General features: G+C 51.3%; 56 protein-coding genes, 1 rRNA gene, 1 pseudogene and 2 riboswitches (1 of these 60 running past the window's edge). Of the genes and pseudogenes, 55 read left to right on the plus strand and 3 right to left on the minus strand.

All coding sequences use genetic code 11. The features are described 5' to 3' along the window. Positions 1–81 (plus strand): 5S ribosomal RNA (gene rrf, locus AC0YOB_RS36405); the annotation flags it as partial. A gap of 382 nt (positions 82–463) precedes the next feature. Here the strand turns inward: rrf and AC0YOB_RS36410 are convergent. After that, positions 464–994, minus strand: a complete 531-nt coding sequence (locus AC0YOB_RS36410) for a transposase (RefSeq protein ID WP_475796964.1) — start codon at positions 992–994, stop codon at positions 464–466. A 225-nt stretch (positions 995–1,219) separates the two neighbouring features. Between AC0YOB_RS36410 and AC0YOB_RS36415 the strand changes: the two genes are divergently transcribed. The 10 genes from AC0YOB_RS36415 to rsmI all read left to right on the plus strand — a co-directional run bounded on the left by AC0YOB_RS36415 (position 1,220) and on the right by rsmI (position 9,020). Beyond that, positions 1,220–1,405 (plus strand): sigma factor G inhibitor Gin, encoded by a 186-nt coding sequence (locus AC0YOB_RS36415; RefSeq protein WP_210046400.1) that lies wholly within the window; start codon positions 1,220–1,222, stop codon positions 1,403–1,405. Positions 1,406–1,608: 203 nt separating this feature from the next. Beyond that, positions 1,609–3,126, plus strand: a complete 1,518-nt coding sequence (locus tag AC0YOB_RS36420; RefSeq protein ID WP_475796965.1) for an aminotransferase class I/II-fold pyridoxal phosphate-dependent enzyme — start codon at positions 1,609–1,611, stop codon at positions 3,124–3,126. Positions 3,127–3,221: 95 nt separating this feature from the next. After that, positions 3,222–3,881, plus strand: a complete 660-nt coding sequence (tmk, locus tag AC0YOB_RS36425; protein ID WP_475796966.1) for a dTMP kinase — start codon at positions 3,222–3,224, stop codon at positions 3,879–3,881. A gap of 141 nt (positions 3,882–4,022) precedes the next feature. After that, a complete protein-coding gene (locus AC0YOB_RS36430; protein ID WP_210046342.1) occupies positions 4,023–4,352 on the plus strand; it encodes a cyclic-di-AMP receptor in 330 nt (109 codons plus the stop codon). Positions 4,353–4,369: 17 nt separating this feature from the next. After that, positions 4,370–4,813 (plus strand): YaaR family protein, encoded by a 444-nt coding sequence (locus AC0YOB_RS36435; RefSeq protein ID WP_210046343.1) that lies wholly within the window; start codon positions 4,370–4,372, stop codon positions 4,811–4,813. A 153-nt stretch (positions 4,814–4,966) separates the two neighbouring features. Beyond that, positions 4,967–5,944 (plus strand): DNA polymerase III subunit delta', encoded by a 978-nt coding sequence (gene holB, locus AC0YOB_RS36440; RefSeq protein WP_475796967.1) that lies wholly within the window; start codon positions 4,967–4,969, stop codon positions 5,942–5,944. Positions 5,945–5,948: 4 nt separating this feature from the next. Further along, a complete protein-coding gene (locus tag AC0YOB_RS36445) occupies positions 5,949–6,749 on the plus strand; it encodes a PSP1 domain-containing protein (protein WP_210046345.1) in 801 nt (266 codons plus the stop codon). A 47-nt stretch (positions 6,750–6,796) separates the two neighbouring features. Beyond that, positions 6,797–7,195, plus strand: coding sequence for an initiation-control protein YabA (locus AC0YOB_RS36450; protein WP_475796968.1), 399 nt, complete (start codon positions 6,797–6,799; stop codon positions 7,193–7,195). A gap of 146 nt (positions 7,196–7,341) precedes the next feature. Next, a complete protein-coding gene (locus tag AC0YOB_RS36455) occupies positions 7,342–8,124 on the plus strand; it encodes a tRNA1(Val) (adenine(37)-N6)-methyltransferase (protein ID WP_475796969.1) in 783 nt (260 codons plus the stop codon). Continuing rightward, positions 8,121–9,020, plus strand: a complete 900-nt coding sequence (rsmI, locus tag AC0YOB_RS36460) for a 16S rRNA (cytidine(1402)-2'-O)-methyltransferase (RefSeq protein WP_475796970.1) — start codon at positions 8,121–8,123, stop codon at positions 9,018–9,020. The genes AC0YOB_RS36455 and rsmI overlap by 4 nt, the downstream gene beginning before the upstream one ends. Positions 9,021–9,163: 143 nt before the next feature. Here rsmI and AC0YOB_RS36465 read toward each other — a convergent pair whose 3' ends face one another. Continuing rightward, complete coding sequence (locus tag AC0YOB_RS36465; protein WP_188999999.1) at positions 9,164–9,418, minus strand: AbrB/MazE/SpoVT family DNA-binding domain-containing protein; 255 nt, start codon at positions 9,416–9,418, stop codon at positions 9,164–9,166. Positions 9,419–9,692: 274 nt separating this feature from the next. On the opposite strand from AC0YOB_RS36465, the gene AC0YOB_RS36470 reads away from it, so the two are divergent. From AC0YOB_RS36470 to AC0YOB_RS36535, 14 genes and pseudogenes are all read left to right on the plus strand, one after another. Then, entirely contained in the window at positions 9,693–11,003 is a 1,311-nt protein-coding gene (locus AC0YOB_RS36470) for an HD domain-containing protein (protein ID WP_475772582.1), read from the plus strand. Positions 11,004–11,022: 19 nt separating this feature from the next. Beyond that, on the plus strand, positions 11,023–11,802 hold the full coding sequence (locus tag AC0YOB_RS36475; protein WP_210046350.1) for a TatD family hydrolase: 780 nt from the start codon (positions 11,023–11,025) through the stop codon (positions 11,800–11,802). A 172-nt stretch (positions 11,803–11,974) separates the two neighbouring features. Continuing rightward, a riboswitch (cyclic di-AMP (ydaO/yuaA leader) is annotated at positions 11,975–12,177 on the plus strand. A 239-nt stretch (positions 12,178–12,416) separates the two neighbouring features. Then, the gene (locus tag AC0YOB_RS36480) at positions 12,417–13,565 is read left to right on the plus strand and encodes a 3D domain-containing protein (protein ID WP_475796971.1); all 1,149 of its coding nucleotides are present in this window, start codon (positions 12,417–12,419) and stop codon (positions 13,563–13,565) included. Between the two features lie 130 nt (positions 13,566–13,695). Next, a complete protein-coding gene (gene rnmV / locus AC0YOB_RS36485; protein ID WP_475790606.1) occupies positions 13,696–14,268 on the plus strand; it encodes a ribonuclease M5 in 573 nt (190 codons plus the stop codon). Beyond that, complete coding sequence (gene rsmA / locus AC0YOB_RS36490; RefSeq protein ID WP_475796972.1) at positions 14,269–15,162, plus strand: 16S rRNA (adenine(1518)-N(6)/adenine(1519)-N(6))-dimethyltransferase RsmA; 894 nt, start codon at positions 14,269–14,271, stop codon at positions 15,160–15,162. A gap of 73 nt (positions 15,163–15,235) precedes the next feature. Beyond that, positions 15,236–16,117, plus strand: coding sequence for a sporulation peptidase YabG (gene yabG, locus AC0YOB_RS36495; protein WP_475796973.1), 882 nt, complete (start codon positions 15,236–15,238; stop codon positions 16,115–16,117). A 150-nt stretch (positions 16,118–16,267) separates the two neighbouring features. Beyond that, positions 16,268–16,540 (plus strand): biofilm formation stimulator Veg, encoded by a 273-nt coding sequence (gene veg / locus AC0YOB_RS36500; RefSeq protein ID WP_189000010.1) that lies wholly within the window; start codon positions 16,268–16,270, stop codon positions 16,538–16,540. 179 nt (positions 16,541–16,719) lie between these two features. Next, a pseudogene (locus AC0YOB_RS36505) lies at positions 16,720–16,893 on the plus strand (small, acid-soluble spore protein, alpha/beta type); the annotation flags it as partial. Positions 16,894–17,239: 346 nt separating this feature from the next. Next, positions 17,240–18,094, plus strand: coding sequence for a 4-(cytidine 5'-diphospho)-2-C-methyl-D-erythritol kinase (ispE, locus tag AC0YOB_RS36510; RefSeq protein ID WP_475796974.1), 855 nt, complete (start codon positions 17,240–17,242; stop codon positions 18,092–18,094). A gap of 83 nt (positions 18,095–18,177) precedes the next feature. Further along, a complete protein-coding gene (purR, locus tag AC0YOB_RS36515) occupies positions 18,178–19,008 on the plus strand; it encodes a pur operon repressor (RefSeq protein WP_475796975.1) in 831 nt (276 codons plus the stop codon). Between the two features lie 60 nt (positions 19,009–19,068). After that, the gene (locus AC0YOB_RS36520; RefSeq protein ID WP_475796976.1) at positions 19,069–19,461 is read left to right on the plus strand and encodes a RidA family protein; all 393 of its coding nucleotides are present in this window, start codon (positions 19,069–19,071) and stop codon (positions 19,459–19,461) included. Between the two features lie 140 nt (positions 19,462–19,601). After that, entirely contained in the window at positions 19,602–19,889 is a 288-nt protein-coding gene (gene spoVG / locus AC0YOB_RS36525) for a septation regulator SpoVG (protein WP_189000021.1), read from the plus strand. A 221-nt stretch (positions 19,890–20,110) separates the two neighbouring features. Continuing rightward, complete coding sequence (gene glmU, locus AC0YOB_RS36530) at positions 20,111–21,496, plus strand: bifunctional UDP-N-acetylglucosamine diphosphorylase/glucosamine-1-phosphate N-acetyltransferase GlmU (RefSeq protein WP_475797003.1); 1,386 nt, start codon at positions 20,111–20,113, stop codon at positions 21,494–21,496. A 229-nt stretch (positions 21,497–21,725) separates the two neighbouring features. Continuing rightward, positions 21,726–22,358, plus strand: coding sequence for a 50S ribosomal protein L25/general stress protein Ctc (locus tag AC0YOB_RS36535; protein WP_475796977.1), 633 nt, complete (start codon positions 21,726–21,728; stop codon positions 22,356–22,358). Positions 22,359–22,510: 152 nt separating this feature from the next. On the opposite strand, the gene AC0YOB_RS36540 is transcribed toward AC0YOB_RS36535, so the two are convergent. After that, positions 22,511–22,711, minus strand: coding sequence for a hypothetical protein (locus AC0YOB_RS36540; RefSeq protein ID WP_210046358.1), 201 nt, complete (start codon positions 22,709–22,711; stop codon positions 22,511–22,513). A 172-nt stretch (positions 22,712–22,883) separates the two neighbouring features. On the opposite strand from AC0YOB_RS36540, the gene pth reads away from it, so the two are divergent. The 30 genes from pth to nadB all read left to right on the plus strand — a co-directional run. Further along, positions 22,884–23,444, plus strand: coding sequence for an aminoacyl-tRNA hydrolase (pth, locus tag AC0YOB_RS36545; RefSeq protein WP_475796978.1), 561 nt, complete (start codon positions 22,884–22,886; stop codon positions 23,442–23,444). A gap of 54 nt (positions 23,445–23,498) precedes the next feature. Continuing rightward, positions 23,499–23,729 carry an anti-sigma-F factor Fin gene (locus AC0YOB_RS36550; protein WP_210046360.1) on the plus strand — a complete coding sequence of 77 codons (231 nt, stop codon included), beginning with the start codon at positions 23,499–23,501 and terminating at the stop codon, positions 23,727–23,729. 344 nt (positions 23,730–24,073) lie between these two features. Further along, positions 24,074–27,601: a transcription-repair coupling factor gene (gene mfd / locus AC0YOB_RS36555; protein WP_475796979.1), complete on the plus strand. Its 3,528-nt coding sequence runs from the start codon at positions 24,074–24,076 to the stop codon at positions 27,599–27,601. Further along, positions 27,588–28,703: a peptidylprolyl isomerase gene (locus AC0YOB_RS36560; protein WP_475796980.1), complete on the plus strand. Its 1,116-nt coding sequence runs from the start codon at positions 27,588–27,590 to the stop codon at positions 28,701–28,703. The genes mfd and AC0YOB_RS36560 overlap by 14 nt, the downstream gene beginning before the upstream one ends. A gap of 226 nt (positions 28,704–28,929) precedes the next feature. Beyond that, the gene (locus AC0YOB_RS36565) at positions 28,930–29,970 is read left to right on the plus strand and encodes a lactonase family protein (protein ID WP_475797004.1); all 1,041 of its coding nucleotides are present in this window, start codon (positions 28,930–28,932) and stop codon (positions 29,968–29,970) included. A 333-nt stretch (positions 29,971–30,303) separates the two neighbouring features. Next, positions 30,304–31,578: an urea ABC transporter substrate-binding protein gene (gene urtA / locus AC0YOB_RS36570; protein ID WP_475796981.1), complete on the plus strand. Its 1,275-nt coding sequence runs from the start codon at positions 30,304–30,306 to the stop codon at positions 31,576–31,578. A gap of 122 nt (positions 31,579–31,700) precedes the next feature. Beyond that, entirely contained in the window at positions 31,701–32,606 is a 906-nt protein-coding gene (gene urtB / locus AC0YOB_RS36575; RefSeq protein WP_210046365.1) for an urea ABC transporter permease subunit UrtB, read from the plus strand. 20 nt (positions 32,607–32,626) lie between these two features. Further along, entirely contained in the window at positions 32,627–33,715 is a 1,089-nt protein-coding gene (gene urtC, locus AC0YOB_RS36580) for an urea ABC transporter permease subunit UrtC (protein ID WP_475796982.1), read from the plus strand. Beyond that, positions 33,678–34,463, plus strand: coding sequence for an urea ABC transporter ATP-binding protein UrtD (gene urtD / locus AC0YOB_RS36585; RefSeq protein WP_475796983.1), 786 nt, complete (start codon positions 33,678–33,680; stop codon positions 34,461–34,463). Before urtC ends, urtD begins: the two co-directional genes overlap by 38 nt. Then, positions 34,441–35,136, plus strand: a complete 696-nt coding sequence (urtE, locus tag AC0YOB_RS36590) for an urea ABC transporter ATP-binding subunit UrtE (RefSeq protein ID WP_475796984.1) — start codon at positions 34,441–34,443, stop codon at positions 35,134–35,136. The genes urtD and urtE overlap by 23 nt, the downstream gene beginning before the upstream one ends. Before the next feature lie 119 nt (positions 35,137–35,255). Then, positions 35,256–35,400, plus strand: a riboswitch (guanidine-I (ykkC/yxkD leader). Positions 35,401–35,548: 148 nt separating this feature from the next. Then, entirely contained in the window at positions 35,549–36,565 is a 1,017-nt protein-coding gene (locus AC0YOB_RS36595; RefSeq protein WP_475796985.1) for an ABC transporter substrate-binding protein, read from the plus strand. A 7-nt stretch (positions 36,566–36,572) separates the two neighbouring features. Continuing rightward, entirely contained in the window at positions 36,573–37,373 is an 801-nt protein-coding gene (locus AC0YOB_RS36600; protein ID WP_475796986.1) for an ABC transporter permease, read from the plus strand. A 111-nt stretch (positions 37,374–37,484) separates the two neighbouring features. Beyond that, positions 37,485–38,276, plus strand: a complete 792-nt coding sequence (locus tag AC0YOB_RS36605; RefSeq protein WP_475797005.1) for an ABC transporter ATP-binding protein — start codon at positions 37,485–37,487, stop codon at positions 38,274–38,276. A 288-nt stretch (positions 38,277–38,564) separates the two neighbouring features. Next, positions 38,565–39,107, plus strand: a complete 543-nt coding sequence (gene spoVT, locus AC0YOB_RS36610; protein ID WP_475772596.1) for a stage V sporulation protein T — start codon at positions 38,565–38,567, stop codon at positions 39,105–39,107. A gap of 192 nt (positions 39,108–39,299) precedes the next feature. After that, positions 39,300–41,105 carry an oligosaccharide flippase family protein gene (locus AC0YOB_RS36615; protein WP_475797006.1) on the plus strand — a complete coding sequence of 602 codons (1,806 nt, stop codon included), beginning with the start codon at positions 39,300–39,302 and terminating at the stop codon, positions 41,103–41,105. A 325-nt stretch (positions 41,106–41,430) separates the two neighbouring features. Beyond that, positions 41,431–42,918: a bifunctional methyltransferase/pyrophosphohydrolase YabN gene (yabN, locus tag AC0YOB_RS36620; RefSeq protein WP_475796987.1), complete on the plus strand. Its 1,488-nt coding sequence runs from the start codon at positions 41,431–41,433 to the stop codon at positions 42,916–42,918. Between the two features lie 300 nt (positions 42,919–43,218). Beyond that, a complete protein-coding gene (locus AC0YOB_RS36625) occupies positions 43,219–43,491 on the plus strand; it encodes an HU family DNA-binding protein (protein ID WP_210046373.1) in 273 nt (90 codons plus the stop codon). 3 nt (positions 43,492–43,494) lie between these two features. Then, the gene (locus AC0YOB_RS36630) at positions 43,495–43,776 is read left to right on the plus strand and encodes an RNA-binding S4 domain-containing protein (RefSeq protein WP_475772599.1); all 282 of its coding nucleotides are present in this window, start codon (positions 43,495–43,497) and stop codon (positions 43,774–43,776) included. Positions 43,777–43,970: 194 nt separating this feature from the next. Then, positions 43,971–44,255: a sporulation protein YabP gene (gene yabP / locus AC0YOB_RS36635; protein WP_210046375.1), complete on the plus strand. Its 285-nt coding sequence runs from the start codon at positions 43,971–43,973 to the stop codon at positions 44,253–44,255. Beyond that, complete coding sequence (gene yabQ / locus AC0YOB_RS36640) at positions 44,252–44,893, plus strand: spore cortex biosynthesis protein YabQ (protein ID WP_475796988.1); 642 nt, start codon at positions 44,252–44,254, stop codon at positions 44,891–44,893. The genes yabP and yabQ overlap by 4 nt, the downstream gene beginning before the upstream one ends. Before the next feature lie 30 nt (positions 44,894–44,923). After that, the gene (locus tag AC0YOB_RS36645; protein ID WP_475790593.1) at positions 44,924–45,241 is read left to right on the plus strand and encodes an FtsB family cell division protein; all 318 of its coding nucleotides are present in this window, start codon (positions 44,924–44,926) and stop codon (positions 45,239–45,241) included. Positions 45,242–45,384: 143 nt separating this feature from the next. Beyond that, positions 45,385–45,951, plus strand: coding sequence for a S1 domain-containing RNA-binding protein (locus AC0YOB_RS36650; RefSeq protein ID WP_475796989.1), 567 nt, complete (start codon positions 45,385–45,387; stop codon positions 45,949–45,951). A gap of 543 nt (positions 45,952–46,494) precedes the next feature. Further along, the gene (gene spoIIE, locus AC0YOB_RS36655; protein ID WP_475796990.1) at positions 46,495–48,990 is read left to right on the plus strand and encodes a stage II sporulation protein E; all 2,496 of its coding nucleotides are present in this window, start codon (positions 46,495–46,497) and stop codon (positions 48,988–48,990) included. 209 nt (positions 48,991–49,199) lie between these two features. After that, positions 49,200–49,925 (plus strand): vWA domain-containing protein, encoded by a 726-nt coding sequence (locus AC0YOB_RS36660; protein WP_210046380.1) that lies wholly within the window; start codon positions 49,200–49,202, stop codon positions 49,923–49,925. Continuing rightward, positions 49,909–50,835, plus strand: coding sequence for a serine/threonine protein kinase (locus tag AC0YOB_RS36665; protein ID WP_210046381.1), 927 nt, complete (start codon positions 49,909–49,911; stop codon positions 50,833–50,835). The genes AC0YOB_RS36660 and AC0YOB_RS36665 overlap by 17 nt, the downstream gene beginning before the upstream one ends. A gap of 70 nt (positions 50,836–50,905) precedes the next feature. Beyond that, positions 50,906–52,336, plus strand: coding sequence for a tRNA lysidine(34) synthetase TilS (gene tilS / locus AC0YOB_RS36670; protein ID WP_475796991.1), 1,431 nt, complete (start codon positions 50,906–50,908; stop codon positions 52,334–52,336). A gap of 63 nt (positions 52,337–52,399) precedes the next feature. Beyond that, positions 52,400–52,939, plus strand: coding sequence for a hypoxanthine phosphoribosyltransferase (hpt, locus tag AC0YOB_RS36675; protein ID WP_210046383.1), 540 nt, complete (start codon positions 52,400–52,402; stop codon positions 52,937–52,939). A gap of 145 nt (positions 52,940–53,084) precedes the next feature. Beyond that, positions 53,085–55,088 carry an ATP-dependent zinc metalloprotease FtsH gene (gene ftsH / locus AC0YOB_RS36680; RefSeq protein WP_475796992.1) on the plus strand — a complete coding sequence of 668 codons (2,004 nt, stop codon included), beginning with the start codon at positions 53,085–53,087 and terminating at the stop codon, positions 55,086–55,088. 340 nt (positions 55,089–55,428) lie between these two features. Beyond that, entirely contained in the window at positions 55,429–56,430 is a 1,002-nt protein-coding gene (gene nadA / locus AC0YOB_RS36685) for a quinolinate synthase NadA (RefSeq protein ID WP_475797007.1), read from the plus strand. Between the two features lie 32 nt (positions 56,431–56,462). Then, positions 56,463–57,671, plus strand: the 5' portion of a protein-coding gene (nadB, locus tag AC0YOB_RS36690) for an L-aspartate oxidase (protein WP_475796993.1). 408 nt of this gene lie beyond the right edge of the window; the window shows 1,209 of its 1,617 coding nt (coding positions 1–1,209); its start codon is at positions 56,463–56,465; its stop codon lies off the right edge, out of view.

Below are 57,671 nucleotides of genomic sequence, written 5' to 3' on the forward strand. Positions count from 1 at the left end.
ATCCCGAACACGACCGTTAAGCCCTTCAGCGCCGATGGTACTTGGACCGCAGGGTCCTGGGAGAGTAGGACGTTGCCAAGCACGAGAAGCCGACCGCAGTTCTGCGGTCGGTTTTTTGTTGTTTGCTGACTTGTTTACTCGCTTGTTGTCTTCAGAAGTTGATTAACTAATGCATGCCGTATGATAAAGTTCCTGCCGACTGGAGGAACGGCATAAATTTATTGTCCAATAACAGCAGTTTCTTGTATAAAATTCAAACAATTATCTGGCCGGATAACCGGTACGCGTGTGACACCATGTGTTGTACACGATCATCCGTTTTTTTGAGAAAAATCTTCTATACTAATATTTGCGCAATATTTATCTTTTGTTTCCTGTGCCTCTACGTCCTACTTTATTAATTTTTAATCTTACATAAAGAAGAGAGGGTGCCTCTGAGCACCCTCTACTTATAATCAATTGACTAACGATGATAATAGCTTACATCGGCTGCCTGGATGCGGAGCACACCGTCACGGCGGACTTTCCGCAACTGACGAAGCAGGACAACCCGCGGTGCCAATGTCCATAAATGCCAGCATATCAAGCTGATCATCTGAGCTTCATTAGCCCAAGGGTAAGCAACGCCAATCGCGCACAGCCCCAACCAGAACATATGACGCTGCAGACGACGAAAGAGAGCAAGCTCAATATGGGCAATTGGGATATATCCGACCCAAGGCAATATCAATCGATAGCCCCACCGGCGGTTATCCGGCTCATCTACACGAATCAAGGTTAAGCGAATAATTATGAATTGGATCAGCTGAGTTACGATCAGACCCAGAGCTAGTGCAATTGCACCGTCTACTTGATACAGGGCTAACTGAAAGATTGAAATGATGAATGCTACGCTTAAATAGCTCCATATAAGCTCTTTGCGCACCACGATTTTACGGATCAGCTGGTATTGATAAATTGTGGCTTTTTCCTGCTCAGCGAGCGTGCCTCTCATTGTGACAATGTCCCCTCCATCCTACTAGAGAATGTATCGGAAACTGCATTCATTTTTTGAAGAGCGGAGCGAAGGCAACATATTTAGATACCATTCACCCTTTTCACTCGTGTATCATATGATGTAGGGCTATTTGAAACGGGCTATGAAACAAGTATATGATGCTAGACTATGTGGCATAATAGTAGCAATGAGTAATTTCCTGTAAAGGCGAGGTGAAGAATGATGGAAGAAGCAATCGGAAGCTGTTGCATTATTTGCGGGCATCATAAGCAGGAAGGTCTGCGAATTATTGATGAATTCATTTGTGAATCATGCGAAGTGGAAATGGTCAGAACGGAAGTTCAAGATGCAAAATACCCTTTCTTTATTCATCAGCTGAAGCAAATTTGGGTTCAAAAGAATGCCTGATTGTGATCCGGATAGCATCAGTATAGTCAATCCTCGCAGATCTCGAAAAGGAAGCTCCAATCGGGATAGCGAGGATTTATTTTCTGTTTCCACCCCTTATTTGGTTATATTATAATAATTTGTAAATTATTTGTGTGGAGTGGTGAAGTGCTTAGCTTTTATATATACAGTTTAATTATCTAAAAGGAGAATTTATATTTCTGATGACTGCTATTGAACCATTATTCCACGCACCCTTGTATGAAGCGTTAATGGACCTGCACCGCTCATATCCAATAAGTTATCATGTTCCAGGCCATAAATATGGCCAATCTTTAAATAGGCTGCAAAAGCTTGATACAGATGCAGCTCAGATATTTCGAACGATTATGGCCTTGGATGTGACAGAGCTGTCTGTGACCGACGATCTTCATATGCCGACAAGCGTAATTGCTGCAGCTCAGCGTCTGGCTGCGGCAACCTTTGGTGCAGAGCACACTTATTTTCTGGTTGGAGGGAGTACAGCTGGAAACCTGGCAATGATAATGGCCAGCTGCAACCCAGGAGATCTTATTATTTTACAAAGAAATGTACATAAGTCCGTTCTAAACGGATTAATGCTTGCACAGGCAAGAGCGGTATTTCTTTCTCCACAAACAGATCCAGGAACAGGTTTGCATGCAATTCCAAAACTGTCTGATATAGAGGAGGCTCTTCTCCGATATCCGGAAGCGAAAGCCGTATTCCTAACTAATCCCAGCTATTATGGATTATGTACGGATTTAGAGCCATATGCAAAGCTTGTACACAGCCATGACTGTCTGCTGCTGGTCGATGAAGCGCATGGCGCTCATTACGGCTTGCATTCCTCATTCCCTCGTTCAGCGCTTCAGGCAGGCGCTGATGCTGTTGTACAGTCGACCCACAAAACGTTATCCGCTCTTACAATGGGCGCTATGCTGCATGTACAGGGAATCAGGATTGATCGTGATGCATTAGGAGATGCACTGTCAATGGTCCAAAGCTCCAGTCCTTCTTATCCCATTATGGCATCCTTGGATATTGCCCGGGCAATGATTGATACTTTTGGACCTTCTTTATTTGAAGAGGGCATAATGGCAGCAGAGTCATTCAGGCAGTGGGCAAACGAATCTTCCGGGTGGATTGAATTGCCTCCTTACGGTCTGAATATGATGGGGGACCCCCTTCGTATTATTATTAAGGATCGAGCCGGATTATTATCCGGTTATGACCTTCAGAAAATGCTTGAGAAGCGAGGATGCTGGCCGGAAATGGCCGATTCCATTCATGTGGTTTTGTTGTTCGGAATGTCGATGTCATTAAAGGACAACGAGAAGCTGCTCCAGGCATGCATCGAAATTGGGAAAGAGGTACATACGGGCACTGATTTTGATATGGTAATTCATGGAAGTTATGTAAATGAAGCGAAAATAAAAGGATCCATGTATGATACTGTACAATCGATTTCTGAACCAGTACTCTTCAGCAGACAGCGGATACAGCGTGATCAGGTGGAAATGGTCAATATTACGGAGGCAGCAGGCCGAATAGCTGCAGAAGCCGTTATCCCCTATCCCCCGGGCATCCCCATCTTGTATTCTGGAGAAAGGATTCATCAGAATGTCGCTTTATATATGATGGAACTGGCCCTGAGGGGTGCAAAATGTCAAGGAATATCGGATCCGACATTGAAAACGATAGCGGTGATTCGGGAGGCCTAGGACATTATGATGAGGCAGACAGGGCAGGAATTCGTTTACGCTTATAGCTTGCTTTGTTATGATAGGGACAAGAAACGATTCTAAAGGGAGCTCTTATGTTGGAACCGAGAACTTTTTTGACTATTGAGGGCGGTGAAGGCGCCGGAAAATCGACACTCATTGATGGGCTAACGCGTATACTGTCAGCAAAAGGTATCCGTGTGATGACAACACGGGAGCCTGGAGGAATTCCCATTGCCGAACAAATACGAGGCGTCATTCTCGATCAGGGCAATACCGCAATGGAAGCCAGAACAGAAGCTCTTCTATATGCAGCTGCCAGACGACAACATTTGACGGAAAAAATTATACCCGCTCTTGCCGATGGCATGTTTGTTATATGTGACCGCTTCGTTGACAGCAGTCTTGCTTATCAGGGTCATGCACGAGGGCTTGGCATGGATGAGATTTGGTCGATTAACCGTTTTGCTGTTGAGGATGTGATGCCCGAATTGACATTATGGCTGGATATCTCTCCGGAAGCAGGGCTTAAGCGCATCTATGAAGCCGAGAACAGGGAAATCAATCGCCTCGATCTGGAGGGACTTTCTTTCCATCATCTGGTACGAGAAGGCTATACAAAGCTGCATGCACAGAATCCGGGTCGGATAGTCCGAATAAATGCAGAAACTTCACCTGAAGCTCTGCTGAATGACTCCATTTCGATAATCACTCAGCGTTTTAAAGGATTATTTGCAAACGATGTCAAATTATAATAGTAGTCCTCTTAACATCCTATAGCATGTACATTTACACATATCGCAGTTTTTCTTGAAAGTTCTGCACATGAATAAGAAACCTGCATTTTATTGTTTCTAAACATTACGAATGGCAATATAATTCGGGAGGGATAATCAATGAAATTAGTGATTGCGATCGTACAGGACAAAGATAGCAACCGGTTGTCGAATGCGCTGGTTCAAGAAGGCTTCAGAGCAACAAAACTGGCAAGTACAGGCGGTTTTTTGCGGGCAGGCAATACAACCTTTATGATTGGTATTGAGGATGAACGGGTACACGAAGTGCTTAATGTGATCCGCTCCAACTGCAAGGTGCGCGATCAGCTTGTTTCGCCCGTATCGCCGATGGGAAGCACAACCGATGCCTACATTCCGTTTCCAGTCGAAGTACAGGTTGGCGGAGCCGCCGTATTCGTTGTACCTGTAGAAAGGTTCGAACATTTCTGATTGGACGTGATTGAAGGATGAAAATTAATCCGGGTTATCGACCGCTGGGGCAGGACCGTTCCCGGCTGGATCTGGGCTATAAACCTGCTCAACCAAAGAACTTCACTGATGTCATGATGCATCAGGATGAACAGCGGACGATGGAGCAGCTGCAGCAGAAGCTGCAGGATATCCACAATCAGGGGGAGCGCTTGTCGCGTTCCATGACAGTGCGTGAGCTGCAGCTTTACCGGAGAATGGTTAAGAAATTTCTTGAAGATACCGTAAAACGCGGCGTTGGCATGAAAGAGACGCGTGGCTTTGACAGGCGCGGCCGGACAAAACGTTATAAGCTGCTTGACGAGGTGGACTCGGCGCTCTTATCGATGGGAGAAGAGCTGCTGGACACTGAGGCGGGGCGGTTGGAGCTTTTGCAAAGAATTGGCGATATACGGGGGATTCTGATTAATTTGTTTTTTTAATGGAGAGATATGGTATTTTCCGGACTCCTCTCAAGTTCCTGGAAGTATCAGCAGGTTTGCGTTTCTTCTCTGGAAAGAAGCTTTCATCGAAATTAAGGTTGCCACCAGGATTTCTTCGTTGGCAGCAGGTGAGTGTGGAAAGGAATTATTCATATGAGTATCGCACAACTGGCGGGACAGCCTATGGCGAAACGAATCCTGCAGCATGCACTGCGAAGCGGCAAAGTCTCGCATGCCTATCTATTCAGCGGCCCTCCGGGAAGCGGAAGAATGGCTATGGCCAAAGAATTCGCCAAAGCGCTATTTTGCACAGCGGGGCAGGACGATGCTTGCGGGGAGTGCCTGGCATGCCGCAAGTTTGACCATGGCAATCAGCCCAATCTTCATGTGGTTGAGCCGGATGGAAGTTCAATTAAAATTGATCAGATACGTGAGCTTCAGCGTGAACTTGCTTATCGGAGTTCAGGAGCGGAGCGTAAAATATATATTATGCAGCGTGCAGAAACGATGACGCCGCAGGCCGCCAACAGTCTGCTCAAATTTCTGGAGGAGCCGCAGACATTGGTGGTCGCGATTTTGCTGACAGAAAACGGACAAGCCATGCTGCCGACGGTACGCTCACGTACGCAGTGGGTGCCTTTTATGCCGCTTGCGCCTACGGATATGCTGCAAACGCTTGTAGCGGAGGAGGTTCCACAGCTTCTGGCGCGGGCTGCCGTTCATTTGGCTTCCGGGCTTGAGGCATGCCGCTTGATCATCCAACAGAATGAGTTTGCAGAAATGAGAAATGTAGTGATACAATTAGGCAAGGATAGTCTGACCCGATTCACCGCGGCGATGGTATCCGCTCAACAGCAAGTATTCAAGACGGGACTTGGTGAACAGCCGCAGCTGCTGTTGTCACTGCTCGTATTATGGTATAAAGATATGATTCACTTTCAAGCTGGAAGACATGAGGCACTCGTTTTTATAGATCAGGTGGATTGGATCGGCAAACATGCATTCGGACGTTCAGCGGACGGTTGGGTACGGTGCATGGAGCATACGCTGGAAGCAGGCAAACGAATGCGTGCTCATGTACCCCCGCAGCTGGCCCTGGAGCAATTGCTTATCCGCATACAGGAGGGGTGACGGATTGTATAACGTCGTTGGCGTCCGCTTCAAGAAGGCGGGCAAAATATATTATTTTGATCCTGTGGAGTTCCCGGTAGATAAAGATCAGCATGTAATTGTGGAAACGGCCAGAGGTATTGAATATGGTAAAGTTGTGGTTGGACACAAACAAGTCGGTGAATCAGATGTTGTCCTTCCGCTTAAGAAAGTCATCCGTATTGCAGGTGACAACGATGCCAAGATCGTTGACGAGAACAAGTCGGCTGCCCGCAATGCCTTTAATACTTGTCTCGATAAGATAAAAGATCATCAGCTCAAAATGAAACTGGTCGACGTCGAATTTACGTTTGACCGGAACAAAATCATTTTTTATTTCACGGCAGAAGGCCGGGTCGATTTTCGCGAATTGGTGAAGGACTTGGCCAGTGTATTCCGCACCCGCATTGAGCTTAGGCAAATTGGTGTGCGCGATGAAGCGAAGATGCTGGGCGGGATTGGCCCATGCGGGCGCGTTCTCTGCTGCTCATCTTGGCTGGGCGATTTTGAGCCGGTATCGATCAAGATGGCCAAGGATCAGAATCTATCGCTGAATCCAACCAAAATATCCGGTTTATGCGGAAGATTAATGTGCTGCTTGAAATATGAGCATGATAATTATGAAAGCGTCCGGGAAGAGCTTCCGGCCGTTGGCAAGGTCGTTGTCACTTCCCTGGGAGAAGGCAAAGTGACCGGAATAAACGTAGGCACCAAATCCGTTTATGTGCAACTATTCGATGGTGGGAAGCCGAAGGAAATGCCGCTGGATGATGTCGTGATCAAATAAGGCGGGAATCCGTAAGTCCGAAGCTGAACAGTCTTTGGGGTGGGAACTTGAACAAGAAGGATATATTTAACCAAATGGACGAGCTGGAAACGAATATGGGGAGCCTGCATGTTCAAATGGGCGCGCTCAAGCAGCGGGTGAAAGCATTGCTTGAGGAGAACAAACGGCTCAGTATCGAGAATCAGCAGCTGCGCAAGATATTTAAGCGCGAAACAGCGATTCTCTCCGCTCATGTAGAGCCGGAGGCTGCTGTTGCTGCCGCTGATCAGGGAACTGTAGAACTGCCTCCTCATATGCCCTTGGACCAAGCGGCAGCTGTCGGCGAGGGCTACGACAATCTTGCCCGTCTTTATCATGAAGGATTTCACATTTGCAATTTGTACTACGGGCATTTGCGTACGGAGGGTGACTGTTTGTTCTGTCTATCCTTTCTGAATAAGGAATGATTACACAACAAGACCCGGCTTCCCGGGTCTTGTTTGTTTTATGTCCCGAGAACACGGATTTACCATATTCCTTCATGGATTATGCCGGGATGTCAGAAAGGCTTGCAGCGGGTAATAATAAGGGAAGAAATGAGGGCATCATGCACGTGTCTAATCCATTTAATGAAGGAACACTGAAATCGAATGAGCGACTGGATGATTTGTTGACCCATCAGCTGCACATCATCCAAAGCCGGGATGTGTTCAGTTTCTCTATGGATGCGGTTCTGCTGGCGAGATTCGCCGGGGTTCCGCCACGGGGAAAAGTACTGGATTTATGTACCGGAAATGGAGTTATTCCTCTGTTGTTATCTACCCGCACCAAGGCGGCTATAACGGGCGTTGAGATTCAACCCCGCCTTGCGGATATGGCCAGGAGAAGTGTGGTATGGAACAAGCTGGAGCACCAGATTCACATTCACGAAGGCGATCTTCGTTATTATATAGAACATAGCGGTTATGGCAGCTTCGATGCGATTACGGTCAATCCCCCTTACATGCCGGTGGGAATTGGCGAGCGGAATGAGAATGAATATGTTGCGAATGCCAGGCATGAGTTAAACGGGACTTTGGATGATATTGTTGCCGCTTGCGCCAAGCTGGTCCGGACCGGCGGACGTGTATCCATGGTGCATCGGCCGTCGAGATTGATTGAGATTACGCAAACGCTTCGAAAGTGGAAATTGGAGCCCAAGCGGATCCGCTTCGTCCATCCACATGTGGAGGCAGAGGCGAATATGGTGCTGATTGAAGCGGTACGCGACGGCAGGCCCGATGTTAAGCTTCTGGCGCCTTTAATCGTTTACAATAGCCAGCATCAATATAATGAAGAGATCATGCAGATCTATTATGGAAATCATCAGCCGGAAACGAGGATCGAGCCGACATGAAAGTTCAGCAAAGCTTTACGCAAGCGAAAGATCAAGAGAGCAAGAAAGCGGGTACGCTCTATTTGGTGGCAACGCCGATTGGGAATCTGGAAGACATAACTTTTCGTGCGATCCGCACGTTGAAAGAAGTTGATCTGATTGCGGCGGAGGATACCCGGCAGACACGCAAGCTTCTGACTCATTTTGAAATCCAAACCAGGCTGGTAAGTTATCATGAGCATAATAAGTCGGCAAGCGGCAGCGAGCTTATTCGCCTTCTCTCTGAGGGACTCTCGATTGCGCTGGTGAGCGATGCGGGGCTTCCCGCTATTTCTGATCCGGGTGCAGAGCTGGTAGTAGCGGCAGCTGAGCAGGAAATCGCGGTGGTTCCCATACCAGGGGCGAACGCGGCGCTGTCGGCACTTATCATATCCGGCCTGCCTACAGACAGATTCCTGTTTACAGGATTCCCCCCGCGCGAGCGCAAAGCACTGCAGGAGTGGCTGCAGCAGCTGAGGAAACAGGATGCGACTATCATCTGCTATGAATCGCCTCATCGGGTGGCCAAAACCCTCACGGCTATGCTGGAGCAATGGGGCGACCGTGACGTAGCTATGGTGCGGGAGCTCACGAAACGATTTGAGGAGGCGGCGAGAGGGACAATATCAGAATGTCTGGCTTGGCTCAGTGAACATCCGCCGCTTGGCGAGTACTGCCTGGTCGTTGCCGGAGCCGATGCATCGGCAGCGAAAGATCTGGAGGGGGATGACAAGCCTTGGTGGACGGAGCTGAATCTGGAGGAGCATGTAAGTCGTTATGAAGCGCAGAATCTGGATCGGAAAGAGGCTATCAAGCTGACCGCGGTTGATCGAGGGTTGGCAAAACGCGACGTATATAATGAAATCATGCGAAAGTGAATGCCTTTTCTATCTTGGGGCCATAAAAAAAAAAGGACCTTCCTGATAAGCAAACTCAGGAAGGCAAGGAGTATTAAAAAGGTTAGAATTAACAAATGTAAGTTGATTAATTATATTATAACGCATGATTCCGGTTTTGTCTCTTATTTTGTTACAGGAGTTGGCATTTCGGATAAACAAGCGTTACATACAATTTTTCCCTTGAAGTAAGTGACATTCTCGGCATTACCACAGAAGATACAAGCGGGCTCGTATTTTTTCAGCATAATGCGTTCGCCGTCCACATAAATCTCCAGGGCATCTTTTTCACCGATGCCAAGCGTACGGCGCAGTTCAATGGGGATTACAACACGTCCGAGCTCATCCACTTTACGCACAATACCTGTTGATTTCATCATAATCTATCCCGTGCTCCTCTCAAAATACTTATTTCGTCATTTTTCGACAAAGTTCTATTAATTCTTGTTTTTATAATACCAACGTTTCCCATAATAGTCAACCTTGATTCTGCTTGCAAATACGCCGTTTTTCTCCGTTTTATCCATAAGGATAGGGTGTATAGCCTTACATAAATCATACAACGATACTGACTATTTGGTAATGCGTTTACGACACAATTCGACACATTAAAAAGAAATTATGTCGAATAATTGAACATCGGAGGGGAAAAAGATGAATCCTAGACATCATTCGCTAGCCGAGGAGAAAGTATTTAAAGATCCGGTTCATAAATATATTTATGTGCAGGATGAGACGATATGGAATCTCATTAATACGAGGGAATTTCAGCGTCTGCGGCGAATTCGTCAGCTCGGTACATCTTATTTGACCTTTCACGGGGCGGAGCACAGCCGCTTCTCGCACTCACTGGGCGTTTATGAAATAACCAGAAAAATCATTTCTCAATTTGAACGGGGGGGTTATACGGATTGGCCCAGGGAAGAGAGGCTTGTGACGTTATGCGCCGCCTTGCTGCACGATGTGGGTCATGGTCCCTTCTCGCATTCAATTGAGCAGGTGTTTGATACTGATCATGAGGAATGGACATGCCGTATTTTACTGGAAAATACTGAAATTAACCAGGTCCTCCGCGACTGCGACCCCTCCCTGCCGGAAAGGGTGGCGGCTGTAATCTGCAAAACGTATAATCAGCCGATTGTGGTCAGCCTCATATCCAGCCAGATGGACGCGGACCGTATGGATTACCTGCTGCGCGATGCATACTATACAGGCGTCAATTACGGAACCTTCGATCTGGAACGCATTCTTCGCGTTCTAAGGCCGTATCAGGGACGAATTGTTGTAAAAGAGAGCGGAATGCATGCCGTTGAGGATTATCTGATGTCCCGCTACCAAATGTATTGGCAGGTTTATTTTCACCCGGTCACCCGGAGCTCCGAAATTATACTTCGACAAATATTTCGCAGAGCACGCGAGCTTTATGGGGGCGGGTATGCTTTCTCATGGATGATCGAACCGCTCCGGCATCTGATGGAAGGTACGCTTGATGTGGAGAACTATCTCCTGCTGGACGAAGCCATGGCTCAAACAGCCTTTACGCAGTGGTTGAAGGAGGAGGATTCTCTGCTGGCAGAATTATGCACCCGATTCCTGAACCGAAAACTATATAAATACATAACCATGGACAATGCCGATGAAAAGCTTTGGCAGGAAATTCGTGAACAATTTCAATCGATCGGTCTCAATCCGGACTATCATCTGGAAATCGACTTTCCCTACGATATGCCGTATGATGTATACCGTCTGGGTCATGATTTCATGGACAAGGATGAACGTCCGCCGATTCTGCTTCTGGGGCAGGATGACCGCTTGTCTGAAATCTCCAGAAAGTCGGATATCATCCGCTCGATTACCGGAATTCATCAGGGCAAATATCATCTGTATTACCCCGAGGAGCCTTTACTTGAATCGGCCCATCTGTTGTCGCCTCATATCCGCGAACGATTCGGGCTCTTATTATAGAAGGGAGATCAACTTGCTTATGTTAATCGACACACATACCCATCTGGATTCGAAACAATTCGACGAGGACCGCGCGGAAGTGATCGAACGGGCCCGTGCTGCCGGGATCTCGAGAATTATAAATATCGGCTTTGACCGGGAGACCATTCCCACGACAATGGCTCTGGCGGAGCAATATGATTTTATCTATGCGATTGTGGGCTGGCACCCTGTTGAAAGCATTCATATGCTGCCCGGAGACCTGGACTGGATTGCATCGCTTTGCGATCATCCCAAAGTTGTGGGGATCGGCGAAATAGGCTTGGATTATCACTGGGATACGTCTCCGAAGGACGTTCAGCAGCGTGTTTTCCGGGAGCAGATCCAGCTTGCGCGGCAGAAGAAGATGCCTATTTCAATTCATAACCGGGAGGCACATGAGGACGTGCTTCATATACTGAAAGAGGAGAATGCCAAAGATGTGGGCGGGGTCATGCACTGCTTCTCAGGCAGCTGGGAGACGGCGAAACAATGCCTCGACATGAATTTCTATATTTCGTTCGGCGGACCGCTCACATTCAAGAACGCGCGTGTTCCCAAAGAGGTGCTGGCACAGGTGCCGCTTGACCGTATTTTGATCGAGACCGATGCTCCTTATTTAGCTCCCCACCCCTACCGGGGGAAACGAAACGAGTCCGCTTTTGTCCGTCTTGTAGCAGAAACGGTTGCCGAAATTAGAGGGAAATCTGTAGAAGAAATCTCAAAAATTACGACAGAGAATGCTCAGAATTGTTTTGCTTTTAAAGAAAAAGGGCTATAAGAGGTAGCAATCAAGACATTTCGAGTGAAAAAACTAATTTTGAGTCAGTAAATTGGCAGTTTTTCACGTGATTTTCCTTAAAATTCGTTAAAATCGCGATTAATCTCTTCTTTACAATGAGCAGCAAAAGGCGGTATCATTCATCTCAGAGCTTCAAAACTTGCATTCCTTTTCCAAAATATCGCTTAATCTCCGAAGTCGGAGAGCGGGGGAACCAAACATTGATACACTTCGTATCGGACGAAGGGCAGTAAATGTTGAATTCTTCTTGGGGTGAATTTTATGGAAGCATGTGGTAGACATGCCAGCCATGAATAGGGCGACTCTCTCGCCCGAATCCGACAGCTAACCTCGCCAGCGTAATAGTGTTATAAGAGAGATCAACCTCGTGCATTTAATCCATGTCCCGTCGTCATCTGGGAAGCCACGAAACAGATCCTCTGTCGTCGTCGGCTTCTTTTATTTTGAATATTGCGTAAAAAGACGACATAGGGTTTACCATGGAGGTCGAGGTTGGAATGAGGAGTGGCGTGCAATCACGCCAACAAAAACAATAGAACCGTCAAAGGCAATCATGTAACTAGGCGGCGGGGCTATGAAGGAGGACCGAAGAAGTGGGCGCACTCCAGCTTAAGGATACCCATGGTAAACGATCATCCAGCATGTCTTTCGCATTGCGATGGAAGCATGAGAACGTGCGTTTAATATTACTGAGCGCTCTGATCTCAATCGCTATGACTTTCATGTTTCTGGTGTTGTTGTACGGAACGGCTGACAAGCACGTCTCCGTAGTAGTGAACGGACAAGAAACCATTGTTTCGACAAAACAATGGGTCCTTCAACGCCTACTGGATGAACAAGCCATCACGATAGGGCAGTATGACAAGGTGTCCTTACCTCTTAACGGGGGAATAAAGGACGGCGACCGCATCGTCATTGACCAAGCGGTACCGGTCCATGTGAAGGCAGACGGCAAGGTAAGAACGTTGTACACGACAGAAAGAACGGTTAAGGCAGTGATCGATCAAGCGGACATACTGATACGCAATCAAGATAAGGTTTGGCCTGCCATGGAGGACAGAGTAAAGTCCAACATGAGTGTCACGGTCACACGGATCGAGAAGAAAATTTCGGAGAAGGCTTATACGGTTCCCTTTTCGGTCGTGAAGAAGGAAGACCCCAAGCTTGAGCAGGGCAAACAGAAGCTTGTTCAGAACGGCAATGAAGGCAAAGTAGTCAAACAGTTTGAGAACGTATATGCGGACGGGGTGCTTGTGTCCCAGACTATGGTTACCAAGCTGACGAAAGCGGAGTCGGTCGATAAAGTGGTGGCGGTGGGTACCAAGAAGCCGGAAACGAATGTAGTTACGCTCTCAGCGAAGGCGGGCTCTTCTACAGTAACGACCAAGCGGGGCGACAAGCTGAAGCCTAAACAGATATTGAAGAATGTAACGCTGACTGCATATGCTGCGGGCGTTTCATCAACGGGCAAGTCAAAAAGTCATCCGCAATATGGGATAACGGCATCAGGTGCGACGGTTCAAGAGGGCAGAACTATCGCGGTTGACCCGAAGGTTATTCCTATCGGCTGGTGGGTCTACATTGAGGGTATCGGTTTCCGCAGAGCGGAAGATACGGGCAGTGCCATCAAAGGCAAAAAAATCGATGTTTATTTTGAAAGTGAGTCTTATGCTGAGAAGTTTGGTCTCAAACGAGGATACACGGTTTATGTGCTCGGGCCGAATAAGCCGGAGGCAATTTAACCTTGGGACTTAACTCCTTTAATAAGGGTTTACCTCATTCATATCGTATTTTAAACATAAATATGCCATTATAAGGAGAGGCGATTGCCTCTTCTTTTGTATGTTTGTCTGAAGGGAATGGATGGACGGCATGATTAAGGAAATAATCGTAGTTGAGGGCAAAGACGATACCGTGGCCATCAAGCGGGCAGTTGAAGCGGAAACGATCGAGACAGGCGGTTCAGCCATCGGCGCGGATGTTTTGCGCAGGGTGGAGCTCGCACAGCAGCGCCGCGGAGTTATTATATTTACAGATCCGGATCATGCAGGGGAGCGCATCCGTAAAATTGTTGCGCAGCGCGTGCCCGGCTGCAAGCATGCTTTTCTACCCCAGGAGGACGCAAGCTACAAGGGGGATATCGGCGTCGAGAACGCCTCGCCCGAAGCGATTCGAAGAGCCCTCGCCAATGTGCGTACGGAAGCGGGCAGCGGCGAAGGGACAAGCCAGCCCGAGATCACCTGGGACGATCTTATGCGGGCAGGTCTTCTTGTGCATGCGAATGCTTCGGAGAGGCGTCTGAAAATGGGCAATTTGCTCGGCATCGGCTATGCCAACGGCAAGCAGTTTTTTAAGCGTTGCTCCATGTTCCGAATTACGCGCGAGGAATTTGAGCTGGCATTGACAGCGATGGAGCAAGAGAGCAGCGAAAGGGGCAAGTCATGAATGAGCGGTCCAAACGTGCATGAGGATGTAGCTTCGCCAAGACGCACACGCGACATCATTGCCAAATACGGATTTTCCTTCAGAAAAAGTCTCGGACAAAATTTTCTGATTGATCAAAATATATTGCAAAAAATCGTATCGGCAGCAGGGCTGGACGAAACAAAAGGAGCTCTGGAGATCGGGCCGGGCATCGGAGCCTTGACCCAACAGCTTGCCGAGCAAGCCGGGCGCGTTGCCGCTGTGGAAATCGACAACAGGCTTATTCCGATTCTAAGGGATGTGCTCGCTGATCGCTCTAATGTTCATGTTGTGCATGGAGATGTGCTGAAGCTGAACCTGGGTGAGCTTATTGAGAAGCATTTTGCGGGGTTAAGCGGAGTCAGCGTAGTGGCAAATCTGCCCTATTATGTGACAACGCCGATTCTTATGAAGCTGCTCGAGGAAAAGCTGCCTCTGGAGCATATTGTGGTTATGATTCAGAAGGAAGTGGCGGAGCGGATGGCTGCAAAGCCTGGCGGCAAAGAGTACGGCAGTCTCAGTGTGGCGGTTCAGTATTATTGCGAGCCGGAGCTTGTCTGCATCGTGCCGCATACGGTATTCATCCCGCAGCCCAATGTGGATTCCGCAGTTATCAAGCTGACGGTGCGCAAGCAGCCCCCTGTTGATGTGAAGGATGAAGCCCACTTCTTCCGTACTGTCCAGGGCAGTTTCGCACAGCGGCGCAAGACAATCTATAATAACCTGACAGCTATGGTGGGCAAAGAGAACAGGGAGCTTCTGGGACCTCTTCTGGAGGGCTGCGGCATTGCTCCTGCACGCCGCGGCGAGACGCTGTCGCTGGATGAGTTTGCCCGCCTTAGCCACGCTTTGCTGGAAGCCGGACTGCCAAGCTAGAGATCTTCGGACGGCTTAAAAACGCACCATTGACGTTGCTGGCCCATAGGATAGACGAAGAGGTGATTTGCCCATGAAGCAAGGGGACCTGGTCGTCCGCAAATCGTATGGCGGGGACGTCCTTTTTCGCGTTGCCATTCTAGACTCAGAAATAGCGATACTGAAGGGTACGGACTACCGGCTGCTTGCAGACGCTCCGATTCGCGACTTGACGGTTGTTTCCCACCCGGAATCCACCGGTGCGGCCAAAGAGGTTCGCGTTAAGGTAAATGAATCGATGCGGCGCATGAAGGAGCAGCGGGAGAAGCTGGTCATTCATAATGCAAGCGAGCTGAGGAGGGCGACAAACGAAACCCAGCCCTACTTTGAAGTGCCCGGCAAAGTGCTCCATCTTGATGGAGACGGCAATTACATGAAGAAAAGCATGCAGCTGTACACGCAGATGAAGGTTCCTGCACATGGCCTGCATGTGCATGAGTCGCAGATGCCTGAGCTGGTACAGCGTCTGCTGCCGCAGCTTAAGCCGGATGTTATTGTGATTACCGGCCATGACGGGGTTTTCAAAAATACGCCGCAGCATGAGCTGATGAGCATCAACAGCTACAAAAACTCCCAGAACTTCTGCAACGCGGTGCGCATTGCGCGGGAGTACGAGAAAAGCCGTGACGGCTTGATTATCGTTGCCGGCGCCTGCCAGTCCCATTACGAGGCTCTGCTGCAGTCCGGTGCCAATTTTGCAAGCTCACCAGGCCGGATCCTTATTCACGCCCTGGATCCTGTTTATGTTGCCATCAAAGCGAGCTATACGTCCATCAGGGAGACGGTCAATCTTGCCGATGTGATTCATGGCACGATCAGCGGGATCGATGGCGTGGGGGGGATTGAAACGTTAGGAAAATACCGCGTCGGACTTCCCAAGCCCAAAACATTGACGGGTATCAAGCCAACTGTATAATATTCCATTTCGCAAAATATATTATGCATCCAGCCCAAAATTAGACTTTTCATTATTGACAATTTGTTTACCACACTGTTATAATTATAATTTTTTGACAAACCACCTCTTTTTAGTTATAATGGACAAGGAAAGAGGTGGTAGTGGACAATGGCTAAAAATGCACTGATGGAGATCAAACGCAGTTTGGAAATCCATGTCGGCTCCAAAATACGTCTTCGCGCAAACGGTGGTCGACGAAAGACCATTGAACGAACCGGAGTGTTGGAAGAAATCTACCCTTCTGTATTCATTGTCAAACTTGACGAGGAGCAGCATGCGTTCAAGCGGGTCTCCTACAGCTACGCAGATATTTTGACTGAATCGGTTGAAGTGACTGTAGATAGCGATGATGGCCAAGTTCGCATTACGTATATGCAATAAAAGAATAACAAGCCTGATCGAGTACGGAGACCCTTCAAAAGTCCGTACTCTTTTTTCTGTCCATTAAGCTTCATACCCCAAGCTAATCTCCAAAAACAGCCTGTTTGTCCGCGTGCATGAAGAATTTAAATTCAAGCATACTAACGGTAACTTACAGGTCGAAGGAGGATTCTATTGGGATGAGCCGCAAACGCCGAAGCTTTATGAGCGAGCAGTTGAAGAATGAATTGGCGAAGGACCTTGGATTTTACGATACGGTGCAGCGCGAAGGCTGGGGCGGCATTAAAGCCAAGGATGCCGGGAATATGGTGAAACGGGCGATTCAATTGGCTGAGGAGGCTGCCGCCAAACAATTCACCGCGCCTCAAGCCGCGCCAAACGTGCAGCAGCGCTTCACAGCATCCACGCCGCCAGTTGCCGTTTATGTGCCGCAGGGACAACCGGAAAGAAGTGCAGGCAGTTCTTTCTCGCCCGCTTTTGTGCAGACCATGCAAGCGCGGCAGCCATATCAACCACGCCATTAGCCGATTGGATTCCGGGAGATGAACTCCCGGGATGACCGGATATATTTAACCTGAAGCTAAGATGCCAGAGCGGACATAAACGTCGCACAAAGGACATCTTAGCTTTTCTTATGGCCTTTTGTTAGAATATAAAAAAAGATTCTATTTTTCTATATATAACGAACGGGTGACACAAATGAAGATTTATGAAAAAGCGCCGGCTAAAATCAATCTGATGCTCGATGTATTGCGTAAACGGGACGATGGCTTCCATGAAGTGGAAATGATTATGACGATGGTGGATCTGGCAGATCGTCTGGAGATGGAAGAGCTTCCCAGGGATACGATTATTATTTCGAGCCAGGCTGGCTACATACCGCTGGACGAGAAGAACCTTGCCTTCCAGGCGGCTAAATTGATCAAGGACCGGTATGACGTCTCAAGAGGGGTTTATATCCATTTGGACAAGAAGATCCCTGTTGCTGCGGGGCTAGCAGGGGGCAGCAGTGACGCTGCGGCTGCGCTCAGGGGCTTGAACAGGCTCTGGGAGCTCGGAATCTCTGAGGACGAGCTGTGCACGCTTGGCGCGGAGCTGGGCTCGGACGTACCGTTCTGTGTGACGGGAGGAACGGCGGTTGCGCGCGGCCGTGGCGAGAAGCTGGAGCCGATCGGCAATCCGCCGCAATGCTGGGTCGTGCTTGCCAAGCCGCCGATCAACGTGTCTACGGCTGACGTATACGGAAAGCTGCGGGCGTCGGAGATCAAGCAGCATCCTTCAACCTCGGCGATGTTATCGGCTATTGAGCGGGGTTCCTTTTCCGATATATGCGCAAATCTCGGCAATGTACTGGAGTCGGTTACGCTTCATACCTATCCGGAGGTGCTTCAGCTCAAGGAAATCATGTACCGGTTGGGTGCCGACGGGGTCTTGATGTCGGGCAGCGGTCCTACAGTTTTTGGACTGGTCAGCAAAGAAGCCAAAGTATCACGGATATATAATGGTCTGCGTGGTTTCTGCAAAGAAGTTTACGTGGTAAGAATGCTGACATGATAAAGACGTTTTTCTTGATTAAATCCGTATAAAAATGATATATTATCATTATAATATTCGGATTTAGCGAGGGGGACGATGCTGTGAAGAAATTAAAACGAAGTGCTAGGTTAGTTGAAATGACGCAGTACCTTCTTACCCGGCCCCATACGTTAATTTCTTTGACAGCTTTTGCTGATCGTTACCAGTCTGCCAAGTCCTCCATCAGTGAAGACCTGGCCATTATTAAAGAGGTATTCGAGGAAGAAGGACTTGGTGAACTGCAAACGCTGGCAGGTGCTGCGGGCGGAGTCAGATATACACCCAAAATGGGCAAGGCAGAAGCATTATCCATTATGAATCATATTTGCCGCCAGCTGGAACAGCCCGAGAGGGTGCTTCCAGGCGGTTACTTATATATGACAGATATGCTGGGCTTGCCTGGTCTCTTGGCGGATGTGGGCCGGATGTTTGCAACCGCATTCGCATCCTCCGATATCGATGTAATCATGACTGTAGAAACGAAGGGCATTCCGCTTGCCTATGCAACAGCATCCTGCATGAACCTTCCCGTTGTGATTGTAAGACGCGACAACAAGGTAACGGAAGGTTCGGCCGTGAGCATTAACTATGTGTCGGGCTCCAACAAACGGATTCAGACGATGTCTCTTACCCGCCGGGCGCTCAAGGAGCAGTCCCGGGTGCTCATTATTGATGATTTCATGAAAGCAGGCGGCACGGTGCAGGGAATGATGGATCTGCTGCATGAGTTTAATGCCAAGGTCGCCGGTGTCGGCGTCTTCGTGGAATCAGGAGAGCTTGGCACGGAAGAGAGGCTGCTGGAGGATTATGTATCGCTTGCCAAGCTGACGGCTGTGGATATGAAGACCAAGCATACGACGATTGTTCCGGGTAATTTTTTTGATGTCAAATAGCTCAGAGCTGCAGCAAGGCCCATTAAATTCACAAACACCTTCAGGAGGTACCTTTCAAAAATGAAGCATATTCCACGCATTGTATCTACAGACAAGGCGCCGGCCGCAATCGGACCTTATTCGCAAGCCATTACACTGGGCAATTTATTGTTTACGTCCGGACAAATTCCACTGGATGCAGACGGTCAGCTGGTGGAAGGCGGAATCGAAGAACAAACCCATCAGGTATTCCGCAATTTGCAGGCGGTCCTTGCGGAAGCGGGAGCGACCTTTTCCGATGTGGCGAAAGCGACGGTTTTTATCAAAGATATGAACCAGTTCGCCGCCCTCAATACGATTTACGCCTCTTATTTTGGTGATCACAAACCTGCCCGCTCCACGGTTGAAGTGGCCAGACTGCCCAAAGACGTTCTTGTCGAAATTGAGCTGATTGTATCGATAAAAGTCGAATAAAAGTCGAATTAAATCGAAACAATGGAATTGGAAATATTTATTTTAAAATAAGGCATTAATTTTCCAAAAACATGAAGGATTTTGCATTGCAGTGTGGAATTATACACCAAGTCTTTGATAGGCAAAGGTGGTGAACACAAGTGCAAATTACCGATGTCAGACTCCGCCGTGTAAATTCCGAAGGTCGCATGAAGGCTATCGCTTCCATCACCATTGACAACGAATTTGTCGTTCACGATATTCGTGTGATCGACGGCAACAATGGGATGTTTGTGGCAATGCCAAGCAAACGGACTCCGGATGGAGAATTCCGCGATATCGCTCATCCGATTTCTTCTACTACCCGTGAGAAGATCCAGGCTGCAGTTCTTGCTGAGTATGAGCGTGCCGCTACGGAGGAAGAAGAAGTGATTGAAGAAGGAGCGTAATTGACGAAATTGGGGAGAGCGCAAATCAGGGTGCAGGATACTGAAGCCCTTTTATCAACCCGATTTGCGAAGAAAAGGGAGCCTTTTGGGCTCTCTTTTCTTTTTGCCTTGAATACGCTATATTCATTAGAGAAATTTACAAGAACAAGAATAACAAAAAAGTTCATAGAGTATCCAGATAGACATCATAAAGCCGGGAGGAATTTACATTGGGAAAAATAATGGCAGTCATACTAGCCGCGGGACAAGGCAAACGAATGAAATCGAAATTATATAAAGTGCTTCATCCGGTATGCGGCAAACCAATGGTCGGCCATGTGCTGCAAACGGTGAGGGAAGCGGATTGTCAGCGCACCGTTGTTGTTGTGGGACACGGGGCGGAAGCGGTGCAGGGCTACGTCGGCGACGGCGCGGAATTCGTGCTGCAGGAGCAGCAGCTTGGCACCGGTCATGCGGTCCTGCAAACAGAGGAGCTGCTTGGCGCTGAAGAAGGCACAACTGTGATTCTGTATGGGGACACGCCTCTGGTCACGGCAGAGACCATTACAGCGCTGTTGGAGCTGCATACGCGTACGCAGTCGGCGGCTACTGTGCTGACGGCTGTAGTGCCCAATCCGCAGGGTCTGGGACGGATTATCAGGAATGAAGCGGGAGCAATCCAGCGGATCGTCGAGCAGAAGGACTGCACGCCCGAGCAGGCCGCCATTAACGAGATCAATACCGGCATGTACTGCTTTGACAACCGCAAGCTGTTTGAGGCGTTGAAGCTGGTTACAAACAACAACGCGCAGGGTGAATACTATTTGACGGACGTCATGGAGATTATCCGAAAATCCGGCGAGGTTGTGGAGGCTTACTGTGCGGCGGATTATGCGGAAGGAGTCGGCGTGAATGACCGTGTCGGCCTCGCAGAGGCTGAGCAGCTCATGCGCGCGCGCATTGTCCGCAAGCATCAGCTTGCGGGTGTGAGCATTATCGACCCCGCCGCCACTTATATAGAAGCGGACGTCGTCATCGGCTCCGACACCGTTCTTTTGCCCGGTACGATTCTGCGGGGCAGCACGGTGATCGGGGAGGACTGCATCATCGGGCCGCAGGCGGATATCACGGATACGGAAGTCGGCAACGGAGTCACAGTCAAGCATTCCGTAACGACGGAAGCTGTCATCGCTGATGAATGCTCGGTGGGTCCCTACGCTTACCTGCGTCCGGGTACCAAGCTTGGAATCGGCTGCAAGATCGGGGACTTTGTTGAAATTAAGAACGCCGAGCTTGGAGCCGGCAGCAAGGTTTCCCATCTTAGCTATATCGGGGACGCCAAAGTAGGCGCAGACGTCAATATCGGCTGCGGTGCGATTACCGCCAATTATGACGGGTATAATAAATCGCTCACGGAGATCGGCGACAATGCTTTTATAGGAAGCAATGTGAATTTGATCGCACCAGTCAAAGTCGGCAACGGCGCCTATGTTGTCGCAGGGTCTACAATTACACATGATGTACCTGATGGAGATCTTGCGATTGCCCGCGAGCGTCAAGTCAACAAACCCGGTTATGCGGATAAGCTCCGTGCCCGGGCAAAAGCGAAGAAGGCAAACAGCAAATAACAAGAAACGGCTCTTTTGGTCCTATCAATGGGCAAAGCAGCATGTGGATGTCGGCGGTTATTCGTGAATTGGGTGCCGCTGCACCCCTCGATTGCAAGCAGTATGCTTCGGTTCTCAAAAAGCCGAAGCATACTGCTTGTTTAATTTTTTGGCGTAGTGGGTAATATGAATATACTATGTACGAATATGAATAAAGCACGAATAAGTACAAACCCAGGAGGTTCCAATTATGGCTATAACATTCAAGGCAGAGGAACGTGCATCAGGATCACAGGGACAACTGCGAAAGCTGCGTCATACGGGCAAGATTCCCGGTGTCGTTTACGGCAAAAAGCTGGAGAACCCCATCAGCATATCGGTCGATGAGAAGGAACTGCTTGCCATTTTGCGCTATCATCCCAATGCACTGCTCGAAGTGGATGTACCAGGTGCCGGCAAACAGCCGGTCATGATGGCCGAGGTTCAACGGGATGCCTTATCTCGCAGCGTTATGCATATTGATTTTCATCAGGTGAATATGAATGAAGAGATTAAGGCGCAGGTCCGCATCGATTTGGCGGGCGATGCTCAGGGCGTGAAGGAAGGCGGTATTCTGCAGGTGCTGCTTCATGAAATCGAGGTTCATTGCCTGCCGAATGCGATTCCGGATTCTATAGAGCTTGATGTTTCCGCACTGCTTGTAGGGGAGAATCTGCTGGTGAGCGACCTGAAGCTGCCTAAGGATGTTTCTACCCGTGTCGATAGCGATCAGGTAGTGGTTGCCATTCTTGCACCACAGAAAGCAGAAGAAGAAGATACCGAAGCTGCCGAGGGTGAAAGTGCCGAAGCTTCCGAGGAGAAGAAGGATAGCGATAACGAGTAAAACCATAGCGGTGGCAGCGGGAGAAGATCTTTGTCATCGGGGAGAAAATATAGTAAGGTGGAGAGGGCTGCGCCGCTGCAGCCCTCTTTCCTGTGTAGCATGACCTTCCTGCCCACAGGCTGGCACTCGGTTTAACTTGTCCTGAATTTTTCTCAATATCCGGGGCGGGAAACAAAGGTAAACTGCCTTCTGTTGTAGAACACATTATTAACCTTGATATACTGAGGACTGCACTGTTCGACGAAGCCGATGTCACTATGCTCGTTGCCCCAATAGATCTGGACTGGAACCTGATGCTCCGAGTGATCCAAGAAATGAGAATCATCATAAATCAGCTGACCGTTCAAATACATCAAAGTCGCTCCTTTGTGTTCAATTTCGCATTGCCTCGGCAGTCTGCCGCTTATATAGATATGACAATTTACAAGGATGATTCGTTGCATCATTACAAAAACTTTACAGCAAACATTTTTCGCCTATGTAACAATGTCTGAGTAAAAACGTTTAGGAGTTGAAGGCACGCACATGAAATGGATTGTCGGATTAGGAAACCCCGGCACGGCTTACCAGGGGACGCGGCATAATATCGGATTTATGGCGGTCGATGCCCTGGCCAAACGGTGGGGAATCAGCGTAACGCAAAGCAAATGCAAAGGGCTGCTCGGTGAAGGGAATGTGGCCGGCACGAAGGTGATGCTGCTCAAGCCGATGACGTATATGAATTTGTCCGGGGAGACGGTGCGAGGGTTCATGGATTATTTTAAAGCCGATCTCGAAGATGCGATTATCGTCTACGATGATCTGGATACGGAAATCGGTAAGATCCGGCTCCGTTATCAGGGCAGCGCGGGCGGCCATAACGGGATCAAATCCATTATTGGACATACCGGCACCCAGATATTCAATCGGGTAAGGATGGGAATTTCCAGACCGCAGCCGGGTATGAATATTGCAGACTATGTGCTGGCCAATTTCCCTAAAAGCGATGGAGAGAAAGTGTCTACCATGATAGAGGATACCTGCGATGCGGTCGAATTTGCGCTCAAGCATCCTTTTGATCAGACCATGGCCAAATTCAACCGTTAAATATTGGCCCGTCCGGGCATACTGAGGGTATAACAAACCTTCAGGAGGCATAATATGGCTGTACATTACATTTGTCGTCACTGTAAGTCCGCGATCGGAACCATACACAACAGCTCCGTATCGGAAATGCAGCTCGGGTTCCATTTCTTGACCACCGAAGAGCGCAGCGATATAATAGCGTATAATCCAAACGGCGATGTGACGGTCAAAGTCGTTTGCGACTACTGCCGCGAGGCGATTGAGAATAATCCGGAACTCGTGCTTATGAATAGTCCCCTGCAGTAGGGGGCTCCCACTCGGATCAGGATTTGAAGAGCCTTGGCGCACGGCTGAGGCTCCTTTTGTGAACTGATTTTTAAAATTTCAGGTTCAGCGGCAGGGACTGTTCTTCTTTTGGCATCTCTTGCGGCAAAAGAAGGCAGGCTGTTTCCGTTATGGGTGCTATTTTCCTGAATTTTAGTTTGTAACAGTTGGTATCCCTATTTTATCTATATCGTTCCGCTAGGATAACGCTTGACGCTCGCCCAGGAAACAGGGGGTCATGGTGCATATTATGGAACCCGGGTCTCCCATCGGGGCAGAGCAGCAAGTCATTATCTTTGGTGGAATGAAACGAGGTGCAGTAAACGTTGAAAGCATTACTAGAGGCTTACGCCGCGGATATGGATTTTCAGTCAGTCGTGTCCGGATTGCGAAAAGGGATGCGGGAACAGTTGATATCCGGCCTGGCCGGATCGTCGCGGCAGGTCATGATTGCTGCTCTCTCCAAGGAAATGAACCAGCCGATGCTGGTGGTTACGCACAATATGTTCGCCGCGCAGAAGATCGCGGAGGATCTGGTGGAATGTCTCTCGCCAAATGAAGTGCTGCTGTACCCCGCCAACGAATTGGTCGCAGCGGAAGCAGCCATATCGAGCCCGGAAACGCTTGCCCAGCGGATGGATGTTCTGATCCGTTTGTCGCAAGGCTTTCGCGGGATTGTTGTCGTGCCCTTCTCCGGGGTGCGCCGCTACCTGCCGATCAGCAGTGTGATGGCTAATGCGCGGATTGAGATAAAAGTAGGCGATACACTGCCTATGGAAGCGTTTTTACGGCAAATGGTAGAGCTTGGTTATGTCCGGGCCGATAAGGTAGAGGCTAAGGGCGAAATGAGCGTGCGCGGCGGAATTGTCGATTTTTATCCGCTGACTACCGCAAATCCGTACCGGATCGAGTGGTTTGACGATGATATCGATTCAATCCGCACCTTCGATATTGCCGATCAACGATCGGTAGAGAAGCTGGAGCAGTATATGGTTCCTCCCTGCCAGGAGCTTCTTGCCGAGGCCGGCCGCTTCGATAATGCGGCTCAGCATGCCTCGGAGCTGTTGGAGCAGCAGCTTCAGAAGATGAATGACCGTTCGGCCAAGGACCGGCTGCGCTCGGAGATGGGCGCAGAGATCGAAAAGCTGCGCGAGCATCAGTATTTTACGGAAATTTATAAATATATCTCACTGCTCTATCCGGAGAGGCAAACGCTGTTCGACTATATGCCCGAGGATACGCTGCTTATCTATGACGAACCGACCCGCCTCATTGAGACTGGCCGTCAGCTCGAACGGGATGAATCCGAATGGGAACTGCATCTGCTGCAAAGCGGAAAATCTCTTCCCGGGCTTGTGCTGGCCCGCCCCTCTGACGAGATTTTGTATCATCGTCCGTTCCCGACCATGTTTCTTTCTCTTTTCTTAAGGCAAATTCCGCATACGCAGCCTCAGAATATCCTTAATGTCGTCTGCCGCTCGATGCAAAATTTCCACGGTCAAATGAATGTGCTGAAGGCGGAGATGGAACGCTGGCGCAAATCCGGCGCGAGTGTCATGATGCTGGCCGGCAGCACGGAGCGTATGGACCGCATCAGGCGGATCCTGCACGATTACGGCATTGAGCCGCCGACGCTGATCGAAGGCAATTTGCAGTCCGGTTTTGAGCTGCCATCCATCCACCTGATTGTAATTACCGAGGGCGAGATGTTTTCGCAGAAGCAGCGCAAGGCGCGGCGGGTGGACAAAAAAATTGACAATGCCGAACGGATTAAAAACTATTCCGAGCTGAAGGTTGGCGATCACGTCGTCCACCAGAACCACGGAATCGGCAAATATATCGGGATCGGCACGCTTGAGATTGCCGGCATCCATAAAGACTATATTCATATTTTGTACGCAGGTGGCGACAAGCTGTCTGTTCCGATTGAGCAAATCGACCTGATCCAGAAGTATGTCGGTTCCGAGGAGAAGGAGCCGAAGGTCTATAAACTGGGCGGCAGCGAGTGGACGCGTGTCAAAACAAAGGTCCGCTCCTCCGTCCAGGATATCGCCGATGAGCTTATCAAGCTGTATGCGGAGCGGCAGGCTACCAGCGGATTTGCCTTTGGAGGCGACACTTCCTATCAGCAGGAATTTGAAGCGATGTTCCCTTATGACGAGACACGGGATCAGCTGCGTGCGATTGAAGAGATCAAGAAAGACATGCAGACACCGCGACCGATGGACCGTCTGCTGTGCGGCGATGTCGGCTACGGCAAAACCGAGGTTGCCGTGCGCGCGGCCTTCAAGTCGGCGATTGAGGGAAAACAGGTCGCCATTCTTGTTCCTACGACGATACTCGCCCAGCAGCATTATGAGACTTTCCGCGAACGCTTCTCGGGGTTTCCTTTCAATGTGCAGGTGCTGAGCCGTTTCCGTTCCAAGAAGGAACAGACCGATACGATGAAAGGTCTCAAGGCGGGAACGGTGGATGTCGTTATCGGTACGCACCGGCTGCTTTCGCAGGATATTATCTTTAAGGATCTGGGCCTGCTTATTGTGGATGAGGAGCAGCGCTTCGGCGTATCCCACAAGGAGAAGCTGAAGCGGCTCAAAACCAACGTGGATGTGCTTACGCTGACGGCAACGCCAATTCCGCGCACCCTGCACATGTCCATGCTCGGAGTCCGGGACTTATCGGTTATCGAAACACCGCCGGAGAACCGTTTCCCGGTGCAAACCTATGTGGTGGAATACAGTCCGTCGCTCGTCCGCGAGTCCATCGAACGGGAGCTGGCGCGGGGCGGTCAGGTCTATTACCTGTTCAACCGTGTGCAGGGGATTCATCAAATGGCGGAACAGATTCATGCGCTGGTTCCGGATGCCCGCGTTGCGGTCGGGCACGGCCAGATGTCCGAGCAGGAGCTGGAGAAGACGATTCTTGATTTCCTCGACGGGGAGTCCGATGTGCTTGTCAGCACCAGCATTATCGAGACGGGTGTGGACATCCCCAATGTCAATACGCTGATTGTTCATGATGCGGATAAAATGGGGCTTTCCCAGCTCTACCAGCTGCGTGGACGCGTGGGGCGCTCCAATCGTATCGCTTACGCTTATTTCACCTACCAGCGGGATAAAGTGCTGACAGAGGTTGCGGAGAAGCGTCTGCAATCCATTAAAGAATTCACGGAGCTCGGCTCAGGCTTCAAGATCGCCATGCGCGACCTGGCTATACGCGGAGCGGGAAACCTGCTTGGAGCGGAGCAGCATGGCTTCATCGCCTCCGTTGGCTTTGATCTGTATTCCCAAATGCTTGCGGATGAAATAGCCCAGCGCAAGCTTGATATGGGCGGAGAAGCCGTCGAGCCGGTGAAGGAAGTCAGTACGGTGATTGATATGAGTATAGATGCGTACTTGCCCTCGGCTTATATTTACGATAGCATACAGAAGATAGAGATATATAAGAAGGTGGCAGCTTTGCGCTCCCTTGAGGAAGCGGAAGATCTGCGCGAGGAGCTGGTGGACCGGTTCGGCGATTTGCCGCAATCGGTGGACAATCTGCTTTCCGTAGCCAGGCTTAAAGTGCTCGGCGCAGCATGCGGGATTGAGCAGATAAGCGGCAAGGGCGATGATATCAGCTTGCGGTTCGCCGAACAGGAGAAGCGGCGGTTCGACACGAAGAAGGTCGACCGGTTGTGCCTGCAGTTCGAGAACCGGATCAAGCGTTCAGCCGGCAACGAGCCTTATCCGCTTGTACAGCTGAGAGGCAAGGGGCTTGAAATGGATCAAAGGCTCGAAGTACTGGAACGTTTTTTGCTTCACTATAAAGAAACCATACAATCGAAAGGGGAACTACAGGATGTTGCGCACTAATTATTGGAAGAAGGGGGTCTTGCTTGCATTGGCGGCCATGTTGGTCGTTGTTTTGGCAGCAGGATGCGGCAAGAAGAATGACTCCGAGGGGACAGCGCCCGGAGCAGGGGAAGGCAAAGCCGTAGCGACATATAAGGACGGAACGGTAACGGAAACGGAGTTTGCCAAATATTCGACCTTCTTTGGCATCGTACAGCCGCAAACGGAAATGTACTTGAGCATCCCGCAGCTTCAGGAACAATTTCTGCGTGAGTATGTGGGATACAAGATTCTGAAAACCCGTCTTGGAGACAAAGAGGACAAGGCGATGGAAGAAGAAGTAAACAACTTCTATACCCAAATCAAGCAGCAAATTGATGCAACCCCGGAAGTGAAGGCAAAAGTGGACAAAGTCGGACTTACCGAGGCGGATATCAAATATTTCTATACAATGATTACCTCCATCATGAAGGATGAGGAAAGCAAGGTTAAAGATGCTGATGTACAAGCTCAATACGATAAAACCAAAGACGACTACAACATGATCACGGTTCGTCATATTCTGGTCGGAACCGTCAACCCCGAGACAGGCGAAGAGACGCGCAAGGACGAAGATGCGCTCAAAATTGCCCAGGAAGTGAAGAAGAAGCTGGATGCCGGCGGCGACTGGACAGCACTGGCCAAACAATATTCGGACGATACCGGCTCCAAGGAGACCGGCGGCTTGTATGAGAATCAACAGGCAAAAGTCTGGGTGGCGGAATTTAAAGATGCCGCAAACAAACAGGAGATCGGCAAAGTGGGCGATCCCGTCAAATCCTCTTACGGCTATCATGTCATGAAGGTGGAAAAGCGTGAGCCAACGGCTTTTGACAAGCTGTCCGCCGAGGACAAAGAAGGTCTGAAGCAGGCTGCAGCTTCCGAGGTCCTCAATACGTTTATGACCAAAGAGCTCCCGGGTCTGATTACGAAAGTTGATCTGCCCGCACCTCCAGCTGATCCTAACGCTGCTGGCGGAGCAGCGAATGGTGCCGCTGGTGGCGCAACGAATGGAGCAGCCAATGATGCTGCCGCTCCGGATTCGACATCGACTGATAAAAAAGAAGAACCTGCAACGAAGTAAGCAGCTTAAGAAGGAAGCAGCGGTTATTGCCATCAACGCCCGAGGATTGCGGTAGCTTGAAGAAGCTGATCCGCCGCCAAAAGTCGAAAGCAGCCGTTTCTGTTACAGGGACAAGCTCGGCTGTTAAGCCGGGCTTGTTTTATGCCGGGAGCCGGTAATGTAAAGGCCAAGTATCAGTTGTATGCAGCGGGAAGAGGAGATCGGGGAGGGATTGGCTTTGGGGAAAATGCAGGTGGTCGTCGGATCCTATTCCGGCAATGAAGCAGAAGGAATTGCTGTCATTGAATTGAATACCGAGAGCGGGGAAATGAGAAGGGTCTCTGGTGTAGCAGGACTGGTTAATCCTTCCTACCTGACAATGAATGCGGCACGGACTCGCTTGTACGTGGTCAGCGAGACAGGGGATCAGCCAGGGAAAGTAATTAGCCTTGCTGTTGACCCGGCTGATGGGTCCATGTCTGTGATGAATGAGCGGTCGACACTGGGCAATGCGGCTTGTCATATCACGCTGGATCGGGATGAGCAATTTATTACGGTTGTCAATTACAGCGGCGGCAATGTATGCCTGTTTCCCGTAGAGGAAGACGGCTCCATAGGCCCGATGGCCGATAATGTGCAGCATGAGGGAACGGGACCGCGTAAGGACCGCCAGGAAGCGCCGCATCCGCACTCTTCCATCATCGACCCGACGAATGAATATGTGACGATCGCGGATCTGGGAACGGATGAGCTTGTGCAGTACCGGATTGACAGGGAAGCTGGGAAGCTTGTGCGCGTACGGCAGACTGCAGCAGTCCCAAGTTCGGGTCCAAGACATATGGCTTACCACCCGAACGGGCAGCAGCTGTATGTTGTAAACGAGCTGGACAGTACGGTTTCGGTATATCAGGTTCACCAGGAGGATTTGCGGCTGGAATTGCTGCAAACGATCGGGACGCTTCCGGACTCCTTTACCGGAAACAGCACCTGCGCCCATATCCTGGTCAAAGGCTGCGGGCGTTTCTTATATGCCTCCAACCGCGGGCATGACAGCATCGCCATTTTCCGGATCGCGGAAGACGGCATGCTTGAGCTCGTGGATGTTGCCACAAGCGGCGGACGGGAGCCGCGGAATTTTACGATCACGCCGGATGATCAGTATCTGCTTTCCGCCAATCAATTATCGGACAGTCTGATAAGCTACCGGATTGATCAGGGTTCAGGACGTCTGCTGTCGACCGGTCACCAAATTGAGCTGTCTACACCGGTTTGTGTGTTCGTAAAATAGACTTTTTCCATCGAAAAACGAAAAGCGTCAGGATCTCACCTCGTAAAGGGGAAGAGACCTGACGCTTTTTTCGTTGACCGGATCTATTTTATGTTAGGTATAAGCAGGAAATCGACAAATTCACCTCCGTTTACATAACATTAACATAACATTAAAGTGACTTTTTTATCATATAATGCAGGAAAAAGGAACCAATTATGTGTGATTAAAACTTTTATGGAAACTATATTGACATGAAAGCTGACATGAATCTATAATGAATTCACGAACGATACAACGTTTAGAGAGCGGATCGTTCGGATTATAGGAGAAAATGGTTAGGGGAGTGGGAAAATGAGGGAAAAAGTATGGAAAAGCACAGTTTTTATGCTGGTTGCGCTCTGCCTGGTATTAGCGGGCTGCGGGAACAATGGCGGAAGCACAGAAACAACTGCCAACGGGGAAGCCAATACAAGTAATGCTGCAGGAAACAGCGGAGGTGACAGCGGAGAAATAAAAGTCGGCATCCTTCATTCGCTCAGCGGCACCATGGCCATCAGTGAAGTATCGGTTAAAGATTCGGAGATGATGGCCATTGACGAGATCAACGCCAAAGGGGGCGTGTTAGGGAAGAAGCTTGTGCCTGTCGTTGAAGACGGTGCTTCCGATTGGCCGACTTTCGCAGAGAAAGCGCGCAAGCTGATATCCGAGGATAAAGTCGCAACCGTGTTCGGCGGATGGACATCCGCAAGCCGGAAAGCGATGCTTCCTGTATTTGAAGAATTAAACGGACTTTTATGGTATCCCGTACAATACGAGGGTTTGGAATCCTCCCCGAATATTTTTTATACCGGAGCAACAACCAATCAGCAGATTGTACCGGCGGTAAGCTGGCTGCTGGAGAACCGCGGCAAGAAATTTTATCTTCTGGGCTCCGATTATGTCTTCCCGCGTACCGCCAACAAAATTATTAAAGAACAGCTGAAAGCCGAAGGCGGCGAGCTGGTAGGCGAGGAATATACACCGCTGGGTCATACGGATTACGCAACGATTATCAGCAAAATCAAGGAGGCGAAGCCGGAGGTCGTGTTCAATACGCTCAACGGCGACAGCAACGTAGCCTTCTTCAAGCAGCTTAAGGATGCGGGGATTACCGCGCAGGATATGACGACACTCTCGGTTTCGGTGGCGGAAGAGGAAATCCGAGGCATCGGCGTGGATGTGCTGGAAGGGCATCTCGCAGCCTGGAACTACTATCAGACGACAGATACGCCCGCCAATAAAACGTTCGTTGAAAACTACAAAAAGAAATATGGCGATGACCGCGTAACGGCAGATCCGATTGAAGCGGGTTATGATGCGGTTTATCTGTGGGCTGCTGCTGTAGAGAAAGCGGGATCCACGGATGTGGCTAAGGTCAAGGAAGCGGCCAAAGGTCTGGAATGGGATGCGCCAGAGGGTAAAATCACAATCGACGGCGAGAATCAGCATATTTACAAAACCGTTCGAATCGGTGAAGTGCAGTCCGACGGGCAATTCAAGGAAGTATGGAATTCCGGCGAACCGGTGAAGCCGGACCCTTATCTCAAGGGCTATGAGTGGGCGAGCAGCTTGAGCTCCGGAAGTTAAAGAACGGATGTCATAACCAACCTCGTATGAAACAGGGCAATGGGAGTATTCGCCAAGCGTCAGCGCTTCTTTGGATACTTCCTTTGCCAATGCAAGAAGTCTGACGCATGAGGGGTGAAATAATGGATGTTATTGTGCTTCAGCTGTTTAACGGAATCAGTATCAGCTCGATTCTGCTGATGATCGCGCTTGGGCTTTCCATTACATTCGGACTTATGAAAGTCATCAACATGGCACATGGGGAACTGATTATGATCGGGGCTTACACCGCCTATGTCGTCCAGAATATGTTTACCTCTTATTTTCCCGCATCGGCGTTCGGCTGGTACTTTGTGCTGGCCATTCCGGTCAGCTTCGCCGTGGCTTTCGTGTTCGGCCTTGTACTGGAGATGACGTTGATCCGGTTCCTGTACGGCAGGCCGCTCGACAGTTTGCTTGCGACCTGGGGCGTCGGTCTGATGCTGCAGCAGCTGGCACGCACCATATTCGGCGCTCCGAACGTCGGGGTAACCAGCCCTTCCTGGCTGAATGGCGGGATGACGGTGATGGGAGATGTGGTACTGCCGTACAAACGGCTGTTTATTATTGCGCTTGTGCTGGTTTGCTTGTTCGCTATGTATCTATACATTTACCGCAGCCACTCGGGACGCAGAATGAGAGCAGTTATGCAAAATCGGGAGATGGCGGCATGTGTAGGCATCTCGACGCGCCGCGTGGATGCCACGACCTTCGCTATCGGCTCGGGGATTGCGGGAATTGCCGGCTGCGCATTGACCTTGATTGGTCCGATCGGTCCGTCCATCGGCACCTATTATATCGTCGACGCGTTCATGGTCGTTGTGCTTGGCGGCGTGGGCAAGCTCGTGGGCACTGTATTTGGCGCATTCGGCATCGGCATGTCCAACACATTGTTTGAGTACTGGACGACAGCTTCGCTGGGCAAAGTGCTGGTTTTCTTGTGTATCGTTGCTTTTCTGCAGTGGAAACCGATGGGGCTCGTCGCCATGCGGACGCGTTCGCTGGATTAACGTTAAAGGGTGGGATTGGCATGCAAAGGCGAATGATGACATCCAGGCAATGGTGGCTGCTGGCGGGTTATGCGGCTTGCGCAACCGCGCTCTTCTGCGCGCCGCTTGTGCTCAGCGACTTCCGGCTTAACCTCCTTGCCAAATTTCTGGCTTATGCCATTGTTGCGCTCGGGCTGGATTTAATCTGGGGGTATACCGGAATTTTGAGTCTGGGGCATGGCGTATTTTTCGGTCTGGGCGGTTATGCCATGGCGATGTATCTTAAGCTTGATGCCAGCGGCGGCAGGCTGCCGGACTTTATGGATTGGAGCGGCTTGACCGCGCTGCCGTGGTTTTGGAAGCCCTTCGGGAATTTCGGGTTCGCCGTGGCGGCGGGGATTTTGCTGCCTGCGCTGATTGCGCTTATACTTGGCTATTTTACGTTCCGGAACCGGATTCGCGGTGTTTATTTTACAATTCTGACACAGGCGCTTGTGATCATTACGACTACACTGTTCATCGGCCAGCAGGCTTTTACGGGCGGAACCAACGGGGTGACCGGATACAGCCAGCTGTTCGGCAGCTCCTTGGCATCGCCGGACACGAAGCGGACACTGTACCTGGTGACTGTCGCAGCGCTTATTGCGGCTTATGCGCTATGCCGTTTTCTGGTGATGAGCCGCTTTGGGAAAGTACTTCGGGCAATCCGGGATGGTGAGAACCGGGTTCGGTTTATCGGCTATAACCCGGCGCTGTACCAGATGGTGGCCTTCAGCATCTCGGCGGGCCTTGCCGGGCTTGCCGGCATGTTGTTCGTTCTCCATGTCGGCATTATTTCGCCATCGATGATGGGTATTGTGCCGTCGATTGAGATGGTGCTGTGGGTGGCGATAGGCGGCCGCGGCACGCTCTATGGGGCAGCGCTGGGCGCGATTCTGCTCAATTCCGCCAAGAGCGCGTTCAGTGAATCGTATCCGACAATCTGGCTGTTCTTTATGGGCGCTCTGTTCGTTGTCGTTGTTGTCTTCCTGCCGAAGGGAGCAGCAGGTCTGTCCGGCCAATTCAAACGATTGATAAGAAGGAGGGCGAAGCATGAAGGGGCAGATGGAGTCCGTCATCCTGCAGTGTGATGAGGTGACCGTGGATTTTGACGGTTTCAAAGCAATCCAGGGCATGAACCTGAGTCTGGAGCGGGGCGAGCTCCGATTTCTGATCGGGCCTAACGGAGCGGGAAAAACGACAATGCTGGATGTGATCTGCGGGAAAGTGAAGCCGACGGCAGGGAAAGTGGTGTTCAGCAAAACCATCGATATTACGCGGAAAAAAGAACATCAAATTGCGGAGCTTGGCATCGGGCGCAAGTTTCAAACCCCTTCGATTTTCCCGACGCTTACCGTCTATGAGAATCTGGAAATCGCCATGAAGCAAAAGCGTGGGGTATTTGCGGCCATGCGGGCCAGGATGCGAACGGAGGATCATGACCGGATTGAAGCGCAGCTTGAGATGATCGGTCTGGAAACCAAGGCAGACTGGCGGGCCGGAGGCCTCTCTCACGGAGAGAAGCAGTGGCTGGAGATCGGCATGATGCTGCTGCAGGAGCCGGAAATATTGCTGCTTGATGAGCCGGTAGCGGGTATGACGGATAATGAAACGGAGAAGACCGGCGAGCTGCTGAAGCAGATCAGCAGGACGCAGTCGATTGTTGTCGTGGAGCATGATATGGAGTTTGTCCGTAATTTTGCAAGCAAAGTGACTGTTATGCATGAAGGGAAGCTGCTGAAGGAAGGCTCCATGGAGGACGTGCAGCGGGATGACCGGGTGGCGGAAGTGTATTTGGGGAAAAGGCGGGATGCCGATGCTAGCCGTTCAACAGCTTGAAGCAGGATATGGCGAGAGTGTGATCCTGCGCGATGTGACGCTGAAGGTGAAGCCGGGGCAGGTGGTTTGCCTGCTGGGGCGCAATGGGGTTGGCAAGACCACGCTGATGAAGAGCATCATGGGGGTGCTCAAGGCGCGTAAGGGCAAGGTCTCCTACAAGGAGATGGATATGACCAGGCGTTCCCCGGGAGACAGGGCGAAGCAGGGGATTGGTTATGTGCCGCAAGGACGCGAGATTTTCGCGCAGCTGTCGGTTTTTGAGAATGTGCTGCTTGGCCTGGAGGCTTCACGGGAGAAAAAACGGGAGATTCCCGCTGCGGCTATCGCCAAATTCCCTGTGCTTCCCACCATGTACAGCCGCAGGGGCGGAGATTTAAGCGGCGGGCAGCAGCAGCAGCTGGCTTTCGCCAGAGCGTTGGCATCGGAGCCGGATATGCTGCTCCTGGATGAGCCCTGCGAAGGCATCCAACCGTCGATCGTCGATGATATCCGCGATGTGATCCGGTCGATTAAAGCGGATGGTAGGACGGCCATACTGCTGGCTGAGCAAAGTCTGGAGTTTGTGAAGAGTGTGGGCGATTATTTTTATATTTTGGAGAAGGGGTCCATCGCCTGGGAGGGCGGTCTGGAATCGCTTGATGACGAGGTCATTCGCCATTATTTAACTGTATAATAAAATGTAATAAAACCTAACATCCACATTGACAAGAGAGTGTCATACCTTATAGAATACTATTAGATGTTAGATAATTTGACAAACTCATAAAGGTTCCCAGCCACGGCAGGTGGGGACACAAAGCTGTCTAGGGTTCCGTGATCTCTCTCGCTATAACCGAGGAAGAAATCAGCCTGGTCCAAGAGGCGGCGTATGGCAGGGTTGCTCTATTGATGGGAGTAATGGTGCCATATAACACGGAAGGACAAAAGCCTGGGAGATAATCCCAAGGCTTTTTCTTTTTTTACACTGAATTTTGCTGCGACAGGGCGGCAAACGCCGTTTCTTCTTCAGGATCATGCAAAAGGTTCAAGATTTCAATCGTTTATTTGCACTTGTTGTATATAAAAATAGAGGGAGCTGGAGTGGGATGAACAAAATCAAACGTACGGTTACGATTCTGATGTTGGCGGCGATTATTGCCGCGCTTGCCGGATGCGGAGGACCCAAGGAGGAAGCCTCCTCGGGCGGGGGCTCGGATAAGCCGGTCACGATTGCGCTCAGTCCTTGGCCGGGCTGGTTCTTCTGGTATTTGGTGGAGGAGAAAGGCTTTTTCGAAAAGCATGACGTGAATGTCAAGCTGGAATGGTTCCCTGTGTACAGCGACTCGCTGCAGGCATTGGCAACGGGCAAGGTGGACGCCAACAGCCAGACGCTGAGCGATACGCTTGCTCCCGTATCCAAAGGCATTGGACTGAAAGCCGTGCTTGTCAATGATAACTCCTTCGGCGGCGATGCCATCGTGAGCAAGCCGGAATTTAGCTCCATTGCGGATTTGAAAGGCAAAACAATAGCCACCGAGCTGGGTACGGTTGACCATCTGCTGCTGCTGACGGCATTAGACAAGAACGGGCTGAAGGAAAGCGACGTCAATTACGTCAACATGACGGTCAACGATGCGGGGCCTGCTTTTATTTCCGGAAAAACAGACGCTTCCGTGCTGTGGGAGCCGTTCCAGACGACTGCAGTCAAGGAAGGCAAGGGCAAGGTTCTATTCTCCTCCAAGGATACGCCAGGGCTGATTCCGGATTTGCTGGTTTTCCGCGATTCCGTGATCAAGAACCGGCCGGCTGATATTCAGAAGGTGGTTGACGCCTGGTTCGATGCGCTTGACTACTTCCAGGATCATCAGGATGAAGCGATTGAGCTGATGGCGAAGCATGCTGAAACATCCCCGGAAGACTTCAAGCTGGGGCTCGACAGCATCAAGCTGTTTACCGTAGAAGACAATATTAATGCATTCGGCAAGCGTGATGACTATACATCACTGCGATACACGGCTGAGAAAACAGCTGATTTCCTCAAGAACCTGGACATGGTGGACGACATTGACGATTTCGACGCTATTCTGGATTCCCAATTTGTTGAAGCAGCTGCGAAGAGGTGAGCAGTCAATGAAGACAAACAAACGACTCAGACCCCACAGATTGCAAATCTTCAAAGATATCGGCGGCAGGCCGTTCGCGTTTACAGCAGGAGCTTCATTCGCGCTGCTGCTGCTCGTCTGGTCCCTGCTCAGTTACACCGAAGCGGTCAATCCGGTCTTTCTGCCCAAGCCGCATGAGGTGCTGCTGGAGCTGATTCATCAGCTGGGGACCGCCATTTACTGGCATCATATTGGCATAAGCTTGTTCCGAGTTACCTCGGGCTTCGTGCTCGCCTGTATCATCGGGATCCCGATCGGTATCTTCGCGGGAACCTTCAAATTCGGGGAAGCATTTGTCGAGCCTCCGATGGAATTCATCCGTTACATGCCGGCTGTCGCGTTCATTCCGCTTATTATGGTTTGGGCGGGTATCGGCGAATGGGCTAAGATCCTGCTGATTTTTATCGGCTGTTTCTTCCAGCTTGTGCTTATGGTGGCGGACAACACGCGCCGCGTCTCGCATGATCTGCTGCAGGCCTCCTTCACTTTAGGGGCGGGGCGCTGGAAAGCGATCGAAACCGTATTGATACCGGCTATACAGCCGCAGCTGATGAACACCCTCCGTCTGGTTCTGGGCTGGGCTTGGACCTATCTGGTCGTCGCGGAGCTGGTGGCGGTGAACAGCGGTCTCGGTTTTGCCATCATGAAGGCGCAGCGCTTCCTGAATACGGATCAGATTTTTGTGGGGATTATCGTTATCGGGCTGCTTGGTCTGATCAGCGACCGGATTTTTGCTTTCTTAAACCGCAGATTATATCCATGGGCATAAACGGGAGGCTTTCCTAAGTCCTTAAGGAATGCTAGGAAGCAGGAGAGGAGTGGGAGTGTGGAAGCAGCGATACGGAAGCAGAAGGAAGGCAGCCGTGAGGAAGCGGGCGGCATCGGGTCAGCTGGTCGCGGTCCAGCGGTTGTGCCGGCCAGCGGTGAAATTGTAATAAGCGGGCTGCAGAAGGTGTATGAAACAAAAACAGGCCGGTTCGAGGCGCTTAAGGGAATCGATTTGACGGTGGGAAGCAATGAATTCGTGACAATACTTGGCCCCTCGGGCTGCGGAAAATCAACCCTGCTGCGCATTGTCGCAGGCCTCGATGAGCTGACGGAGGGCACAGTCACCGTCGATGGCGGGGAAGTGATTGGTCCGGGAGCCGACAGGGGCATGGTGTTCCAGGGCTACACCCTGTTCCCATGGCTGACCGTGCAGGAGAACATTGAATACGGTCCGAAGCTTAAGGGAGTGGCAACTATGGACCGCCGTGCAATCAGCAGCTATTTGTTGAAGGTGACCCGGCTGGAGGAATTCCGTAAAGCCTATCCCAAGCAGCTCTCCGGCGGGATGAAGCAGCGGGTCGCAATCGCCAGAGCTTTGGCCAACCGGCCGAAGGTGCTGTTGATGGATGAGCCGTTCGGCGCGCTTGATGCCCAAACGAAGCTGGAAATGCAGGAAATGCTGCTTGAGGTATGGGAGAGGGAAAAAACAACGGTTTTGTTCATTACTCATGACATCGATGAAGCGATATTCTTGTCCCAGCGTATTGTGGTTATGGGTGCCGGACCCGGGCGGATATTGAAGACCTATGAGGTGAAGCTTCCTGCCCGGCGATCGCCGGAAGTGCGCGAGCATCCCGAATTTCTGGCTCTGAAGCGGGAGATTGCCCAGCTTCTCAAGCATTGATCTCATCACCTGCGGAAGCAGGAAAATGCTATGTAATGTGTGCGGCGGCGGCTCGATTTCGGGCCGTCGTTTGATGCTGGGCCAGCATTTTATTGAGGGGTTCCCCGGCCTGCGGATATTTTAAAGACTGTGATCGTTTACCACGTGCATAAGAATATGGGAGCGGATGAATACTATGGTCAGATTCGAAAAGCACCTTTATTACAAGTTCTCTCCTCTTGTGCAATAGACAAGCATCAGGTATCCAGTCGAATTCAAAACCTTCAATGAAAGTGGGGCAACCAGAACATGAAAGCAACTGGAATTGTTCGTCGAATTGACGATTTGGGCCGGGTCGTCATTCCTAAGGAAATCCGCCGTACGCTGCGTATACGCGAGGGCGATCCGCTTGAAATATTCGTTGACCGCGATGGGGAAGTGATTTTGAAGAAATATTCCCCGATCGGGGAGCTTGGTGAATTCGCCAAGGAATACGCCGAGTCCCTATCGGAAAGCACGAGCCACATTACGCTGATTACGGATCGTGACAATATCATTGCCGTAGCGGGGACATCGAAGAAGGAATATATGGAGAAGCAAATCGGATCGATTCTGGAGTCCTGCATGGAGAACCGCAAAACGGTGGTTGAGACCGGCAGCGGCTCGTATGAAGTAGTCAAGGATCTCGGTGAAGCTTTCAGCTCGTTTGTAGCGGCGCCGATTGTAGCGGGCGGAGACCCCATTGGTACGGTTGTGCTGCTGAGCAAGGATGAGAACGTCAAGATGGCGCAGATGGAAACCAAAATGGCCGAAACAGCCGCCGGATTCCTGGCCAAACAAATGGAGCAATAAAGGGCAAGCTGCCTGCACAGTGACGTTAAAACACTGGCAGCAGCTTGTTTTTTGTTTTGGGTTGTGTGCGGGGGTATCGGCCGCTGCTAAATGTAGAGGTGAAGTGCAGCCAAGGAGCGCCATTCACATTAGGGTGCTTTCGGGTATAATGAGGGGAGGAGTACAGACAGGCAGGTGCCGGGCTTGGAACAAGTGAAACGACATAAGGCCAATGCTTCCGGGATTGCCGGCAGCGGCAGGTCCGGATTGAGGGATGAGGATAAGATTTTGACCCCTGAAGGGGATACATACAGCGGCGGGCAGAGTGACGATCCCACGCCTGAAATGGGCGTCCGGCGCATCCGCGGTCCGCAGATGCTCGAGGGAGCGGCATTGATGGGAGCCGCGATGCTGATCAGCAAGGCGCTCGGAACCCTGCAGAAGATTCCACTGCAAAATATTGCGGGGGATCGGGTATTCGGCATTTACAATGCGGTATATCCGTTGTATCAGCTGCTGCTTGTCATGGTTACGGCGGGCTTCCCTGTTGCCGTATCACTGCTTGTTGCGGAGCGGATGGCCGGCGGTGACCGGGACGGCGCGCGGCTTGTGCTGAGGGCGGGCGTGATGCTGCTCAGCCTCAGCGGAGCTGCCGGTTTTGCGCTCATGTGGCTGGGGGCCCGTCACATTGCGGGATGGATCGGCGATCCGGATACCGTTTCCGCTGTTCGCGCCGTTTCGCTGGCGCTGTGGGTTGGGCCTGTTACGGCTGCGCTTCGCGGGTATTATCAAGGACTTGGGAACATGCTGCCCTCGGCTGTTTCCCAGCTGTCCGAACAGACCGTCCGTGTAGGCGCCATGCTTGCGCTGCTGGCCATCGGATGGCACTTGGGTTGGAACGACGGATCATTGGCTGCCGGAGCAACGGCGGGCTCCGCTTTCGGCGGCGCCGCAGGCCTTATGGTCATTGCCGGGTATTGGCTGCGTAATCGGGCAATGAACCGTCCTGAAGCTGCATTTACGAGTCCTGTTAGCGGTGGAATGGCACCTTCCGGGCAGGCACCGAAGCCTCTGGATAGCGGTGTAATAATGCCGCTTATGCGCAGACTCGCCGGCCTTGCGGTACCTGTTACGCTCGGCGCACTGGCTGTTCCCGCGCTCAGCGTAGTCGATGCGTTCACAGTGCCGCGCCTATTGGGCGCTGCGGGCGCAGACCCGGCGGCGGCTATGGCGCAGTTCGGCCTGTACAGCCGCGGCCAGCCGCTTGTGCAGCTGGTCGTGATGGTGGCAGGCGCAATGGGCGCCGCGCTTGTTCCGGCGTTAGCGACTGCGCGGCTTCAGGGCGACCTGGCCGGCGTGAAACGGCAGTCGGCCCTTGTGATGCGCGCCGCGTGGGCGGTGGGCGGTGCGGCGGCGGTCGGGCTCGTGCTGCTGGCCGAGCCCATCAATGTCATGCTGTACGCGGACGCCGCCGGCACGCGTACCTTTGCCCTTGTGGGCTGCACAGCGCTCGCGGGCACGGTCGCCGCGGTCGCCGCAGCCGCTCTGCAGGGGCTGGGGAGCGCCCGCGCCCCTGCGCTGTTCATGCTGGCGGCCGCCGTGCTGAAGGCGGCGCTCAACGCTCTGCTCGTGCCGGCGCTGGGCATCGCCGGCGCGGCCTGCGCGGGCATCGCCGCGCTTGTGGCGGCCGCCCTGCTGAGCGCGGGCGCCGTCCGCCGCACCACGGGCGCGGGAGTGCCCGCTCGCCGTGCCGCGGGCACCCTGCTTGCGCTCGCGGTAATGGCCGCGGCGCTGGTCCTAGCCGAGCGCTGCGGAGCGCCGCTGCTCGGGCTGGCGCTGCCGCCCAGAGCGGCCGCCGCCGTGCTGGCGCTCGGCGGCACAGCCATCGGCGGCGCGCTGTTCGCCGCCGCCGCGCTCCGCTTCGGCGGCGTAACCGCGGCCGAGCTGCGGGCACTGCCCGGCGGCCCAAGTCTGGCCGCCCGCCTGATCCGCTGGCGGCTGCTTCCTCCCGGCGAGTAACATGAGGCAGAATGCCTCATGTATAGCCGCCAGGCACGCACCACCCGGCTTGCCGTACATGAACTCGGCCTTGATCTGCTCGGGTACAGCCCGCCAGGCACGCACCACCCGGCTTGCCGTACATGAACTCGGCCTTGATTTGCTCGGGTACAGCCCGGCAGGCACGTACCACCCGGCTTGCCTTACATGAACTCGGTCTTGATCACCTCACTCACGTATATTCCGCCAGGCACGTACGCCATCAGCTCTCTAAGAACAGCTCATGCGGTCTTGGCAGCATTTCAAGAAAATGCCTACTACTTATTAAGCCAAGGAGGGTTCATTCATGCAACCAACCATTACCGTTGTCGGGCTGGGGTCTGGCGATGCCGACCAGCTGACGCTCGGCGTCTGGCGCAGGCTCCAGAAGGCGGAGCGCCGCTTTGTACGGACGGAGAGGCATCCGATGATGAAGATTTTCGGCGATAATGATTTAACCTATACGTCGTTTGACAGCCTGTATGAACAGCTTGATTCCTTCCCTGATGTCTATGCCGCTATTACGGAGGCGCTGATCGGGCAGGCCAAATCGCTGTCAGCCGCGTCTGAGCTGATTTACGCCGTTCCCGGGCACCCGATGGTAGCGGAACGTACCGTTCAGCTGCTGCGCGAACGCTGTCCGCAGGAGGGGGTCGAGCTGGTTATTCTGGGTGGAGAGAGCTTCCTCGATCAGGCCTTCACCCGGCTTGGCTTCGATCCCATCGAAGGCTTCGTGCTGCTGGATGCAGCGGAACTAAAGCCGTCACAGCTGCGGCCGGAGCTGCACACCCTGATCGGTCAGGTCTATGATGAATTTACGGCTTCGGATGTGAAATTAAGCTTGATGGAGCAGCTGCCCGACGACTATCCCGTCATTGTCGGCCACGCGCTCGGCATCGCGGGCGAAGAACAGATATTGACGATCCCGCTCTATGAGCTGGACCGGACTCCGGGATTTGGGAATTTGTCCCTTGTCTATGTGCCCCGCTCCACCGATGACAAGCTGCGCAACCGATCCTTTGAAAGACTGCACGAGATTGTGGGGATCCTCCGCAGCCCTGAAGGCTGCCCTTGGGACCGGGAGCAGACGCATGCCTCCATCCGCAAAAACTTTATCGAGGAAACCTACGAAGCGATCGAAGCGCTGGATGCGGACGATCCGGACGGAATGCGCGAGGAATTCGGCGATGTGATCCTTCAGGTTATGCTGCACAGCCAGATGGAAGAGGAGGTTGGCTCCTTCTCCGTCTACGATGTCATCGAGTCCCTCAATGAGAAGCTGCTGTTTCGCCATCCGCATGTTTTTGGCGACCAGGTTGCCAATGATTCCGGGGAAGCCCTGCAGAATTGGGAGCAGATGAAAGCGGAGGAGAAACGGCGCAAAGGCATAAATCCCGGGGAGCTGTCGCAGCTGGACGGGATTCCGCCGGATCTGCCCGGGCTTATGAAGGCTTATAAGCTTCAGAAGAAAGCGGCCAAGGTCGGCTTTGACTGGGATGATATTCAGCCGGTGCTCGGCAAGATCGAAGAGGAACTGGGTGAGCTGCGGGAGGCCATAGCAGCCGGGAATCCGGAAGAGCAGGCCGATGAGCTGGGCGATCTGTTGTTTGCCGTGGTGAATGCTTCCCGGTTCATCCATGCTGATCCCGAAGAAGCGCTTGCCCGGACGAACCGGAAGTTTAAGAAACGATTTTCATATATTGAAGAGCAGCTTCGTATAAGTGGACGAACCTTTGACCAAACTGATTTAATAGAGATGGACCGGTATTGGGAGGAAGCCAAGCTGCTCCCCTGAAAGCGCGATTGACGCCGGTTGCTCTTCCTTGAGGTAAGCCCGGGGCAGAATAAGACTGCCCGCTTATCCTAAGGAAGGGTTGAAGCTGATAGACTGCTGCAGATGAGAGGGCCGTTCTTCCAACCCGACTAAAGGTTCATCGGAAATTCGTCTCCAGTCGCCAGAAATTGCAAAAAAAATTTACAAATGGGCAGGATTTATTTAGAATCAAGCAGAATAGGTACAAGCGGGCAAGTAAACTCAAAGTAGAAGTATAGTGACTATCTGCTATGATAATTAAAAATTTAGGAGGCTATGTTCATGAACAAAACAGATCTTATCAACAGCATTGCAGCTAAAAGCGGGCTTACCAAGCGTGATGTCGAGTCGGTTCTCAATGGTTTTATGGGAGAAGTAACCGATGCGCTGGCAGGCGGCGAGAAAGTGCAATTGATCGGTTTCGGTACATTCGAAACCCGCAAGCGCTCTGGCCGTACGGGCCGCAACCCGCAAACGGGCAATCCCATCACTATCGCGGAATCCAAAGTTCCTGCATTCAAAGCCGGCAATAAATTAAAAGAAGCTATCAAGTAGTTCATGCGTCTTGATAAGTTTCTCAAAGTCTCCCGGCTGATCAAGCGGCGCACCGTCGCCAAGGATGTATCCGATCAAGGACGCGTCTGGATCAACGGCCGGGAAGCCAAAGCGAGCAGCACCGTCAAAGCCGGCGACGAGCTCATGATTCAATTCGGCCAGAAAGTTGTCACCGTGCGCATTGAGCGGCTTGCGGAGACGACCAGGAAGGACGAGGCGAGCGGCTTATACACTTTGTTGAAGGAAGAATCGCGCCAAGCCGAGAACAAAATGGAATGGCAATAAAGGAAATGACGGCCTTTCACCGGGGTTTTCGGTGGGGCCGTCTTTTTTTTAGAAGGAAGCGAATGCGCCTTTATCTGCTGCGGCTCCCGTACCGGCATGCAGCTTTTCCTTTTTCCGGCAGAACGGTATAAGGATGAATTGTTCTAAAACCTGTCCCACCCCCATAGGCTAGTCTTAAAGGAGGGGACGAGGCGATGATTGATCAAGGAAAAGGGCAAAAACGTCAGGAAATCAAAATGCTTAATCGTAAAATACTCGAAATTACGGGTGTCATGAATGTGGAAAGCTTCGATGTTGAAGAGTTTCTGCTGGAAACGGAGCTTGGCTTCCTGGCCATTCGCGGGCAGAACCTACATATGAAGCATCTGAGCCTGGAGCAGGGTCTTGTTGCCATTGAGGGGCTCGTCCATTCGCTGACTTATCTGGACGGGAATACCGCAGCCAAATCCAAAAGCTTGTTCGGGAAGATATTTAAGTGAGTCTCAGCGTACAGTGGTGGACGATGGCGACGATGCTGCTGTCCGGGATTGGAATGGGCATTATTTTTGACGGGTACCGTGTTGTGTCGGACGAGCTGCGGATCGGACGATTATGGGTTCCGGTGCTTGATTTGCTATATTGGATTGCCGCGACGATTGTTGTTTTCCAGGTCCTCTCGGCAAGCAATGAGGGCGAGGTGCGGGCATATGTCTTTCTCGGGCTCCTGCTGGGAATCGCCAGCTATTACTGGCTTTTCAGCAAAATAGTGGTGAAGCTTGTACATTTTTTTATCCGTGCCGTCCGTACTCTGATTCAAATCATAGTCAAGATGTTTATATATATTGTCGTACGTCCTTTACAGCTGCTCTACCGGCTATGCAAGCTGATTATTTCCTTTTTGATTGCGCTTGCTTTGTTCCTCTTGAAAATTGTGATACAATTAACCCGTCCACTCTGGATTCTGGTTCGCTGGATGATGAGCCCGATCACCAAACCGTTCTCGCGATGGGTGGTTGGCTGGTGGGTTCCGCTTATGGCCAGATGGCGGGTTGCCGAACGCTGGAAGTCCGCGGCCGGCAAGGCGGCAGGGGTTTGGCAGCGATTGACAAACTGGAAGAAGAAGGACAGTGATGAATAGATAATGTTATGAGTGGAGGTCAACGAATTGATGATGACGGCTACCGGGAGTACTCCTACACCTTCATACACAGGAACGAAACGTCGGCTGAAACTATGGTTTATCGTCATTGCTTTATTCTTGGGCTGGGCATCCTATACGTTTATATCCCAGTTGGAGCGGCAAGGTCAGTCCGAGCTCAAGCTCGCCGAGACAAAGCAGATGATCGATACGGCGAACACTCAGATCAATGATCTCAAGCAAGAAGTCGCCAAACTGAATGATAAAGAATACATTGGTCAATTGGCTACGAAAGAACAGGGTATGGTAAAAAAAGGCGAGCAGCAGATACAGGTCATTGAGGATTGATTCGTCCTGAAATCGGGTACACGTCTGTTGCCTTGCACCTCTCGTTCGGTTATAATCACCTTAGTAGCAGCATTTATTGTTGGTTGTAAGGCCATCAGAAGCTAGCAGCTTCACATAACGGTTAGGGAGGAACATTTTTACCTATGGCAATTGAAGTGGGCGCCAAGTTAGAGGGCAAAGTGACAGGTATTACGCATTTCGGGGCATTCGTCGATTTGTCGGGAGGTGTCACGGGACTCGTTCACATCTCAGAGATTGCCGATAATTACGTCAAGGATGTTAAAGACCATCTTAAACTGGAAGATATTGTAACAGTTAAGGTCATTAATGTAGATAAAGACGGGAAAATCGGACTTTCGATAAAACAGGCAATCGACCGTCCTGAGGGTTCTGTTCCACCTCAACGCGAACGCAGTGCCAGCCCTGGCGGAGGATTCAACCGTACAGGTGGTGGCGGAAGCGCAGGCGGCGGAGGCGGCTTTAGTCGTCCTGGCGGCGGAGGCGGAGGCGGCTTCAATCGTACTGGCGGCGGCGGTGGAGGCGGCGGTGGACGTCCTTTCAATAAAGCAGCAGGCGGTAAACCTTCCTTTGGCAAACCAACCTTCGAGGATAAAGTATCGCGCTTTCTTAAGGATAGCGAGGAACGCATTTCTTCGATCAAGAAGAATACGGAATCCAAACGCGGCGGACGCGGAGCGAAGCGCGTTTAATTGTATATGACTCTTTGCAGGCAGAACCTTCGGGTTCTGCCTTTTTTGGCTTTCCAGAGATTGTGAGGGGTGCAGCGCTTTTTACGCATATTGCGCCAGAAGTTTGTCGTATCGGTAATCTTTTCTGATATTTTCTTATCTTAGAAACTGCGTCAAGCTATGAAGGCGGTTCTGCCATTGCCGATTCATCACCCGATTACCCCAATTCTTCCGGTTTAAATCCGCGAATTTGAAGAATATGCCTCTTTTTCAAAAAAACTTTTCCCTTCATCTCATCTATTCCCGACAGGTTCGGACGGCGTTTCACCGATTGAGGCTTCCCGTCAGACAATGTTTTTTGTTGAACGGTGGGTCGCCGGCGGCACGTGCTGCACGTCCAATGCCGCGTAATCCGTGCAACCGCGCTCAGCGCGCGCGCCGTTTCCAATTCACGCATTTTTGTCGGAAAAAACTTTGAGAGTGACAACGCTTTATGACAAACTTTTATATGGACATGCTCCTATACTGAGAACACACAAATCGGGAATGGGTGGTGTCCTTGAAATGAGAGACAAGCAAAATGTCGTGTTGTTTCCTAATGTTAAACGGACGAGCATTATACAGACGGCGATTCAAAAGGGAGTGAATGGTTCCTTTATGCGCAGGCTGGGAGCGATGATCTCCTCGAAGAAATGGGCATTTGTTCTGATGGTCGTTGGTTTTCTTCTCGGTCGCGCTGTTATTCTTGAGTCGCTTACCCCCTTTGCGGTTGCTTACTTCACGGTTGTTTATTTTCTAAGAAGAGATTCTTATCTCTCAGTAGGGTTTTCCATTGTTCTTGGCAGCTGCTTCGCCATTTCGCCGGAACCGATGTGGATTGCCATGGAGCTGGCTGTTGTCTATCTGTTGATGAGAGGGCTTGAAGCTTACGAACGGGCGGAATTATCCTACGCCCCGCTCCTTGTCTTCATCTCCACCCTTATTGTAAGGCTGTTCAGCGTCGTCATTGTCGATACGCTTGGCTGGTATCAGCTGATGATGGTGGGTGTAGAGGCTGCGCTGGCCTTCGTTCTGACACTGGTGTTTGTACAGGCCATACCTGTTCTGACGATGACGAGGAAGACCTCATCGCTGAAGAACGAAGAAATTATATGTCTGATGATACTGCTTGCTTCCGTGATGACAGGTGCTGTCGGCTGGGCGGTATACGGTCTGTCTGTTGAACATATGATGTCCCGTTACATGCTGCTGCTCTTTGCCCTGGTAGGCGGGGCGCCGCTTGGCGCATCCGTGGGCGTGATAGCCGGATTGATTTTGAGTCTCGCGGACTTGAATGCCATCGTGCAGATGAGTTTGCTCGCTTTTGCGGGACTGCTTGCGGGGCTGCTGCGGGAGGGCGGGAGAATGGCAGTCGCCTTCGGCATGCTGCTCGGATCATGTATTCTCTCTATTTATATAGGAAATCAGCAGGATGTGTTGGCCTCCACCTGGGAATCGGTCATCGCTGCCGCATTGTTTCTGGTTACGCCCCGTTCCATTATGCGCACCATTGCCAAATATGTGCCGGGGACACAGGAGCATGTCAAATCACAGCATGAATATGCCAGGCGGGTGCGCGATGTGACGGCTCAGCGCGTCACGCAGTTCTCTGAAGTGTTCAAGCAACTGTCGCGAAGCTTCGGACAGGTCAACCTTGTTGATGAGAGTGTGAAGCGTGAGGAGACTGTCGGCCACTTTATGAATGCGGCTGCGGAGAAAACATGCGCTTCCTGTCACCGCAAGGAACTATGCTGGGAGGGGAGATTCTATGATACGTACAGGGTAATGACGGGAATGATGACGGCTGTTGAAGAAGGGAGGAAGGTCGGACCCAAGGATATACCTAAGGAATGGAGCAATCATTGTATACGTTCGCCACAGGTACTGAGTGTTATGCAGCAGCAATATGAAATGTACAAGCATGATCAAATGTGGAGAAAGCAGCTCAGCGACTCAAGACAGCTCGTCGCCGAGCAGCTATCCGGCGTGTCGCAGATCATGGAAGATCTGGCGCATGAGATCAAGCGGGAAGGCCAACAACTGCATTTACAGGAAGAACAGATCCGAGAAGCGCTGGAAGGGCTCGGTTTATCCATACATGGCATTGATGTCGTTAATTTGGAGGAGGGGAATGTCGAAATTGAAGTTTACCATACCTTTGCCAGGGGCTATGATGAATGCCGCAAGATCATCGCCCCGCTGCTTTCGGATATTCTGGGTGAGCCGATCGCCGTGATCTCGGAGCGCTACCCCGAGAAGAGCGGCGAACCGGCGCTGGTCGTGTTTGGCACGGCCAAAGCGTTCGAGGTGGAGACCGGTATAGCCGGCGTCGCCAAAGGAGGAGATTTATTATCCGGGGACAGCTTCAGCACAGTGGAGCTGGGTAACGGAAAATTCGCCGTGGCCATCAGCGATGGGATGGGCAACGGGGAGCGGGCGAAGCTGGAGAGCAGCACCGCCCTGACCATCCTGCAGCAGCTCCTGCAGTCCGGCATGGATGAGAAGCTGGCCATCAAGTCGGTTAATTCGGTTCTGCTGCTCAGGTCGTCCGAGGAAATTTTCGCCACTGTGGACGTGGCCCTTATCGATATGTATACCGCGAAGACGACCTTCATGAAGATTGGCTCGACGCCAAGCTTCATCAAGCGCGGCAGCGAAGTCATTCCGATATCCGCAAACAATCTGCCCGTGGGCATTTTGCAGGAAATCGATGTCGATTTGATCCGGGTGCAGCTGATGGCGGGCGATACCCTCATAATGATGACCGATGGCATCTACGATGCTCCGGGCCATGCTGTTAATAAAGAATTGTGGATGAAGCGGGTTATTCAGGAAATCGCCTCAGACAATCCGCAGGAAATCGCCGACTCGCTCCTGGAAACGGTCGTGCGTTATCATAAAGGCGAAATCATGGACGACATGACAGTCGTCGTCGCCAGAGTAGACAAGCATCAGCCCGAGTGGGCAACCTTCCGCTGGCCGGGTCTGTCCAAGGTCGAGCGTCCAAGGACGGTGAGCTAGAGAATGCTATAGTATGATGAAGCCTGCCGGAGGGCGGGCTTTTTTGCTATGGCGATCTCTATCGATTCGCAAGCGGCGCAAAATGGTTAATGTCCAAGCAGGACATACGATTACATAGGGTTAAAGCCTCTTAAAACTGGGAACGCTGATAGAGATACTTCAAACGTTTGCTATCAGTAGATTCTGAAGTTTGTGGAGGTTTGTGAGAAATGAAACAGATTCTATTAATTACCGATGGATGCTCGAATGTAGGCATAAGTCCGGTTGTGGCGGCGGCACAGGCATATGCGCAGGGGGTCACGGTCAATGTTGTGGGTGTAGTGGATGAAGGGGATCTGGGTGAGTTCGGGACCTCTGAAATCGAGGAAATTGCCCGCGCAGGCGGAGGTCTTAGCCGATTGGCACAGACCAGGCAGCTGTCGCAAACGGTTCAGATGCTTACGCGCAAGACCGTAGTGCAGACGATCCAGCATGCCGTTCAACGTGAACTGAAGCAGGTTCTCGGCTCATCTTCGATTGAATCGCTGCCGCCGGAAAAACGCGGCGAAGTGGTTCATGTTATCGATGAGCTCAGCGAAACCAGCAAGCTGCGTGTAGCTCTGCTTATTGACGCAAGCGCGAGCATGAAGCCGAAGCTTGCGGCGGTTGAGGATGCGATTCGCGATCTTTCGCTCAGTCTTCAAGCCCGTCAGGGAAGCAGCGAAATCGCGGTATTTCATTTTCCGGGGTCAGCCTATGGCGAGGACTGCAAGCTTGATCTGGACTGGACCGGCAATGTCAGCGGAGCTGCGTCTTTGTTCCCCCGGCTGCAGATGCGCGGAACGACGCCTACAGGTCCCGCTTTGCTGCATGTCATTGATTTTTACCGAAAATCCGATTATGGTAATAGGAACAATGATGAAACGGACGGGATGATGAGTGACTACGTCGTTTGAATGGAGTTTGTCCCGGGGAACAATTATCAAGGGCAAATGGAAGCAGGGAAGCTACCGCGTGGAACGGCTGTTGGGTGAGGGCGCCAATGGCAAGGTTTTTCTTGTCGAGAGCCAGCGCAACTGGTATGCGCTCAAGATTGGCGCGGATGCAGTAGACCTGCAATCCGAGGTTAATGTGCTGCAGTCCATCGCGGAGCAGAGGCGCAGCTCAAAGGCAGAGTCTTATCTTGTCGATGTTGATGACTTGCGCACGGCTAACGGCAAGGAATATCCGTTTTATGTGATGCGCTATGTCCGCGGCGTAACATTGGCCGACTATTTGTCGAAGCAGGGAGCGGAATGGTTTCCGGTGACACTGTACAGCCTTCTCGGCAAACTGGCTCAGCTGCATGAAGCGGGCTGGGCCTTTGGCGATCTGAAGGTGGAGAATGTGCTCGTGGCTGATTACGGCCGTGTCGAGCTCGTCGATTATGGCGGAGTTACCGCCTTCGGCAAAGGGGTCAGGCAGTTCACCGAAATCTACGACCGCGGTTATTGGAATGCGGGAACGCGCAGCGCGGATGCGGGGTATGATCTGTTTTCGTTCGCTGTTCTTTGTCTGCAATTGTACGAAAGCAAACGGCTGGCCCAGTTGACTGCTTCCATGCTGCCGCAGAACCGCGTTCCCGAAGAGCTGCTGCGGCTGGCTTACGCGAATCCGGTGCTCAAGCCGCTTTGCGGCTGGCTGCGCAAGGCGATGGGCGGAGAATTCAAGAACGCCCGCGAAGCCGCGGCTGCGTGGCAGCAGTGGATGCACCGGCCCGGCGGACGCTCGTCCCCTCCGGTTTCCCGCTGGATCAAAGGATTGTTCGTTGCATCTGCGGCTGTGCTCGCCACAACGATATATTGGCTTTTGCGGACAGGATCGTAAATAAAGATCGGTCTTTAACGGATAAGGGATGAAAGATAATGCGGCTGCAAACGCTATGGAGGTGGTAGGTATGAACGAGTTGCTCGCCGAGATGTCAGAGTTTGCTTCAAGCGAGCAGCTGTGGCTCCCTGGAGAGACCATCATCGTGGCTGTGTCCGGCGGACCTGACTCGACAGCTCTGCTGCACATGCTCCACCGGCTCGCCCCCTCGGAAGGCTTGACCTTGATTGCCGCGCATGTGAATCATGGGTTCCGCGGCGGGGAATCCGACCAGGAGGAGCAATCGGTGAAAAAATTTGCCGCCGAGCTTGGTCTGCAGTGTGAATCCGTCTATATCGATATGCCCGCTTATATAGAAGAAACAAAGATGAATTCACAGGCGGCTTCACGCAAGCGGCGGTATGCCTTTCTCCATGAGGTCGCGCGCAAGCATGGCGCATCCCGTATCGCGCTGGCTCATCATGCCGATGATCAGGCGGAGACCGTGCTTATGCGTATTCTCCGGGGGACGAGCCCCGGCGGCCTTGCGGGCATCCCGATCAAGCGTTCCGAAAAAAACGTGGAACTTATTCGGCCTCTTTTGCGTACATACAAGGCAGACATCCTCCACTATTGCAATCAATGGGGACTCGCGTACAGCCAAGACAGCAGCAACGGGAAAAGGACCTACGTCCGCAACGCCATCCGCCTCGATGCGCTGCCTTATTTGGCACAATTTAATCCACAGTTATCGGATGCGCTCGTTCGGCTTTCCGAGCTTGCGGCAAGTGAAGACGACTGGATGGAACGGGAGACACAAGCGGCTTTTAAACGCTGCATCATGATAGGCCGTGAAGGATGCCAAATGACCCGCAAAGCGCTGCTAGAGTTGCATGTCGCTTTACAAAGGAGATTGATTAAACTAATATTAAACCATGTTGGAATGGAAACTGCGACCATCTCATTCGACAGCGTTGAGACTATTCGACAAGCGGTCTCGGACCGTGCATCGACGACCTGGAGCTATGATGCGGGAAGTGGCGTGAAGTTCGTACGCGAATACGAGAGCTTGCATTTTATCCGGGCAGATTGGACGTCGGGCGGCAAACAAGCAGAGGCCGAATACTCTTATATGGTCACGGAAAGCATGGAGCTAATGGAACTGCCTCTTGCGCATGCTCAGCTCAGGCTGGATATGACGCTTCCTCCAGGCGGAGATAAGCCCGTTGACCGGCGGGAATCATGGTTCGATGCCGACCTGATTCATTGGCCGTTGACAGTCCGCAACCGGCGCCCGGGAGACCGAATGCAGGTGCTTGGTTTAAACGGCACCAAAAAAGTACAAGATATGTTCGTTGACGACCGAATCGCACCTTCGCAGCGCAATAAGCTGCCGCTGCTTGTCGATGCCGAAGATTGCATCCTCTGGATTCCGGGCGTAAGACGTTCGCGGTTTGCGCAGGTTACAGGGCAAACCAAGCGAATCCTGCGCATCAGGGTGAATTTTAGAGACGAATGGTAGGGTCTTGAATAAGTTGCACTGATCCATTCATAAGTATAGGTGAAAAAGTAGGAGGTCCCGGCATTGCTGAATGACATTCAAGAAGTATTGTATGACGCCGACCAGATTCAGCAGAAAGTAAGTGAGCTCGGAGCTATCATCAGCCGGGAGTTCGAAGGACGCAATCCACTTGTCATTTGCGTTTTGAAAGGTGCATTTATCTTTATGTCTGATTTGGTCAAAACGATTGATATTCCGCTCGAAATCGACTTTATGGCGGTTTCCAGCTATGGACAGTCCACCAAAACCTCCGGCGTTGTCAAAATCATCAAGGATCTCGATTCACCCGTTCAGGGACGCGACATTGTGATCGTTGAAGATATCATTGACAGCGGATTGACACTCAGCTATTTAATCGATGTACTGGAAAGGCGCAATGCCAAATCAGTCACACTCGTTGCGCTTTTTGACAAGCCGACCGGCCGCAAGGTGGAACTGGAGGCTGATTATAAAGGCTTTGTCCTGCCGGATGCATTCGTGGTCGGCTATGGGCTTGATTATGCGGAGAAATACCGTAATCTGCCGCTTATCGGCATTCTCAAGCCGGAAATATATGAGAAGTAAAGCTTGTGGATTGACCCTGTTGTCAGGAAGCGGCTCGAAGTGGTACGATTCACCAGCAATCATGTCCCTCCCACGACCTACTCTGGTTTGTGACGGAAATCATGCTGTGGTAAAATATTTGGAACGTCTTGAGAGGAGGTAGGGGATGAATCGGATCATCCGGAACACTGGATTTTATTTGATTATTTTTTTGGTGACTGTCGGGATATTCCAATTTATCAGCAGCCAGAACGATACCACCGTCGAAATTCGATACGACCAATTGAGACAAGCGTTGAACGATAACAATGTCGCCAGCGTCGATCTTCAATTTGACGGCTATTCCTATTTGGTTACAGGTAAATATAAGACAAAACCAGCTGGCGCGGAGTCGGACCAATTTTATGCCCACTCCAATGTAGAGGAATTTGCAGTCAAGGAAATTTATGACGCACAGGCCAAGAATGGATTCGAAATCGATGTCAAACCAACCGAAGGCCCTAGCATCTGGCTGACGTTCTTAACATCGATCATCCCATTCGTGATTATTTTCATCTTGTTCTTCTTCCTTATCAATCAAGCGCAGGGCGGCGGCGGCAAAGTGATGAACTTTGGCAAAAGCAAAGCGCGCTTATATAACGAAGAGAAGAAGCGCGTCACGTTCGAGGACGTGGCCGGCGCGGACGAAGAGAAGCAAGAGCTTGTGGAGGTTGTGGAATTCCTGAAGGATCCCCGTAAATTCGCGGCGGTCGGAGCGCGTATTCCTAAAGGGGTTCTCCTTGTAGGACCTCCAGGTACAGGTAAAACGTTGCTGGCCCGTGCCGTTGCAGGGGAAGCCGGCGTACCGTTCTTCAGTATATCGGGTTCCGATTTCGTCGAAATGTTCGTCGGTGTCGGTGCATCCCGTGTACGTGACCTGTTTGAAAATGCGAAGAAAAACGCGCCTTGTATTATCTTCATCGATGAAATTGACGCCGTAGGGCGTCAGCGTGGTGCGGGGCTTGGCGGCGGGCATGACGAGCGTGAGCAAACGCTCAATCAATTGCTCGTTGAGATGGATGGATTCGGCGCCAATGAAGGCATCATCATCGTGGCGGCAACCAACCGTCCGGATATTCTTGACCCGGCGCTTCTTCGTCCAGGCCGGTTTGACCGTCAAATTACCGTTGACCGTCCGGATGTTAAGGGACGTGAAGCGGTCCTCAAAGTACATTCACGCAATAAACCGCTGACCAAGGATGTGAAGCTTGACATCATCGCGAAGCGGACAACAGGCTTTACAGGCGCGGATTTGGAGAACCTGCTCAATGAAGCGGCGCTTCTTGCGGCCAGACGCAACAAGAAGGATATTGCGATGGTTGAGGTGGATGAAGCGATTGACCGCGTGCTGGTCGGAACTGAGAAACGCAGCCGCGTCATCAGTGACCGCGAGAAGCGGATAGTCGCTTATCACGAAGCTGGTCATACCATTGCCGGATACTTCCTGGAGCATGCGGATGTGGTCCATAAAGTTACCATTATCCCGCGCGGTAAAGCAGGCGGTTATGTGATCATGCTTCCTAAGGAAGGCGACCGCATGCTGTCAACCAAGAAGGAGCTGCTTGATAAAGTGACGGGACTCCTTGGAGGACGTGTTGCCGAAGAGCTGTTCATTGGCGAAATCGGCACAGGCGCTTACAGCGACTTCAAACAAGCGACCAGCATAGTTCGTGCCATGATTATGGAATACGGGATGAGTGACAAGCTCGGACCGATGCAGTTCGGCAGCTCGCAGGGTCAGGTATTTCTGGGCCGTGATATCGGACATGAACAGAATTACTCCGATGCCATCGCCTATGAAATTGACCAAGAAATGCAGAGCTTTATTCAATCCTGTTACGATCGTGCCAAAGCGCTGCTCACGGAGAAAAGCAAAGAGATGCATCTCATTGCATCAACCCTGCTGGAAGTGGAAACGCTGGAGCTTGATCAAATCAAGCGTCTGATCGAGACGGGCTCGATTGATGGAACAGGTACAGGAACTCCATCCGAAGGCACCTCTGAGGAACCTCACGGGGAGCCAATCATTGATAATATCGGTGGTGTGAAGGTTCGCATCCAATCCAAGGAAACAGAAGATCTGTCTCCTCCGGACGATCCGGATAGCGGCAACGACAACGGACCCAAATAAAGACGAGATCAAAGCCATCGAAGGCTGTTCGCAAGCAGACAAACTGCGCGGGCAGCCTTTTTTGACCCGGTAAGGATGACAAATGATTTTTTTCCAAAATATTGTGTAAAAAATTTACTTTGCCCTGCCAAAGTTGATACAGCCGTTTCTTCTTGAAAACAAGCCTCTGTAGAAGGGTGGATAAGATTTGCAGCCCCTATGAGTTCAATGAAGCGCATTGTCTTCTCAGATGGCTTAAAACGGTCTCTTTTGTTGGTTGACAGCAGGAAGCACACTGTGTAAATTAAATGTTAAACAATCGAAAACGCTTTGTCATGATTGTGCGGCGGATTGAACATCTATATGTCATGTAGGGGTTTGTGCATCTGTTCACAAAGTCAGTGAAAAGAGGAGACGTAAGACTATGGAAGCATTGGCTCTCGAGCGCAAAGCGGAACAAAACCGTGAGCTGCGGGAACGTTTAATGCAGCTTAAGAAAGAACGCAACGCTATTATATTGGCGCATTATTATCAGCGTGACGAAATACAGGAGGTGGCTGACTTCCGCGGGGACTCGTTCCTGCTCGCGCAGAAGGCCGCTCAGACCGATGCAGATGTTATCGTTTTCTGCGGTGTCCATTTTATGGGGGAAAGCGCCAAGATTTTGGCTCCGAACAAGACGGTTATTATTCCTGATGAACGTGCCGGTTGCCCCATGGCCGATATGGTCAATGTGGATGGTTTGCGCAAGCTGAAGGCGCAGCATCCCAACGCGAAAGTCGTGACTTATATTAATTCCTCTGCTGAGATCAAAGCGGAAACGGATATCTGCTGTACCTCGGCCAACGCTGTGCGTGTGGTGAACTCGGTGGATTCCGATGAGGTCATCTGGGTCCCGGACAAGAACCTCGGTCATTATGTTCAGCAGCACACGGACAAAAAAATGATCATTTGGGAAGGCTACTGCAACACCCACGATATGCTGACCGTCAAAGATGTTGAAGAGATGAAAGCCAAGTATCCGAATGCACAATTTGTCGTTCATCCGGAATGCCGCCCGGAAGTCGTTCAACTTGGCGATTTTGTAGGAAGCACGACGGCGATCCTGAAATACTGCAAAGAGTCGGACAATAAAGAATTTATTGTAGGCACGGAGGATGGTACCGGTTACCAATTGCGTTTGGACAGCCCGGACAAAACCTTCCATTTTGCTTCCAAGTATCTGGTTTGCCCGAATATGAAAGTGAACAACCTCAAGAAGCTTGTAAAAAGCCTTGAAACTATGCAGCCGGAAATATATGTTCCCGACCATATTGCTGATCAGGCACGACTATCACTGGAGCGCATGCTGCTGGTGAAATAAGGAATGAACTTTAGAGAGGAAAATCTATTACGATGATCCCACGATATTTAGTAGATGTATCGCTCGCAGCTCTTCCTGTTATCGACAAGGATGTTATCGTCATTGGGGCCGGCATTGCCGGCCTTTTTACCGCTATTAAGTCCAGCAGTGATAATGATGTGCTGATGATAACGAAGAAGTCTCTTCTGGACAGCAACACACGATATGCCCAAGGCGGCATTGCTGCCGTCATATCGGAGGATGATTCTCCGGAATATCACAGGCAGGATACGCTCATTGCAGGTGCGGGACTTTGTTCCAATGCGGCAGTTGATGTACTGGTTCATGAAGGAACGAAGGGCGTTCAGGATCTGGTGCGGATGGGCACGAAGTTCGATCAGGAGAATGGCGAATTTGCGCTTACGAAAGAAGGCGCTCACAGCCAGCGGCGTATTCTGCATGCCAATGGGGATGCGACCGGCTTTGAAATTGTTCGCGCTCTCTCGCTGAAAGCGATTGAGAACCCGCGTATCGAGGTTTGGGACGATCATTTTGTCATTGATCTGATTATTGATGACGGTCAATGCATTGGAGCGGTTGTTCAGAAACCGGAGGGCGGAAGGGTATTTGTGCGCGGTAAAGCAACTATTCTCTGCTCAGGCGGGACGGGTCAGCTGTACCGGTACACAACAAATCCGGATGTAGCGACCGGCGACGGGATTGCGATGGCTTACCGGGCGGGAGCCAACATTCAAGATATGGAATTCGTTCAATTCCATCCCACATCACTTTGCTACCCGGGAGCACCGCGATTCCTCATTTCTGAAGCAGTACGCGGAGAAGGCGGTATCCTTCGCAATATTAGAGGCGAGCGGTTTATGGAGAAATATCATGAGCAGCTTGAGCTTGCTCCCCGGGACGTTGTTGCCCGTGCGATCGTCACCGAGATGGAGGAAACCAAATCTACGTTCGTTTATATTGATGTCACCCATGAGTCGCCGGATATGGTGAAACATCGTTTTCCTAATATTTATGAGTTTTGTTTGAGTTTTGGACTGGATTTGACAACCGACTGGATTCCAGTCGCTCCTGCGGCGCATTATATGATGGGGGGCGTCAAGACGGATCTGAACGGGGAGACCAATATCGGCCGTTTGTTCGCCTGCGGCGAATGCTCGTCAACCGGTGTACATGGAGCAAATCGTTTAGCCAGCAACTCCTTGTCGGAAGCCATCGTATTCGGCCGGCGTATTGTGGAGCGG

This window comes from Paenibacillus sp. JT31N17 (assembly GCF_056269255.1).

Coding starts and splice junctions, on each gene's coding strand:
- AC0YOB_RS36410 (WP_475796964.1), bottom strand. CDS start 994: ATGAGAGGCACGCTCGCTGAGCAGGAAAAAGCCACAATTTATCAATAC.
- AC0YOB_RS36415 (WP_210046400.1), top strand. CDS start 1,220: ATGGAAGAAGCAATCGGAAGCTGTTGCATTATTTGCGGGCATCATAAG.
- AC0YOB_RS36420 (WP_475796965.1), top strand. CDS start 1,609: ATGACTGCTATTGAACCATTATTCCACGCACCCTTGTATGAAGCGTTA.
- tmk (WP_475796966.1), top strand. CDS start 3,222: ATGTTGGAACCGAGAACTTTTTTGACTATTGAGGGCGGTGAAGGCGCC.
- AC0YOB_RS36430 (WP_210046342.1), top strand. CDS start 4,023: ATGAAATTAGTGATTGCGATCGTACAGGACAAAGATAGCAACCGGTTG.
- AC0YOB_RS36435 (WP_210046343.1), top strand. CDS start 4,370: ATGAAAATTAATCCGGGTTATCGACCGCTGGGGCAGGACCGTTCCCGG.
- holB (WP_475796967.1), top strand. CDS start 4,967: ATGAGTATCGCACAACTGGCGGGACAGCCTATGGCGAAACGAATCCTG.
- rsmI (WP_475796970.1), top strand. CDS start 8,121: ATGAAAGTTCAGCAAAGCTTTACGCAAGCGAAAGATCAAGAGAGCAAG.
- AC0YOB_RS36465 (WP_188999999.1), bottom strand. CDS start 9,418: ATGATGAAATCAACAGGTATTGTGCGTAAAGTGGATGAGCTCGGACGT.
- AC0YOB_RS36470 (WP_475772582.1), top strand. CDS start 9,693: ATGAATCCTAGACATCATTCGCTAGCCGAGGAGAAAGTATTTAAAGAT.
- AC0YOB_RS36475 (WP_210046350.1), top strand. CDS start 11,023: ATGTTAATCGACACACATACCCATCTGGATTCGAAACAATTCGACGAG.
- rnmV (WP_475790606.1), top strand. CDS start 13,696: ATGATTAAGGAAATAATCGTAGTTGAGGGCAAAGACGATACCGTGGCC.
- rsmA (WP_475796972.1), top strand. CDS start 14,269: ATGAGCGGTCCAAACGTGCATGAGGATGTAGCTTCGCCAAGACGCACA.
- yabG (WP_475796973.1), top strand. CDS start 15,236: ATGAAGCAAGGGGACCTGGTCGTCCGCAAATCGTATGGCGGGGACGTC.
- veg (WP_189000010.1), top strand. CDS start 16,268: ATGGCTAAAAATGCACTGATGGAGATCAAACGCAGTTTGGAAATCCAT.
- ispE (WP_475796974.1), top strand. CDS start 17,240: ATGAAGATTTATGAAAAAGCGCCGGCTAAAATCAATCTGATGCTCGAT.
- AC0YOB_RS36520 (WP_475796976.1), top strand. CDS start 19,069: ATGAAGCATATTCCACGCATTGTATCTACAGACAAGGCGCCGGCCGCA.
- glmU (WP_475797003.1), top strand. CDS start 20,111: ATGGCAGTCATACTAGCCGCGGGACAAGGCAAACGAATGAAATCGAAA.
- AC0YOB_RS36535 (WP_475796977.1), top strand. CDS start 21,726: ATGGCTATAACATTCAAGGCAGAGGAACGTGCATCAGGATCACAGGGA.
- AC0YOB_RS36540 (WP_210046358.1), bottom strand. CDS start 22,711: ATGTATTTGAACGGTCAGCTGATTTATGATGATTCTCATTTCTTGGAT.
- pth (WP_475796978.1), top strand. CDS start 22,884: ATGAAATGGATTGTCGGATTAGGAAACCCCGGCACGGCTTACCAGGGG.
- AC0YOB_RS36550 (WP_210046360.1), top strand. CDS start 23,499: ATGGCTGTACATTACATTTGTCGTCACTGTAAGTCCGCGATCGGAACC.
- AC0YOB_RS36560 (WP_475796980.1), top strand. CDS start 27,588: ATGTTGCGCACTAATTATTGGAAGAAGGGGGTCTTGCTTGCATTGGCG.
- AC0YOB_RS36565 (WP_475797004.1), top strand. CDS start 28,930: ATGCAGGTGGTCGTCGGATCCTATTCCGGCAATGAAGCAGAAGGAATT.
- urtA (WP_475796981.1), top strand. CDS start 30,304: ATGAGGGAAAAAGTATGGAAAAGCACAGTTTTTATGCTGGTTGCGCTC.
- urtB (WP_210046365.1), top strand. CDS start 31,701: ATGGATGTTATTGTGCTTCAGCTGTTTAACGGAATCAGTATCAGCTCG.
- urtC (WP_475796982.1), top strand. CDS start 32,627: ATGCAAAGGCGAATGATGACATCCAGGCAATGGTGGCTGCTGGCGGGT.
- urtD (WP_475796983.1), top strand. CDS start 33,678: ATGAAGGGGCAGATGGAGTCCGTCATCCTGCAGTGTGATGAGGTGACC.
- urtE (WP_475796984.1), top strand. CDS start 34,441: ATGCTAGCCGTTCAACAGCTTGAAGCAGGATATGGCGAGAGTGTGATC.
- AC0YOB_RS36595 (WP_475796985.1), top strand. CDS start 35,549: ATGAACAAAATCAAACGTACGGTTACGATTCTGATGTTGGCGGCGATT.
- AC0YOB_RS36600 (WP_475796986.1), top strand. CDS start 36,573: ATGAAGACAAACAAACGACTCAGACCCCACAGATTGCAAATCTTCAAA.
- spoVT (WP_475772596.1), top strand. CDS start 38,565: ATGAAAGCAACTGGAATTGTTCGTCGAATTGACGATTTGGGCCGGGTC.
- yabN (WP_475796987.1), top strand. CDS start 41,431: ATGCAACCAACCATTACCGTTGTCGGGCTGGGGTCTGGCGATGCCGAC.
- AC0YOB_RS36625 (WP_210046373.1), top strand. CDS start 43,219: ATGAACAAAACAGATCTTATCAACAGCATTGCAGCTAAAAGCGGGCTT.
- AC0YOB_RS36630 (WP_475772599.1), top strand. CDS start 43,495: ATGCGTCTTGATAAGTTTCTCAAAGTCTCCCGGCTGATCAAGCGGCGC.
- yabP (WP_210046375.1), top strand. CDS start 43,971: ATGATTGATCAAGGAAAAGGGCAAAAACGTCAGGAAATCAAAATGCTT.
- AC0YOB_RS36645 (WP_475790593.1), top strand. CDS start 44,924: ATGATGACGGCTACCGGGAGTACTCCTACACCTTCATACACAGGAACG.
- AC0YOB_RS36650 (WP_475796989.1), top strand. CDS start 45,385: ATGGCAATTGAAGTGGGCGCCAAGTTAGAGGGCAAAGTGACAGGTATT.
- spoIIE (WP_475796990.1), top strand. CDS start 46,495: ATGAGAGACAAGCAAAATGTCGTGTTGTTTCCTAATGTTAAACGGACG.
- AC0YOB_RS36660 (WP_210046380.1), top strand. CDS start 49,200: ATGAAACAGATTCTATTAATTACCGATGGATGCTCGAATGTAGGCATA.
- tilS (WP_475796991.1), top strand. CDS start 50,906: ATGAACGAGTTGCTCGCCGAGATGTCAGAGTTTGCTTCAAGCGAGCAG.
- ftsH (WP_475796992.1), top strand. CDS start 53,085: ATGAATCGGATCATCCGGAACACTGGATTTTATTTGATTATTTTTTTG.